This is a genomic window from Amycolatopsis sp. NPDC104863 (assembly GCF_055582965.1).
On sequence record NZ_JBVJOW010000005.1, the window covers coordinates 729326 to 786164 of the forward strand.

The window sequence follows — 56839 nt, forward strand, 5'->3', positions numbered from 1 at the left end:
GCTGGGACTTGCTCGCCGCGGTGACCCCGGAGCCTGTCATGGCGTTGGCCCGGCGGCTGGTCGGGGATGATCGTGCGTTGCGGGAGTTGGATCCGGCGGCTCGTGCGGCTTATGTGGCGCGGGTTTCGGGGCAGGTCAGGGATCGCCGGGTGCCGTGACCGCCGCGTTCAGTCCCACTCCCAGCTCATGCCGTACACCCCCGGCTGGGCGTCCAGCACCGCGACGTGCCCGGTCAGGCTCGGCCCCACCGGCAGCTCCGGCTCGCTCCCGGCCGCGCCGCCGTCCCGCGGCTGGTGGTAGCGGTAGCAGCGGGCCGGCACCGCCGCCGGGTCGAAGCACGCCTGCAGCACCAGCTGCCGGGCCGGGGCGCGGATGCCGAACTGGAGGAAGCTCGTCTCGGGCGGGGCGCCGTCGTAGCCGAACTCGAAGTCGAACACGTACGTCTCGCCCGCGCGCAGCGGGTAGTCGAACCGCAGCTCGAGCGCGACCAGCTCGGACGCCGCGTCCCGGCGCACGCGGCCCGGGCGGCAGCAGCGCGCCGAGCGCAGCACCGGCCGGTGGCCGCCCCCGGACTGGGGGCGGAAGAACGACACCCAGCGGTCGACGCTGTCTTCGCGGCTGGTCACCACCAGCTCCGTGTGCACCGAGCGTTCGGTGCGGTCCGGGCCCAGCACCGCCCGCTGGTGCACCGAAGCCAGTGCGAGCCGGGAGTTGCCGTCGAGGTCGATGCCGTCGCAGGAGGCCAGCTCCGTCGGCTCCGAACCGAGCGCGCTGGCCAGGCCGATCCCGCCGGGCCACCGCGGGGCGGCGCGCACCCGCGGCCGCGCGACGAGCCGGGTCAGCGTCTCGGCGGGCAGGCCCAGGCAGCCTTCCGCGACGCCCACCGCGTGCAGCGAGCGGTGGCCCTCCGGGTGCCGCCGGCCGCGGCGCCAGTAGCTCAGCGTCGCCAGGCTGACCTGGGCGCCGTGGGTGGCCATCCGCCGCTGCAGGGCCTCCAGGCTCAGCCCGCGGTGCCGGATCGCCAGGTCGAAGGCCACCTCGAACGGTCCTTCCCGGACCGCGTCGGCAACCGCGGTGTCATCCTCGGGGAACGCTTCCATCCGCGTAAGCATGAATACCGGACGCAGCCGGCGCAACGAGGCCTGCCACCAAAGTAGGGGGCAGGCCTCGTCGGGGGGATCAGCCGAGCGTGACCGCCGTGTCGTCCACGGCGAACGACGTCTGCAGCGACTGGTCCTCCGTCCCGGCGAACTTCAGCGTGATCGTCTGGCCCGCGTAGGAAGACAGGTCGAGCGTCTTCTGCGCGTACGCCGAGTTCCGGTCGAGGTTCGAGTACGTCGCCAGCGTCGTCGAACCGGCAGACACGACCAGCTTGTCGTAGACGACGTTCTCGGTCTCGGCCGTCCAGACGCGCAGCCAGAACGTCAGGCTCGCCCGGCAGCCGGCGGGGATGGTGACCGCCTGCGAGAGCGTGTCCGTGTGCGCCGAACCCCAGCCGCCGAGCCACGAGTCGTAGCTGCCCGAGCGCGCCGGCGCCTGGGTGCCCCACTGGCCGATCGTCGTGTTCGGGTCGGTCCACGACGCCTTGCCGGACTCGAAGCCCGGGTTCTGGACCAGCTGGCCACTGCACCCGCCCGGGGGAGGCGTGGTGGTCGTGGGCGGGGTGGTCGTCGGCGGAGTCGTGGTGGTCGGCGGCGTGCCGGTGCACGTCGGGTCGCCGGACTGCGCCGGGACGCTCACCGCGTTCCACGCCGCCTTCACGGCGTCGAACTCGGCGCAGCTGTTCGGGTACAGGTTCTTCGCCGCCTGCAGCGTCCAGGTGCGGTAGCGGAGGTAGTTACTGCCGGACGTCTTCAGCTGCACGGCGCCGTGCATGATGTTGATCGCCTTGCGGATGCCGAGGCCGGCGACCGTGCTGTTGTTGCACGTCGAGCTGGTCGGCTGGCCGTTCGTCGGGTTGCTGCCCTCGGCCAGCAGGTAGAACCAGTGGTCGCCGGGCCCGGCCGCCTTGTGCACCTCGGCGTTCGGCGTCGAGCTGGAGTAGCAGCTCGGGTCGCCGACCTTCGACGGGTCGTACATGTAGCGGATCGCGCCGGTGCCGACCAGGTTGACCTCTTCGCCGATCGCGTAGTCCGGCGGGTCGTACTGCGACGGCTCGTTCGCGTAGAACTCCGTCGCGGTGCCGAAGGTGTCGGCGATGAACTCCTGCGTGCCGCCGCCGGAGAAGCCGCCGGAGCCGGAGTAGTCGTCGACGCCGTGGCCCATCTCGTGCCCGAGGATGTCGAGCGAGCCGACCCACTCTCCGCTCGGGTTGTGCCCGAGGTTCACGTAGGCCGGGCGGGAGTTGTAGTAGTACGCGTTCTCGTCGTCGAGGCCGACGCGGATCTTCCACGCGCCGCCGTTGCCGGTGAAGCCGTTGCGGCCCACCCACTCCGAGAGCATCTTCTTCTCGGTCTGCGCGACGAACAGCGCGTCCGCGCAGCCGGTCTCGATGTTCGTGCCGGTGCCGTTGCCCCAGCTGTCGTCCGGTCCGGTGAGGACGGTGTCGCTGCTGTAGTTGCGGCAGTCGAGGTTGGGCGTGTTCGGGTCGGCCATCGAGTACGTGCTGCCGGACTTCGTGGTGTTCAGGGCCAGCGGCGACGGCCCGTTCCACTTGCCGGTCCCGGTGCCCGCGGCGACGTGCTGGACGCTGCGCAGCACGCGCCCGTCCACGGCGTCGACGTAGACGCTCAGGCTGCTCGGCTCCCCGTGTTCGTCGGTGCCTTCGACGTTGCTCTCGTACGCCAGGCGCCCGCTGCCGTCGGCGACCACGACGAGCTTCCCGCCGGGCAGGCTCTTCGGCCCGCGGACCTGCTTGCGCGCCACGGCTTCCGCTTGCGCGGCGGTGAGCTTCGCGCCGCGGACGTCGAGGTCGCCGAGCGGCTGCTGCTGCGCGACGGACGTGGTCTTGACGGCGCCGGTGGCGTCGGTGGCGATGACCAGGTCACCGCCGACCACGGGCAGGCCGTCGTAGGTGCGGTCGTAGACGACGTAGGACAGGCCGGCCGCCGAACGCACGTCGCGCTGGACGAACTTGTCGTGCGCGCCGGCGAACAGGGCGGCGGGCCGGGCGTTGACGAGGCTCGCCGCCGCGCTCGTGGCGTTGGCCTGGGCCTGCGCGGCGGACGGCGGCGGGGTGGGCGTGGGCTGCGCGGGCGCGGCGACGGCGATGCCGACCACGACCATGCCCGCCGCCGTCGCTCCGCCGAGCGCGGCGAACCGTTGGGGCACTCTCATGACGCTCCTTGCGAAAACGCGATGGGGAAGGGAGAACCCGATCGACGCTAAACGCGGCCCAGGAGCGGCAGAAGATTCATCACAGCACCGGAATTTCACGCTCGGCGCTGTGAAAGCGTGAAAGTCAGAGCGTCGCGAACCGCATTCCGGCTTTGGTGAGCCGGTCGATCAGGGCGTCCCCCATCGCCGTCGCCGTGGTCACCTGGCCCGCCGTTTCCGGCAGTTCGTCGGTCGCCAGGCAGAGGGCCGATTCCGCGAGCATCTTCGCCGTTTCGTCGTACCCCGGGTCGCCGCCGGACACCTCCGTCACCACCCGCGAGCCGCCGCCTTCGCCGACGAACCGGACCGAAAACCACGAGCGGGCGCGGCGTTCGGGACTGGGGCCGTTGCCGGGGGCCATCAGCCGGGAGAGCGCCCGCCGGGCCGGCGGGACCTGCGCGGCGGCGAACAGCGCGCCCGCGCCCGCGACCCCGCCCGCCAGCACCGGCAGGTGCTTGACGGCGGCGAAGTGCCGGTAGGTGAAGTCCGGCCCGTACCGCTCGGACGCGGCCGCCGACCGGCGGACGACCTCGGGGTCGATCGTCGGCAGCGGCACCGCCCACCAGCCAGCCTCGGCGACCCGGTGCGGGCGGCCGAGCGGGGCGTGCGCGAACCGGCCGGCGGGGCGCGGCTCGGCCGCCGCGCGCTCGCGGGCCACCCGGGCGCCGGCCGGCAGCCGGGACATGATGGTCAACGCGCTGAGCAGCGTGCCGCCCGAGGGCATCCCGCTCGCGCGCACGTAGCCGTCGACGTGCAGCGGCACGCCTTCGGGCAGCTGCCGCACGGTGAACCAGGCGCCGAGGTCGTGCGGGATCGAGTCGAACCCGCACGCGTGCACCAGCCGCGCCCCGGTTTCGCGGGCGCGGCGGTCGTGCCTCAGGTACATCAGGTCGACGAACTCGGCTTCGCCGGTCAGGTCGACGTAGTCGGTGCCCGCCTCCGCGCAGGCCGCCACCAGCGGCTCGCCCTGGGTGAGGTACGGGCCGACGGTCGTGATCACGACCTTCGCAGCCTCGGCGACGGCGCGCAGCGAGGCGGGTTCACCCGAGTCGGCGACGAGCAGGTCGAGCGCGGCGAACCGGTCGTCGGCCTCGGCGAGCCGCGCGCGGACGGCCTCGAGCTTGCCGAGGTTGCGTCCGGCGAGGGCCCAGCGCAGGTCCGCGGGCGCGTGCCGGGCGAGGTACTCGGCGGTCAGCCCGCCGGTGAACCCGGTGGCGCCGAACAGGACCACGTCGTACGCGCGCATGTCTCCTCCAGGGGCCGGTTTCGGCGGACGCGCTCAGGTTACCCGTGAGTCACTTCCGGTCGCCGGTGTAGACGACCGCCGCGGCCACCGCCGCCACCCCGCTGATCACGTCGGAGATGCGCCGCGGCAGGCCCTCGTGCGTGTCGGCCATCCAGGCCCGGACCTGCGCCCGGCCGAGCTCCGGCTCGCACAGGTCGTCGACACCCGCGGTCCACGCGAGCAGCGCCAGGCACGTCGAATGCGGGTCGGGCCGGTCGACGCCGAACACCGCGGCCCGCGCCTTGTGCCGCGCCGTCGTCGAGACGAGCAGGTCCGCGGGCGGGTAGCGGTGCGTCCGGCGCAGGAACACCCGGTCGGGGGCCCGGCGGACCAGGCCGAGCGCCACCAGGTTGCCGGCGGTGGTCTCCGGCAGTTCCTCCCGCAGGTGCCCGACCCACTCGCGCACGCTGTGCGCCGCCGTTTCCGAAACGATTTCGGAAAACACCCGGTCGAGGGTCGGAATGCCCGGCGGCCGTTCGGCGATCGGGCGGACCTTCCGGTCTTCGACCGTGATCCGCTCGGTGAACAGCAGGTCGCACAACACCGCGCCGGCCAGCCCGATACCCAGCGACGTCCGGCTGAGCACCGGGCGGCCGGTGAACTCGTCGTGCCCGAGGAAGAAGAACGAATCGACCAAGGTGAGCCGGCGCATGACGGAAATGGGCCCCCTGGGCGATCGTGGTGATGGTGTCGAAGATAGCGGTGCGGCATCGGCGGGCTTTCAGTGCCATCACGGTTACCCCCGAACGGACGTACCGTCACCCGGGTGGGACCCCCTACTCTGGGGCGCCGCCAAGATCACGAACGGCACGGGGGAAAGGTCCATGGGTACCCACACGCCGGGGCGCGGCCTCGGCAGCAGGCGGCTCGGCGCCGCCCAGATCGTCTTTTTCGTCGTCGCGGCGGCCGGTCCGCTGTACGCGATCGCCGGCGGCGTCTCGGCGACGTACGCGGTGACGGGCAGCGTCGGCGTCCCGCTGTCGTTCGTCCTGCTGGCCCCGGTGCTCGCGCTGTTCGCCGTCGGGTACGCCGCGATGAGCCGGTACATCACCAACGCCGGCGCGTTCTACCCCTATGTGGCGCACGGGATCGGGCGCTCCGCCGGCACCGCCGTCTCGTACGTCACCGTGCTCGCCTACAGCTCGATCCAGGTCGGCGTCTACGGCCTGTTCGGCCTTTCCGTGTCCACGTGGCTCGACACGGTCTTCGGGCTGAGCGTGCCGTGGTGGCCGGTAGCGCTGCTGATGGTGCTCGTCGTCGGCGCGGGCGGGGTGCTGCGGATCGACCTCAACGCGAAGGTCCTCGGTGTTGCGCTCGGGCTCGAGGTCGCCGTGCTCGTGGTCGTCGACGTCGCGTTGCTCGGCCACCCGGCGGGCGGGTCGGTGTCGCTGGCGCCGCTCTCGCCGTCGAGCCTGTTCACCGCGGGTGTCGGCGCCGTTTTTGCCTTCTCCATCGCGGTTTTCACCGGCTTCGAGGGCGCCGCGACCTACGGCGAGGAGTGCCGCGACCCCCGCCGGACCGTCGGGCGCGCGACGTTCATCGCGATCGGCCTGACCGCGGTGCTGTACATCGCGTCGTCGCTCGCGATGGCCGTCGCGACCGGTCCGGACCACATCGTCGAGCGGGCCGCGGCGGAAGGGCCCGGCCTGCTGTTCGGGCTCGGCGCGCAGCACGTCGGCACGGTGTTCGCCGACGTGGCGTACGTGCTGTTCATGACCAGCCAGTGCGCCGCGCTGCTGAGCTTCCACAACGCCGTCGCGCGGTACTTCTTCGCGCTCGGCCGGGAAGGGCTCCTGCCCGAGGGCTTCAGCCGCACGAGCAAGCGCACCGGCGCGCCGATCGGCGGCTCGCTGGTCCAGACCACGATCGCGCTGGTCGTCGTCTCGGTGTTCGCGCTGGCCGGCCGGGACCCGTTCACCGACCTGTTCACCTGGACCGGTGTCACCGCGTCGACCGGCGTCACGATCATCATGATCGCGGTTTCGCTGTCGGTCATCGGGTTCTTCCGCCGCCACCCCGGGCGCGAGACGTGGTGGCGGCGCGTGGGCGCGCCGGCGCTCGCGGCCGTGACGCTGACCGCGGTCCTGGTGCTGATCATCGTCAACTTCGACGTCCTGCTCGGCCCGGCCGGCGCGATCCCGTGGCTGCGGTGGGGGCTGCCGGGCCTGCTCGTGCTGGCCGGCCTCGCCGGATTCCTGCGGGCCGAGGCGCTGCGCACCCGGCGTCCGGAGGTCTACGCGGGGATCGGCGGCCCGCTGCGGGAGGACGAAGACCTGGTGACGGCGCGGTGACGCGGGTACGGGCCGCCACACCGTCCGAACTGGACACCGTGCTCGGGATCCTGGTCGAGGCGTTCCAGGACGACCCGCTCAGCCGCTGGGTGTTCCCCGGCGACGAGCGCCGCCGCACCGGCGCGCACCCGGCGTTCTTCCGCGAGCTGCTCGGCATCGGGTTCGCGGCGGGCAGCGTCGACGTGACCGACGACCACTCGGCGGCGGTGATCTGGACACCGCGGGCCGGCGAGGACTCCGACGACGGCCCGGTCGCCGGGCTCGAGCCGGCGGAGCTCGAACGGCTGGGCGTGCTCCTCGGCCTGATGGCCGAGCGCGAGCCGCCGGAACCGCACTGGCACGCGCAGTTCATCGGCGTCCGGCCCGCCCGGCAGCGCGAAGGCCTCGGCGCGCGGCTGGTCAGCCACGGCCTCGCCCGGTACGACGCCGACGGGGTGTCCACCTACCTGGAGGCCAGCTCGCCGGACAGCGCGCGACTCTACCGGCGGCTCGGGTTCCGCGACCACGGCCCCGCGTTCACCCCGCCCGGCGGCCCGCCGGTGCAGCCGATGCGGCGTGCCCCGGCCCGAGTCGTTACCGGCGGGTAAAGTCCCGACTCGAACGCGAGGAGGCAGACGTGACCGAACGCTTCGGCAGCTACCAGAACGAGCTCTACCTGCAGGGTCTCGGTGGGGTGCTGCCGCCGTGCTCGACCGACGCGACGAAGCTCGAAGCGTCGGCCCGCGAGGTCATGGCGCCCGGCCCGTTCTCCTACGTCGCCGGCTCGGCCGGCTCCGGCGCGACCGCGCGCGCGAACCGCGAGGCGTTCGACCGCTGGCGCATCGTGCCGCGGATGCTGACCGGCGCCACCGACCGCGACCTCTCCACCACGGTGCTCGGCACCCGCCTGGCCGCCCCGGTGGCCGTCGCGCCCGTCGGCGTCCAGTCGATCGTCCACCCGGACGCGGAGTCGGCGACCGCCCGCGCCGCAGCTTCGGTCGGCGTGCCGTTCACGCTGTCCACGGCGTCGTCGACCGGCATCGAGGACGTCGCCGCGGCCAACGGCGACGGCCCGCGCTGGTTCCAGCTGTACTGGCCCGGCGACCCGGACGTCTGCGCGAGCCTGCTGGCCCGGGCGAAGAAGGCCGGCTTCACGGCGCTGGTCGTCACGCTCGACACGTGGACGCTGGCCTGGCGACCGTCCGATCTGGACCAGTCGTACCTGCCGTTCCTGCAGGGAGAGGGGCTGGCCGTGCCGTTCACCGACCCGGTGTTCCTCTCGCAGCTGGAGAAGACGCCGGAGGAGGACCGCGGCACGGCGATCCTGCGCTGGATCGGGATGATCACCGGCACCGACCGGACGTGGGACCAGCTGCCGTTCCTGCGGGAGCACTGGGACGGCCCGATCGTGCTGAAGGGCATCCAGCACGTCGCCGACGCGCGCCGCGCGGCCGAGGCCGGCATGGACGGGATCGTGGTGTCCAACCACGGCGGCCGCCAGGTCGACGGCGCGGTCGGCGCCCTGGAGATGCTGCCGGGCATCGTCGCGGCGGTCGGCGACCGGCTGGAGGTGCTGTTCGACTCGGGCGTCCGCACGGGAGCGGACGTGCTCAAGGCGGTGGCCCTCGGCGCCCGGGCGGTGCTGGTGGGGCGCCCGTGGGTGTACGGCCTGGCCCACGCGGGCGAAGACGGCGTCCGCCACGTGCTGCGGAGCCTCCTGGCCGACTTCGACCTCACGATGGGGCTGTCCGGTCACCGCACCCTGGCCGACCTGGGCCCGGACTCCCTCCAGCGCACCTGACCCGCCGGGCGGTGGGCCCGGTCACGCGGCGGGGATATTCGGAGGCCCGCGTCGTCACCCACGGCTATCCTTGGTCCAAGTATGTCCACGCCATCCCCCCTCGAAGCGCTGCGTGCGCGCCTGCCCGAGCTGATGCCGCGCGACGAGCAGCGGCTGCGCCGGCGGCTCGACGGCGCCCGCAAGGCGCGCGATCGTGACGCCGCCCTCGCGCAGATCTCCGCCGACGTCGACAAGGCCGAGCTGCGCATCCAGTCGCGCCGCGAAAGCGTGCCCAAGATCGAGTACCCCGAAGAGCTGCCGGTCAGCAAGCTCAAGGACGAGATCGGCGCCGCGATCGCCGCGCACCAGGTCGTGATCGTCGCGGGGGAGACCGGCTCGGGCAAGACCACCCAGCTGCCGAAGATCTGCCTCGAGCTCGGCCGCGGCATCCGCGGCCAGATCGGGCACACGCAGCCGCGGCGCCTCGCCGCCCGCACGGTCGCCGACCGGATCGCGAGCGAGCTGAAGACCGAGCTGGGTGACACCGTCGGCTACAAGGTGCGGTTCACCGACCAGTCCGGGCAGGACACCCTGGTCAAGCTGATGACCGACGGCATCCTGCTGGCCGAGATCCAGACCGACCGCTCGCTGCGCCAGTACGACACGCTGATCATCGACGAGGCCCACGAGCGCAGCCTCAACATCGACTTCATCCTCGGCTACCTCAAGCAGCTGCTGCCGCGGCGTCCCGACCTCAAGGTGATCATCACCTCGGCGACCATCGACCCGGAGCGGTTCTCGAAGCACTTCGACGACGCGCCGATCGTCGAGGTCTCCGGCCGGACCTACCCGGTCGAGACGCGCTACCGGCCGCTCGTCGACCCGGACGACCCCGAAGGGGACGACGAGCGCGACCAGACGCAGGGCATCCTCGAAGCCGTCGAGGAGCTGTGCGCCGAGGGCCCGGGCGACGTCCTGGTGTTCCTCTCCGGCGAACGCGAGATCCGCGACACCGCCGACGTGCTCAACCGCGCGAACCTGCGCAACACCGAGGTCCTCCCGCTCTACGCGCGCCTGTCCGCGGCCGACCAGCACCGGGTGTTCCAGCAGCACACCGGACGCCGGGTGGTGCTCGCGACCAACGTCGCCGAGACGTCGCTGACCGTGCCGGGCATCAAGTACGTCGTCGACCCGGGCACCGCGCGCATCTCGCGCTACAGCCACCGCACCAAGGTGCAGCGGCTGCCGATCGAACCGGTGTCGCAGGCGTCGGCGAACCAGCGCAAGGGCCGCTGCGGCCGGACGTCGGACGGCATCTGCATCCGGCTCTACTCCGAAGAGGACTTCGAGGCGCGGCCGGAGTTCACCGACCCGGAGATCCTGCGGACCAACCTCGCGTCGGTCATCCTGCAGATGACGTCGCTGGGGCTGGGCGACATCGCGGCGTTCCCGTTCGTCGAGCCGCCGGACCGCCGTCAGGTCGCCGACGGGGTCGGGCTGCTGCAGGAGCTGGGCGCGTTCGACAGCGTCAGCTCGTCCGACCGGCGGCTCACCGACACCGGCCGCAAGCTCGCGCAGCTGCCCGTCGACCCGCGGATGGGCCGGATGGTGCTGGAGGCCGCGCGCAACGGGTGTGTCCGCGAGGTGATGATCATCGCCGCGGCACTGTCCATCCAGGACCCGCGCGAACGGCCGGCGGAGAAGCAGCAGGCGGCCGACCAGCAGCACGCGCGCTTCGCCGACCCGACGTCGGACTTCCTGGCCTACCTGAACCTCTGGGAGTACGTCTCGGAGCAGCAGAAGGCGTTGTCCGGCAACCAGTTCCGCCGGATGTGCCGCACCGAGTACCTCAACTACCTGCGGCTGCGCGAGTGGCAGGACATCTTCAGCCAGCTGCGTCAGCTGGCCAAGCCGCTGGGCATCTCGCTGAACACGACCCCGGCCGACCCGCAGCGCGTGCACACGTCGCTGATCGCCGGGCTGCTCTCGCACATCGGGCTCAAGGACCCGGCGAAGGGTGACTACCTGGGCGCGCGCGGCGCCCGGTTCGGCATCTTCCCGGGGTCGGCGCTGTTCAAGAAGCAGCCGCGGTTCGTGATGTCGGCCGAGCTCGTCGAGACGTCACGGCTGTGGGCACGGGTGAACGCCCGGATCGAACCCGAGTGGGTCGAGCCGCTGGCGGGGCACGTCGTCAAGCGGAACTACTCGGAGCCGCACTGGGAACGCAAGCAGGGCGCGGTGATGGCGACGGAGCGGGTGACGCTCTACGGCGTCCCGCTGATCGCCGACCGCCGCGTCAACTACGGGCGGATCGACCCCGAAATGGCGCGCGCGCTGTTCATCCGGCACGCGCTCGTCGAGGGTGACTGGCAGACACGGCACCACTTCTTCGCCGAGAACCGCGCGCTGCTGGAAGAGGTCGAGGACCTCGAGAACCGGGCGCGGCGGCGCGACATCCTCGTCGACGACCAGACGCTGTACGAGTTCTACGACGCCCGCGTGCCGGCGGACGTGGTTTCGGTGCGCCACTTCGACACGTGGTGGAAGAAGACGCGCCACACGGACCCCGACCTGCTGTCGTTCGAGAAGTCCATGCTCATCAACGAGTCCGCGGGCGGCGTCCGCGAGGGGGACTACCCGGACTCGTGGACGCAGGGCACGCAGGTCTTCCCGCTGACCTACCAGTTCGAGCCGGGCGCGGACGCGGACGGCGTCACGGTGCACGTCCCGCTGCCGGTGCTGAACCAGGTCACCGAGGACGGCTTCGACTGGCAGGTGCCGGGGCTGCGCGCCGAGCTGGTCACGCAGCTGATCAAGTCGTTGCCGAAGGCGGTGCGGCGCAACTTCGTCCCGGCGCCCGACACGGCCCGGGACGTCCTTTCGCGAGTGTCCCCTTCGGACGGTCCGCTGCTGGAGGTGCTGGGCCGCGAGCTGCGCGCGTTGCGTGGGGTGACGGTGCCTTACGCGGACTGGGACCTTTCTTCGGTGCCGGAGCACCTGAAGATGACGTTCCGGGTGGTGGACGAGCGCGGCAAGCGCGTGGCCGAGGGCAAGGACGTTGCGGCCTTGCAGCGGCAGCTGGCCCCGAAGGTCCGGGCGACGATTTCGAAGGCGGCCAACACGCTGGAGAAGGCCGGGCTGACCAAGCCGTCGTTCGGCGCGCTGCCCCGGGTGTTCGAGTCGACGCAGCGCGGCCACGACGTCAAGGCGTACCCGGCACTGGTGGACGAAGGCGCGTCGGTGGCGGTGCGGCTGCTGGACACCCCGGCGCAGCAGGAGCACGCGATGTGGGCGGGCACGCGGCGGATGCTGCGGCTCAACCTGAACTCGCCGATGAAGTTCATCACGCGGTCGCTGTCCAACTCGTCGAAGCTGGTCCTGAACAGGAACCCGCACGGCAGCGTGGCGGCGTTGCTCGAGGACTGCGTCGACTGCGCGGTGGACGCGCTGATGACGGCCGGCGGCGGCCCGGTGTTCGACGAGACCGGGTTCAAGGTGCTGCTGGAGAAGGTCCGGGCGGGCCTGCACCCGGAGGTCCTGGCGGTGCTGACGGACGTGGAGAAGATCCTCCGCGCGGCGAACGACGTCGAGGTGGCGTTGCCGTCGACACGCGGGCCGGCGGAGTCCCTGGCGGACATCCGAGCTCAGTTGGCCGGCTTGGTGTATCCGGGCTTCGTGACGGCGACGGGTGCGTCGCGGTTGCGGAACGTGGTGCGGTATCTGCAGGGGATTTCGCGCCGGTTGGAGAAGCTGGTTTCCGAGCCGACCCGCGATCTGCAGCGCACGGCGGACGTCGCGTGGGTGACGGCGGAGTACTCGGACGCGGTGGCTTCGCTGCCGCCGGGGACGTCTTCGCCGGCGTTGCGTGAGGTGCGGTGGATGATCGAGGAGCTGCGGGTTTCGTTCTTCGCGCAGACTTTGGGGACGGCTCGTCCGGTGTCGGTGAAGCGGATCACGAAGGCGATTGACGACGCTTTGGCCTAGAGGAAAACCCGGGCGATTTCCAGCCACTTCGCCGCATCATCGCCCACCGCAGTGAGGCCGGTGTCAGCCAGCGCACGGCGGTGAGTAACCCTCAAACAGAAATCCACCGCACTACCCCGGACCCGTTGCGCAGCATCCTCCGGCCCCCACGCCCAGGACTCACCACCAGGCCCGGTCAGCTCGACGCGGAACGGCTCCCCCGGAAGAGGCAGTTGGGCGGCGTAAAACGACAACGTCCGCCCCTCCACGCCGAGGGATGCCACATCCCGCAGGCGCTCGGACGGCCGGTGCGGGACGCCCAGCGTGTCGAAGATGTCCTGTCCGTGCGCCCACGTCTCCATCAGCCGCAGCGGCACCATCAGCCTCGCCGTTGCCTGGGAACCGAACCAGGGGAACGCCTTCTCCAACGGCACGTCTCGCAGCGCGGCCGCCACCTCCGCCCGGCCGGCCCGCCAGGACTCCAGCAGCGCCGCACGAGGCTGGGCCGCGCCCTCGGCGGCGTCGACGTCCGCGTCCTTCGGGACTTCGTCGAAAGCCTCCGGAGTCCGGAGGGCGATCAGCAGGTTCGCGTCGGCCGCTGCGAGGTGGGCGATCTGGTGGGCGATCGTCCAGCCCGCCGCCGGCGTGGGGCGGGTCCAGTCGGGCTCTGCCGAGACGAGCTTGTCCAGCTCGTCGCCCTCGGCCACCAGGCCGGGCAGCGCCAGGTCACGGTCCACCGCGGAAAGGTCGAGCCCGTAGTCGATCATCTCTGCCGAGAGTACCGAAAAGCGGCTCACTTCGCGTCGGCGTAGGTGTCGACCGGGGCGATGTGCAGCGGAAACCGGACCGGGCACGCCGGGCCGAACAACATTCGCGCCGCCTCCGTCACGCTGTCCACAATGGACTCGGTCACCTCGGTGGCCAGCTCGGCCGGGGTGTGCACGATGACCTCGTCGTGCTGGAAGAACACCAGGTGGGCCGGGGCCGGGAGGCGCTGCCGCAACGTCGCGAGCAGCACCGCCGTCATGTCGGCCGCGCTCGCCTGGACGACGAAGTTGCGCGTGAACCGGCCCCAGCCGCGGGACGCCCGGCGGGCCTTCAGCTCCGCCGCCTCGTCCGAGGCCAGCCCGCCGGTCAGCTCGCGCCACGCCGCCGACGGCGCCGGGGACGTCCGGCCCAGCCGTGACCGGACGCGTTCGCCGCGCTCGCCCGCCTGGGCCGCGTGCTCCACGTACGCGACCGCGTCCGGGAACCGCTGCCGCAGCAGCCCCAGCAACGGCCCCGCCTCGCCGGACGTGCCGCCGTACATCGCCGACAGCATCGCGATCTTGGCCCGCGCCCGGTCGTCGCGGTCGTCGTCCGGGGACAACGGCACCCAGCGGGCGCCGGAGAACAGCGCCTCGCCCAGGCGGGCGTACAGGTCCGTCGCCGCCGCGACGTCGGCGAGGCGCCGGTCGCCCGACAACGCCGTCAGCACCCGGGGCTCCAGCTGCGCCGCGTCGGCGACCACCAGCTTCCAGCCCGGGTCCGCGCGCACGCACGTCCGCAGCACCTTCGGGATCTGCAGCGCCCCGCCGCCCCGGCTCGCCCAGCGCCCGGACACCACCCCGCCGACGACGTAGTGCGGGCGGAACCGGCCGTCGGCGACCCACTCGTCGAGCCACGCCCAGCCGTTCGCCGTGTACAGCCGCGAAAGCTCCTTGTACTCCAGCAACGGCCCGACCGCGGGGTGGTCGACGCCCTTCAGGAAGTACTTCCGCGCCGACGGCACCTCGATCCCGGCGCGCGCCAGCGCCCGCACGACACTCGGCGGCGAGTCCGGGTTGACCGGCCGCCCGCCGAACGCCTCGCTGATCTTCGCCGCCAGCTCCACCAGCGCCTTCGGCCGCTCGCCGGGGCGCACCCGCGGGCCCAGGCGCGACACCAGGAGCTCCTCGTGCAGGTCGGCCCGCCACGGCAGGCCGTCGGCCGACATCTCCACCGCGGCCAGCGCGCTCGCCGACTCCGCGGCCAGCAGCAGCCGCAGCCGCTCCGGGTGCTCGGCCGCGGCGACCCGCCGGTCCTGTTCCGCGAGCACCCGCTGGACCGCCGTGACGACCGTCACGCCCTCGGGCAGCGTCGGAGCCCGCGTGTCGAACAGCGTCGGCTGCGCCAGCTCGACGGCCACCGAGTCGACCGGCGCCTCCTCGCCGTTCGCCCTGGCCCAGGCCGCGAGCAGGCTCCGCGACTCGCTCTCCCGCCCCTCGTACGCCAGCAGCAGCCCCTCCGCCAGCGCGACGTCGTAACAGCGCTGCACCCGCACCCCGGCCGCGACCAGCACCGGGTACAGCAGCTCCGCCGACGGGAACACCCAGCGCGGCCGCAGCGACGCCTCCAGCTCCCGGGCCACCTCGGCGAACCCGGCCTCGTCCAGGCCGTCCACCGTCGAGGACGGCGAGCGCACGGTGAAGCTCCCGTCCTCCTCCCGCCCGGCGATCACCTGCACGAAGACATTGTGCCGACCACCACCGACAGTTTCGGAGCCGTCGCGGCTGGTGCGTTCCCGGCGGGCTTGGTTTACTCTCCAGTAGCCCCCATACCGCCGGTACGCCTGGCCGTCGGCATGGGCTCTCTTCCCGCAGCAACGGAGGTGCCTGGATGAGTCTGGTCGCGCTCGCCACGCAAGTGGCGGACAAGGTGGCCGAGACGGCCCGCAGCGTCGACGTCATGCGCCGTGCCGGCCTCGTTCCCTTCCCCAGACTCGACGAAGGGGTCCGCTCCCTGGTCGCGCTCCGGAAGTTCGGGCCGTTCGCCGGCGCCAACCACATCTCCGCGCGCCGCGACCCGACCGCCGTCGGCATCGTCGACGAGCTCGGCCCGCTCACCTACAAGCAGCTCGACGACCAGTCGAACGCGCTGGCCAGGGCCTGGTCGCAGCGCGGCATCAAGCCCGGCCAGGTCGTCGCCGCGCTCTGCCGCGACCACCGCGGCCTGGTGCTCACGATGGCCGCGTCCGGCAAGCTCGGCGTCCGCCTGCTGCTGATGAACACCGGCTTCGCGAAGCCGCAGCTGGCCGACGTCGCCAAGCGCGAAGGTGTCACCGCGCTGGTATACGACCAGGAGTTCACCGGCCTGCTCGACGCCATCCCGGCGGACGTCGACCGCTACCTCGCCTGGGTCGACGCCGACAGCGACCTGAGCGACCGGGCCGTGCCGGTGCTGTCCGAGATCATCGCCAGCACCGACGACCGGCCGTGGCCCGCGCCGGCCAAACCGGGGGGTTTTGTGCTGCTGACCAGCGGCACCACCGGCACCCCGAAGGGCGCGCCGCGGCCGCACACCTCGGCGCTGGCCTCGGCGCAGTTCCTCGACCGAATCCCGCTGCGTTCCAACGAAGCGACGTACATGGGCGCGCCGCTGTTCCACGGCACCGGGCTGTCGCAGTTCATCCTGTCCTTCGCGCTCGGCTCGAAGGTCGTGATGCGCCGCAAGTTCAGCCCGGAAGAGACGTTGCGCGGGGTCGCCGAGCACCGCTGCACCGCGCTGGTCCTGGTGCCGACGATGCTGCAGCGCATCGTCGATCTCCCGAAGGAGGTCCGCGAGAAGTACGACACGTCGTCGCTGCGGATCATCTTCGTCGCCGGCTCGGCGCTGTCGCCGGACCTCGGCAACCGCGCGAACGAGGCGTTCGGCCCGGTCGTGCACAACCTCTACGGCTCGACCGAGGTCGCCGTGGCCACCGTCGCGACGCCGGCGGACTGGGCGAAGGCGCCGGGCACGGTCGGCCGCGCGCCGGTCGGCTGCAAGGTGGCGCTCTACGACCAGAACGGCGGCCGCGTCACCGAGCCGAACGTGACCGGGCGGGTGTTCGTCGGCAGCGGCCTCAGCTTCGGCGGGTACACCGACGGCCGCCACAAGGAGATCATCGACGGCCTGCTCTCCAGCGGCGACGTCGGCCACTTCGACGAAGACGGCCTGCTGTTCATCGACGGCCGCGACGACGAGATGATCGTCTCCGGCGGCGAGAACGTGTTCCCCATCGAGGTGGAGAACCTGCTGGTCGAGCGCGAGGACGTGCTCGAGGCGGCGGTGGTCGGCATCGACGACCCGGAGTTCGGCCAGCGGCTCAAGGCGTTCGTGGTGCGGGCCGAGGGCTCCGACCTCGACGTCGACACGGTCCGCGAGTACGTCAAGGCGAACCTCGCGCGCTACAAGGTGCCGCGCGACGTCGAGTTCCTGGACGAGCTGCCGCGCAACGCGACCGGGAAGGTGCTGCGCACCAAGCTGTCATGAGCCGCGCTGGACGTTGACGATCCGCCAGCGTCCCTCGCGGCGCTCAGCGACGACAGTGCACGCGGCGCCGTCGCGGCGTCCGGTCGCGACGCCGACCGTCGGGGTCACCTGCAGGCGGCTCCACCGGAACGCGCCCGCCGGGGCGTGGGCCGGCCAGGTGTCCCGGTCGAGCACCACGCCGGCCGGGCCGTCCCCGCGGAAGCCGTCGGCCAGCAGGGACGCCAGCGCGCCGGGGTCACCGCGGGCCTCGGCGTCGCGCCAGCGGGCCAGCAGCTCTTCGAAGGTGTCCACGTTCCGAAGGTCGCAGCCGCGGCTTTCCGGGACATCTGCCACCTGGCCGAGATCCGCTGGCAGACTGGCCGGGCCATGACCGAACCGAACCTCCTCCCCGCCGGCACGGTGACCATCCTGTGCGCCGGCGACGCGCCCCCGCTCGCCTTCTCGACGCCCGAAGAGGCGCTCGCGGCGGTGACCGAGGGGCCGGCCGCCCTGCACACCGGCGAAGCGCTGGTCCGCGAAGACGGCACGCCCACCGGGCCCGCCGTCCGGCGCTGTGAGCTGCTGCGCGAGCTGGCCGACGGCCGGACGCTCGTCTCGGCGCGCGCCGCGGCGGCGTTCGAGGAGGCCGTCACCCTGCACGACCTCGGGGTGCACCGGCTGGCCGACCTCACCGCGCCCGAGCGGATCTTCCAGCTCGGCGGGACACCCACGCCGCTGCGTTCGCTCGACGCCGTGCCGAACAACCTGCCGGTGCAGCTGACCGGGTTCGTCGGGCGCGCGGCCGAGACCGCGGACGTCCGGCGGCGGCTGGCCGGCGGCGGGCTCGTCACGCTGGCCGGTCCGGGCGGCAGCGGCAAGACGCGGCTGGCCGCGCAGGTCGCCGCCGCGGCCGCGTCCCGGTGGCCGGACGGCGTGTGGTGGGTCGAGCTGGACACCGTCACCGGACGGGACGCCGTCGCCGAGCTGGTCGCCGCCACACTCGGGGTGCCGGTGGAGCCGCACGCGGGCGCCGCGCGGTCGGTCGTGACCGAGCTGCGCGACCGGCGGGTGCTGCTCTGCCTCGACAACTGCGAGCAGGCCCTCGACGGCGTCGCGGACGTCGCCGTCGAACTGCTCCGGTCCTGTCCCGAGGTCGCGCTGCTGACGACCAGCCGGGAGCCGCTCGGCGTGCCGGGGGAGACGGTGTGGCGGGTGCCGCCGCTGGCCGTCGAGGAGGCCGTCGCGCTGTTCGTCGAACGCGCGGGCGCGGTGCGTCCCCTGTTCACTTTGGACACTTCGAGCGCGGTCGCCGTCCGGTCGGTCTGCACCCGGCTCGACGGCATCCCGCTGGCCGTCGAGCTCGCCGCCGCGTGGCTGGGAACCCTTACCCCGCACCAGATCGACGCCGGGCTCGGCGACCGGTTCGCCCTGCTCACCCGCGGCCCGCGCGGCGTCCCGGAGCGGCAGCGGACGCTCGAAGCCTCGATCGCGTGGAGCCACGACCAGCTCGATGACGGCGACCGCGCGGTGTTCCGGCGGCTCGCGGTGTTCGCCGGCGGGTTCACCCTGGACGCGGCCGGCGGCCCGGCCGAGCTGCCCGCGCTGGGCCGGCTGGTGGACAAGTCCCTCGTGGTCGCCGAGGACGGGCGGTACCGGCTGCTGGAGACGTTGCGCGAGTACGCGGCGGTCCGCCTCGCCGAGGCGGGCGAGGCCGACGCCGTCCGCGAGCGCCACCTGGACCACTACCTCGCGCTCGCCGAGGCCGCCGAGCCCGATCTGGACCGGGACAAGGACGCCTGGCGGGCCCGGGTGGAACCCGAGCGCGACAACCTGCGCGCGGCCCTGGAATGGGGGCTGACGCGGGAAGATCCCGGCCGCGGCCGCCGGCTCGCCGCCGCCGTCGCGTGGCTGTGGAACCTGCGGGGCCGGGGGCACGAGGGCCTGGCCTACCTGAAGCGCGCGGTGGCGAGGCACCCGGACGAGCGGTCGCCGTTGCAGGCGCGGCTGTTCACCGGGATGGGCCTGGTCGCCGACACCACGGCGCCGTTCGACCTCGAAGCCGCGCGGCAAGGCCTGGAACTCGCCACCGAACTCGGCGAAGCGAGCCTTCGCGCTCGTTGCCTTTCGCTCACCGCGCTCGGTCACCTCTACTCCGACTTCGGCGCCGCTGAGGATCTCGCTGTCGAAGCGGAGAAGGTGGCCGAAGCCGCCGAAGACGGCTTCGCGCGCGACAGTGCGTTGATGCTGCGAGGAATCATCCAGTTCGCGCGCGGCCGTCACGGCGAAGCCGCGCCCCTGCTCGCCGAAGCGGCCGAAGGACTGCTTCGCCGGGGTGACCGCGGGCTCGGCTCGACCGTCCTGAGTGTCCGGTCCGGCATCGCGCTCGCCGCGGCGGACCTGCCGCGGGCACGGGAGCTCGCCGAGGAGGCGGTGGCGGTGGCCGCGCCGCTCGGGGACTTCCACCGCGTCAACACCACGCTGAGCCGGCTCGCGCTGGTGCACTGCTTCGCCGGTGACGACGAGGCCGGATTCCGTGTGATGGAGCCGTTTCTGCGGTTGCTCGAGACTGCCGGTGACGTTTTTGTGCCCGGCATGGCGCAGGTGATGGGGGAGCTGCACTGGCGTCGCGGCGACCACGAGGAGGCCGCGCGCTGGTTCGAGCGCGAAGCCGTGCCGGGGACGTACATGGCGTCGCAGGGACTGGCCGAGCGCGGCGCCTTGCTGCGCGCGCTGGGCCGCACCGAAGAAGCGGCGGAGGTGCTGGCCACCGCCGTCGAGCTGACGCGCCGGTGGTCGCTGCCGTCGTCCCTGGCCGACGCGCTCGACCAGCAGGGGCACCTGGCCGAGCCGGAGCAGGCCGCGGAGCTGCACCACGAGGCGTTGACGCTGCGCCTCGACCACGGCCTCCGGCTGGGTGTCCTGGCGAGTCTGGACGCGCTCACCGTCCTCCTCGCCCGCACCGGACGACCGGGAGACGCCGCCCGAGTGCTCGTGTCGGCGGACCGGGCCCGGGCCGAGCTGGGTTTCCCGCGTCGGGCGGGGGAGCAGGCCGAGCTCACCGGGCTCGGGCTCGCGACGGAAGAGGCGCCGATGAGTCTCGACGACGTCGTCGCGTTCGTGCGCCGGACACGGGGTGCGCGCGGCCGCCCGTCGAGTGGCTGGGGCAGCCTGACGCCGACCGAACTGGAAGTCGTGAAGCTCGCCGCGACGGGCTGCAGCAACCCCGAGATCGCCGGGCGCCTGTTCATGAGCCGCGGCACGGTGAAGACGCACCTCGCGCACGTCTACGCCAAGCTGGGCATCGCGAACCGCACCGAGCTCGCCACGGTCGCCGCACCCCACCTGAGCTGACGGCGGGCGCTCAGTCCCAGTCGATACCGAAGACGCCGGGGCCGAAGTCCAGGGCCACCGCGTGCACGCCGTCCCCGCCGTCGAGCTTCAGCGGGCGGCGGCTGAGGGAGCCGGTCGAGCCGTTGCGGGAGTACTGCCAGCAGCGCTCGGGCGCGGTGCCCGGCGCGAACCGGACCTCCAGCAGGTACTCCCGCACCGGCCGCCGGAACTCGCGGTAGTGCGTGTTGCGGCACTCCGGGTACGGCGGCCCGCTGTTGGTCAGCGTGTACTCGATCAGGTGCGTCTCACCCCGGTCGATCGGCTGGCCGAAGAGCAGTTCGGCGACGATCAGGCCGTGCGCCTCGTCGACCTCCGCGCGCCCGACGCGGCAGTTGCGCACGGCGTGCAGCTCCGGCGGGCCGGCCGCCGGGTCGTCCTGGGTGTAGACGAGCAGCCAGCGGTCCTGACCGTCCGCCGCGGCCTGGAACACCGCCCGCGCGGTGACCGCGCGCTGGCCGCCGTCCGCGGCGATCTCGCACAGGTCGTGCAGCCCGACCAGCTTCAGCGGGTGCTGGTGCTCGAGCGCGTCCGGCGCGCCGACCTTGTCCAGCAGCGGCTGCAGCACCTCACGCGGGAACGCCATCGGCTCGGCCGGGCGCTTCCCGGCGCCGCCGCGCGGCCGCGGCGGCGGCAGCAGCCCGAGCAGGGCGCCGGCGGGGACGTCGAGGATCTCTTCGAGCGTGCGCACCGCCGAGAGCGAGCTCTGCCGCTCCGGCTGCCGCTTGCCGGACTGCCAGTAGCTGAGGGCGGTGACACTGACGACCACCCCGCGGGCCCGCAGCCGCGCCTGGATCCGGTCGAGCGACAGCCCGCTGGTGGCGATGGCCGCGCGCAGCTGGGTGGCGAACGCGGTGCGCCCACCTTCGTGGCCGTCACCGGCCGTGCTGCCCGCCATTGCTGATCCGACCCGCCCCGTGCCGTCCCCCGACGATCCCCGACACGGAGCACGTTAGCAGGATTCACCCGGTCGACCGCGTCCCTCTTCGCCCGGGTTGCCGATGACCGGGGACGCGCGGCCACCCGGCCGAACGGGCTAGTACTGGCAACTGTGAACCATTGCCCCGGCCTGGGCGGACGCGCTTGTATGACCTTGCCTGCGCCGGTGGCACCGCCTCCCCCTCACGGCCCATCCGGGCGCCGGCGAAGAAGCCGTGGACAACGGCTCCGGCTCACCCGGCCGCGTTGTGCGACCGGCCGGGGTGGCCGCGCGATGACCGGTGGCCCGGCGACGCCCCCAGCGCCGGGCCACCGGTCTTATTACTTCCGGGTAGCATCCCGGTCATGACGCTCCGGAAGAACATCCTGATCACGGGCGCGAGCAGCGGTCTTGGCGAGGGCATGGCCCGCCAGTTCGCCGCGAAGGGGCACAACCTCGCGTTGTGCGCGCGGCGCACCGACCGGCTCGAAAAGCTGGCCGCCGAGCTGACCGCGGCGCACCCCGGGATCAAGGTCGTCACGCGCAAGCTCGACGTCACCGACCACGACAGCGTCTTCACCGTTTTCGAGGAGTTCCGGAAAGAGCTGGGGTCCCTCGACCGGGTGATCGTGAACGCCGGGCTCGGCAAGGGCCAGCCGGTCGGGAAGGGCCGCTTCGACGCCAACCGGCAGACCCTCGAGGTCAACTTCGTCGCGGCCGCCGCCCAGATCGAAGCCGCCGCCGGGATCTTCCGCGCGCAGGGCGCCGGGCACCTCGCCGTCGTCTCGTCGTTCAGCGCGATCCGCGGCCTGCCGGGCAACCTCACCGCGTACGCCGCTTCGAAGGCCGGGATCTCGGCGTTCGTCGACGGCACCCGGCTGGAGCTCAAGCGCAAGGGCATCACCGTCACCGACATCCGGCCCGGGTACATCGAGTCGGAGATGAACGACCGGATCGGCCGGAACCCGCTGCTGGCCAAGGCCGAGAGCGGGGCGCGGGCGCTGGTCAAGGCGGTCGAGGCCGAGCGGGCGCGGGCCTACGTCCCGGCGTGGCCGTGGGTGCCGCTGAGCCTCGCCATGCGCGTCGTGCCGGCCTGGATCCTGAGGAAGTTCGCGTGACCACCGTCGAGGTGCGTGAGGAAGACGCCTTCGACGCCGCCGCGGTGCACGAGTGGCTGTCCGCGAAGGTCGAGGGCCTCGGCGCCGAACCGCCGGCCGTCCGGCAGTTCCCCGGCGGCGCGTCGAACCTGACGTACCTGCTGAGCTACCCGGACCGCGAGCTGATCCTGCGCCGCCCGCCGGCCGGGCACAAAGCGGCGTCGGCGCACGACATGCGGCGCGAGTACCGCGTGCAGCACGCCCTCAAGCCGGTGTTCCCGTACGTGCCGCGGATGCTGGCCTTCGGCGACGACCCGGCCGTGCTCGGCGGCGACTTCTACGTCATGGAGAAGCTCGACGGCCTCATCCTGCGCGGCAACCTGCCCGAGGGCATGACACTGACCCCGGAGCAGGCCCGCGAGCTGTCCGGCAAGGTGGTCGACCGGCTCGTCGACCTGCACGCCGTCGACGTCGAACGAGCCGGGTTGAGCGACCTCGGCAAGGGCGCGGGGTACGTCGAGCGGCAGATCCGCGGCTGGTCGGACCGGTACATCGCGGCGCGCACGGACAACGTCGGCGACTTCGCCGAGGTGCGCTCGTGGCTGGCTTCGAACCAGCCCGCCGAGGTGAAGATCTGCCTGATCCACAACGACTACCGGCTCGACAACCTGGTCCTCGACGGCGCGTCGACGTTGAACATCACCGGCGTGCTCGACTGGGAGATGGCCACGCTCGGCGACCCGCTGATGGAGCTGGGCAGCATGCTCGCCTACTGGGTGCAGGCCGGCGACGACGACGTCATGCAGGCCAGCCGCCGCCAGCCGACCCACCTGCCCGGCATCTTCACGCGCGAAGAGTTCGTCGCGCGTTACGCCGAGAAGACCGGGCTCACGATCGGCGACTGGCGGTTCTACGAGGTCTATGGCCTGTTCCGGCTCGCCGCCGTGCTCCAGCAGCTCTACCGGCGCTACGTCGACGGCGCCACCCGCAACCCGGCGTTCAAGGACTTCTGGCAGTTCGTCGGCTACCTCGACTGGCGCTGCCGGGAGATCATCGCGAAGGGGAGTGTGTAGGTGGGCGCGATCTACCTGGTCCGGCACGGCCAGGCGTCGTTCGGCGCAGCCGACTACGACGCGCTGTCGCCGCGGGGCTTCGAGCAGTCCACTGTGGTCGGTGCGGAACTGCTGCGGCGCGGCGTTTCCTTCAGCCAGGTCCGGTCGGGCACGCTGGCCCGGCAACGCGACACCGCGGCGACGGCGCTGAAGGTGCTCGGCCTCGACGCCCCGGTGGTCGAGGACCCGCGCTGGAACGAGTACGACCACGTCGACATCGCGCGGCACCACGCGGGCGGCGCGCCGCAGGAGGATTCCCGGGCTTACCAAGGGGTATTGGACGCGGCGCTGACGGCGTGGACGTCGGCCGGCTCCGGCGGCCCGTGCGCCGAGACGTGGCCGGCGTTCCTCGCGCGCTGCCGGGACGCGCTCTCGGACCTCGTGGCGTCACTGGGCAAGGGGGAGCACGCGGTCGTGTTCACCTCCGGCGGGGTGATTGCCACGCTCTGCGGGCTGCTGCTGGGGACTCCCGAGACGGGGCTGCTCAAGCTCAACCGCGTCACGGTCAACGGCGGCATCACGAAGCTGGTTTCCGGGCGCGGCGGTGTCACACTGCTTTCGTTCAACGAACACCCGCACTTCGAGGCGGCCGCGGCGCGGCTGCTCACCTACCGTTAGGAGCGGTTGATGCGGTTCGGCGAGGTCACGGTCATCCCGGTCAACGGGCACGGCCCGGAGGACGTCGTGGTCGACGGCGAAGGCCGGATCTACACCGGCGTCGACGACGGCCGGATCCTCCGGCTGTCCCCGGACGGCCACCGCATCGACGTCATCGCCGACACCGGCGGCCGCCCGCTCGGGCTGGAGCTGTACGGCGAAGACGAGCTGCTGATCTGCGACGCGCGGGCCGGGCTGCTGGCGGTGCCGCTGTCGGGCGGGAAGCCGTCGGTGCTGGCCACTTCGGCGCTGGGCCTGGACTTCGTGTTCTGCAACAACGCGGCGGTGGCGTCCGACGGAACGGTCTACTTCACGGACTCCTCGCGCCGCTTCGGCATCGACAACTGGCGCGACGACCTGATCGAGCAGACCGCGGGCGGCCGTCTCCTGCGACGGAACCCGGACGGCACGATCGACCTGGTCCTGGACGGCCTCCAGTTCGCGAACGGCGTCGCACTGGCCCCGGACGAGTCGTTCGTGGCGGTGGCGGAGACGGGCGGGTTCAGCGTGTCACGCGTGTGGCTGCGCGGTTCCCGCCAGGGCCAGTCCGACGTGTTCGTGGACGGGCTGTGGGGGTTCCCGGACAACATCGCGACGGGCTCGGACGGCCTGATCTGGGTGACGCAGGCGTCCCCGCGCGTGGCGGCACTGGACGTGGTGCGCCGCCTCCCGGCGTTCCTGAGGGCGGGCGTCCGAGCGCTCCCGACGTCGCTCCAGCCGAGCCCGGGCCGCGAGGTGGGCGTCCTGGGCGTGGCCGCGGACGGGAAGGTGGAGCGGGAGTTCCGCGGGGAGATCCCGGGCTTCCACATGCTCGTCGGGGTGCGGGAGTGGCAGGGGCAGCTGTACTTCGGTTCGCTGGAGGAAGACGCGATCGCGGTGACGGCTCGCTGAGTGTCAGGCTCGGCGGAGGAGCCGCCGGGCCTGGCGGGTGAGCCGTTCCAGCGTTGTCCCGTGCCTCGAGAGCCGCGCGCCCCGCCGGGACCAGGATCGCCCGGCGGCGTCGACGAACTCGAGCGAGCGGACCGCGCAGTCTTCGTGCGTCTCGAACAGCACGATGGTCTCACCGGGCCCGACCGCCGGTTCGCGCCAAGGCTTCTTGGGGCCGCCGTCGGTGTCCGCGCCGAAGGTTTTGGACAGCCGCAGCCGCGCCGGGTCGCGGTACCCGATCGTCGACCGGATCCGCAGGTCGGTGCAGGGGAGGTCACTCGCATTCTTGACGAGGATGCGGTGGGGTTCGCCGTCGGTCCGGGACCGCTGCACCCAGGCGGCCACCTTGTCCGCCTGCTCGCGGACCTTCTCGCGCCGGTCGCGCATGATCACCGTCAGGGTCAGGACGAGCGCGAGCCCGCCGAAGTACGCCGGCACGCTGCCCCAGTCGACCATCGGCTCAGCATAAGCGGATCTAACGGCCGGTCCACCGGGGTTCGCGTCCCGCGGACCAAGCCGCGTAGAACTCCTTGTGGTCCTTCGCCGTCATCAGGAGCGCCTGGGTCATCGCCTCCAGCTCGATCGCGCTGCCCAGGTCCATGTCCAGTTCCCGCGTCAGCAGCACCTTCGTCGTCGCATACGCCAACGCCGGGCCGTCCGCCAACCGCCGGGCCAAGGCCGTGGCGACAGAAAGCAAGTCGGCGTCCGGCACCACCTGCGTCGCCAACCCGATCTCCGATGCCCGCGCAGACGACACCTTGTCACCCAGGATCAGCAGCTCCGTCGCCCGGCCCAAGCCCACCAGCCGCGGCAGCAGATAAGCCGACCCCATGTCGGCCCCCGCCAAGCCCACCTTCGTGAACAGGAACGCGAACTTCGCCGACTCCGCCAGCAGGCGGAAGTCGCTCGCCAGGGCGATCACCGAACCCGCGCCCGCCGCGACGCCGTTGACCGCCGCGATCACCGGCAGCGGGCACTCGCGCAGCGCCTTCACCACCGCGCCCGTCATGCGGGTGAACTCCAGCAGCTGCGCCGTCTCGAACTTCTGGAGCTCGCCGATGATCTCCTCGACGTCGCCGCCGGAGCAGAACCCGCGGCCCTGCCCGGTGATCACCAGCACCCGGACGTCTTCGTGCTGCGGCAGCTCCAGCACCAGGTCCCGCAGATCCGCGTATACCTCGAACGTCAGTGCGTTGAGCTTCGAAGGACGCGTGAACGTCACGGTCGCCACGCCGTCGGAAACGGTGAACTCGAAGTGTTCCCACTCCTTCGTCAGCGGTGCGGTCGCGCGGAACGGGCTCATGACTGGATTCCTCCGCCGTCGAGTACGAGGGTCTGGCCGTTGATCGCGGCGGCCTCGGGGGCCGCCAGGAAGGCGACGGCGAACGCCACCTCCGAAGGTTCCAGCAGCCGGCCGAGCGGGGACGCCGACGCCAGCGCGGCTTCGGCCTCCTCGGAAGCCCGGCCGGTGCGCTCCTGGATGCGTGCCACCGACGTCGCCGTCATGTCGGTGCGCACGAACGCGGGGCAGACCGCGTTCGCCGTGACGCCGGTGCCCGCCAGCTCCGCCGCGACCGCCCGCATCAGCCCGGCCGCCGCGTGCTTCGACGCCGTGTATCCGGCCGTGTAGCGGTAACCGACGTGCGACGCGGTCGAGGCGACCGTGACGATCCGGCCGCGGTCCCGCGAGCGCATCCCCGGCAGCACCGCGCGGGTGCACAGAAAAGCGCCGGTCGCGTTGACCTCGAGCTGCGCGTGCCAGTCGGCGAGCGAAGTCCGGGAAACCGGTGCGCTGGAAGAAATCCCGGCGTTGTTCACCAACACGTCGACCGGTCCGGCCGCCTCGAAATAAGCGTTGACGGCGTCTTCGTCGGTGACGTCGCACTCCGTGCGCCCCGGCGCGAGCACGGTGTCGCCGGCCGCGGAGAACCGCGCCGCGATCGCCGCGCCGATGCCGCGGGTGCCGCCCGTGACGACGACCAGGCGGCTCACGGGCGGGCCGCCAGGGCGCGCCGGTCGAGCTTTCCGTTGGCAGTGCGAGGGAGTTCGGTCACGAAGACCACCTCACGGGGGTACTTGTGCTTGGCCAGGTGGGCTTTCGCGTGGTCCTTGAGCTCGTCCGCCGACACCGCCCCGCCCGGCCGCAGCACGACGTACGCGCGCGGCACGACGAGGCCGCCGGTCTCGTGGCCGACCACCGCGCAGTCCATCACGGCGGCGTGCCCGAGCAGGCAGTCCTCGATCTCGCCGGGCGCGACGAACACACCGCCGACCTTGAGCAGCGCGTCGGCCCGGCCGTGGTGGCGGAAGTAGCCGTCGGTTCGGCTGAACAGGTCACCCGAGGTCAGCGTGTCGCCGTCGAACGTCCGCGCGGACTTCTCGGCGTCGCCGAAGTACTCCAGCGCGATCGTCGGCCCGGTCACGCGCAAGGGCCCGATTTCGCCGTCGGGCAACGGGTTTCCGAGCTCGTCGACGACCTGCGCGGTGTACCCGGGCACCGGCGTGCCGAGCGTGCCGAGCCGCGCGGCGCCCGGCCGGTTCGACAGGTAGATGTGGTAGGCCTCGGACGAGCCGATCCCGTCCACCACCGGCACCCCGAAGGTCGCGTCCCACTTCCGGTGCAGCTCCGGCGGCAGGGCTTCGCCGGCGGACGTCGTCATGCGCAGGCAGCCAAGGTCCTGCGAAGCCGCGGCCGGGTGCGCGACCATCGCGCTCATCATCGTCGGCACGTTGACCAGCACGGTCGGTCGGTGGCGGGCGATCAGCTCGAAGATGAGGTCCGCCGTGCTGCGCTCGGGGAACGCGATCCCGGCCGCGCCAACGCCGAACGGGAACAACGCCACCAGGTCGCGCGCGTAGCCGAAGAACAGCTTGGGCACGGCGAGGACCCGGTCGTCCTCGCGCAGCCCGAGCACCTGGACGGCGTACCGCTCGAAGCTCTCTTTCGCGCTGCGCAAGGGATGCACACACGCCTTGGGCGCGCCGGTGCTGCCGGTGGTGAACTTCCAGATCCCGACGTCGTCGAGGGTCGTCGGCGCGGCTTCCAGGGTGTCGGGCGCGGCGTCGACCAGAGTCCGGAATGGACGCTCGTCCGGCCGCAGCTCGCTCTCCGGAACCCCGGTGACCAGCAGGTTCCGCGCACCCGCGGTCCGCAACGCGGGCAGCGTGACGGCGTCGGCGAGCACGGCGACGGCTTCGGTGTAACCGAGGTAGTACGCGTAGTCCTTGGGCTGCAGGAACGGGTAGACCTCGGCGGTGACCGCGCCGATCTTCTGGGCGCCGTACCAGGCGGCGACGAACTCCTCGCCGTCGCTCAGCGCCAGCAGCACTCGCTGTCCTTTTTGGACACCCGCGTCGCGCAGCACGTGTCCGGCGCGGTTGGCGAGCGCCGCCAGCGACGCGTAGCTGACCGTCCGTGCGCCGACGAACAGCGCGGTCCGGTCACCGCGGCCCTCGGCCACGTGCCGGTCGAGGAAGTGCGTGGCGAGGTTGAACGGCTCACTCACGGGCCAGCTCCCGGATCGCTTCCACCAGCAGGTCGGTCAGGGTCGAGAAGGTCGACACGCCCTCCTCCGCGGTCGCCTCGGCCGGTGCGCCGCAGTAGGCCTCCGTCATGCCCATGGCCAGGAAACCACCGTCTTCGGGCGCGGAAGCCAAGCTGACGGGCACGTGCGGCAACGTCCGCATCAACGGCTGGTCGACGAGCTCGGGCCGGTCGGCCAGCACCAGCGACGTCTCGTACCGCCCGGCGTGGCACTCACCCGACCGGAACTCCTCGGTCAGCCGCTGCGCGTGTTTGCGCCGGACCAGGTCGAGCAGGGCGGCACGCCCGTCGTAAGCGAAGTTCAACGTCTCGACCGCACGCCGGAGGGTGACCAGGTGCGCGGGCTCGAAGTGGTTGTTGACCAGCAGGATCCGGCGCAGGCGCTGGCCGATCAGCGCGGCCCCGATGTCGACGAGCAGCGAGTGCAGCGTCTCCTCGCCGATGTGGACCCCGCCGGCGAACCCCGCGGCGAACCGCGTCACGCCGTAGGGGACCTCGGGCAGGACCAGCACGTGGACGTCGTCGTCGGCGGCCAGCCGCTCGGCCGCGCGCTCGCACATCCCGCGTGAGATCAGCGGGTCGGTGCCCAGCGGCGCGTGCGGGCCGTGCGGCTCGACCGCGCCGAGCGGGAGCAGCAGCACGGGGACGCGTGGGCCGTCCGGGAGGGCCGCGACCTGCCGCGAGCTGAGGTCCGCGAAGTACGTCACGCAAATCAAGCTACACCGCAGCGGCCTGAGGTGTATAGAGTTGTCCCCATGCCCGGAGAAGCGTTCGACGCGAGCCCTCAGGAGCTGGTCCTGACGCTGCTGGGCAGCTACGTGCACCCGCGCGAAACCCGGCGCGTGTGGTCGGGCGGCCTGGTCGCGGTCCTCGCCGAGCTGGGCTTCTCCGACGGCGCGGCGCGGATCGCGCTCACCCGCATGGTGCGCCGCGGCCTGCTGCAGCGCCACCGCGAGGGCCGGACCGTGCACTACTCGCTGACCGGCCGCACCATCGCCCTGCTCGCCGACGGTGACCACCGGATCTTCTCCCTCGGCCGCCGCGAGCGCGCCGCCGAGGAGTGGACCGTGCTCTGGCAGAGCATCCCGGAGAGCCGCCGCCAAGCACGGGAACGCCTGGTCAGGCGGCTGCGGTTCCTCGGGTTCGGGCCGTACCAGGACGGCACCTGGATCGCCCCGCACGACCGCGAGGCCGAGGTCGTCGCCCTGCTCGTCGAGCTGGGGGTCACCGAGCACGCGGCGCTGCTGCTCGGCCGGCCGTCGGCCGCGCTGGACGTCCGGCGCTTCGCCGGCCGGGCCTGGGACCTCGACGAGCTGGCCGCGCGCTACACGGTGTTCGTCGACCAGTTCGGCGGGTACGCGGGGAGGGACATCCCGGACGCCGAAGCCTTCGCCGTCCGGACGCGGCTGGTGCACACCTTCCGCGCGTTCCCGTCCTTCGACCCCGAGCTGCCCGCCGACCTGGTGCCGGCGCCCGAGCACCGGGCGGCCGCGGTCGACCTGTTCCACGATCTGTACACCGCGCTGGCCCCGGCGGCCCAGCGCCACTTCGACGAGGTGACCCAGGGATGACCGACATCAACGCCCAGACCCAGGAAGCATTGAGCTACACCTCGTACCTGGCCCTCGACGAGGTGCTCGAGGCGCAGCGCCCGCGTTCGGACGAGCACGACGAGCTGCTGTTCATCGTGATCCACCAGGTGTACGAGCTGTGGTTCAAGCAGATCCTCCACGAAGCCGCGTTCCTGCAGAAGAACCTCGAGGCGGGCAACACCGCGCACTCGATCCGGATCCTGCGGCGGATCCTGACGATCCTCAAGGTCGCCGTCGCGCAGATCGACGTGCTGGAAACCATGACCCCCAGCCAGTTCACGAGCTTCCGCGCCCGGTTGGACGCTTCGAGCGGCTTCCAGTCGGCCCAGTTCCGCGAGCTGGAAGCGGTGCTCGGACGGCGTGACGAGCGGGTGTTCGCGCACTACCCCGAAGACGGCGAGCAGCGGAAGAGCATCGCCGAAGCGATGGCGCGGCCGTCGTTGTTCGACTCTTTTCTCGCGTACCTCAAGGCTTCTGGCTACCCGGTCGGGTGTGACCGAGACGTCACTCTCCCGGTGGAGCCGTCCCCGGCCCTGCAGGCGATATTGCTGGACGTGTACAGCGACGACGGCGGTCCGTCGGTCGTCGCGGAATGTCTGGTCGATCTCGACGAAGGGATGCAGGAGTGGCGCTACCGGCACGTGAAGATGGTCGAACGCACCATCGGCGACAAGACCGGGACGGGAGGGTCGTCCGGCGCGACTTACCTGCGTACCACCCTTTTCCAGCCGATGTTCCCGGATCTCTGGGCCGTACGGAGCCGACTTTGACCACCTTGGACGATCTGCGGGCCGACGACAACGCGCTCGCCCCGCACTACACCCGGTTCTCCGTCCGGGAGCGCCTGCTGCTGTCCGGGCATTCGCACCAGGCCTGGCCGGACGTCGCCGAAGAAGGGCTCCTGGAGTCCTTCGCCGACGCCGCCCGTGACGTCGACGAGAAGTGGGGCCGCGCCTTCGCGAAGGCCGACGAGCTGCGCGCGGGCTTCCGCCTGCTGCTCGGCGACCCGCACGGCGAGTACGCGCTCGGCGCGAGCACGCACGACCTCGTGCTGCGCTTCCTCTCGGCGATGGAGCTGCCCCGAAGACCGCGTCTCGTCACCACCGACGGCGAGTTCCACACGCTGCGCCGCCAGCTCGCCCGCCTCGAGGAGGAGGGCGTCGAGGTCGTCCGGGTGCCCCTGGACCCGGTGACGACGCTCGCCGAGCGGGTGGCCGGCGAAGTCGACGACAACACCGCGGCGGTGCTCGTCTCGGCCGTGCTGTTCGAGACGTCGCGGCTGGTGCCGGGGCTCGCGCACCTGGCCGACTCGTGCCGCGCCCGGTCGATCGAGCTGGTCGTGGACGCCTACCACGCGCTCGGCGTGGTGCCGTTCGCGTTGCACGACCTCGGGCTCACCAACGCGTGGGTGCTCGGCGGCGGGTACAAGTACCTGCAGCTGGGGGAGGGCAACTGCTTCCTGCGGCTGCCCGCGCACGCCCAGGAGCTGCGGCCGGTGATCACCGGCTGGTACGCCGAGTTCGGCGCGCTCGCCGACGAGCGCCACCCGGGCGCGGTGCCCTACGCGACCGGCGGTGACCGGTTCGCCGGCGCCACCTACGACCCGGCCAGCCACTACCGCGGGGCCCGCGTCCAGCGGTTCTTCGCCGAGCAGGGGCTCACGCCGGAGTTCCTGCGCGAGGTGTCGCAGCACCAGGTGGGCCTGCTCGCGGAGGTGTTCGACAAGCTCGGGCTGCCCGAGGACGTCGTCACGCGGGATCGTGAGACGCCGCTCGCCAAGCTCGGCGGGTTCCTTTCCCTGCGAGCCCCGGACGCGGCGGGCCTGCAGGCGGCGCTGGCCGCCGAGGGCGTCCGCACCGACAGCCGCGGGCACCACCTGCGGTTCGGCCCGGCGCCGTACCTTTCGGACACCCAGCTGGAAACGGCGATGGCGACCCTCGGCTCGGTGGTCCGGGGCTGATCTCCGCGTTACCAGTCCGTATCGCGAGACCTCCCCTGGTCCGCCTCGGGCGAGGGATCTAGGTTGGGTCCCGGATGGGCAATCAGGCGGACGACCTCCGCCCCGCCCGCCGGTCAACCTTGGAGCGCGTCCCGGTCACGAACCGGGCGCGGGAGACGAAGGAGTCACCACCGTGACCGAAGGAGTGTTCGCCCGGAACTCCGGGCACGAACAGGTCGTGTACTGCCACGACGAAGCCAGTGGCCTCAAGGCCATCATCGGCATCTACTCCACGGCGCTCGGACCCGCGCTGGGCGGGACGCGCTTCCACCCCTACGCCACCGAATCCGACGCGCTCGACGACGTGCTCGCGCTGTCCAAGGGCATGGCGTACAAGAACGCGCTGGCCGGGCTCGACCTCGGCGGCGGCAAGGCCGTCATCATCGGCGACCCGAAGACGCTCAAGTCCGAAGCGCTGCTGCGCGCGTACGGGCGCTTCGTGCAGTCCCTGGGCGGCCGCTACATCACGGCGTGCGACGTCGGCACGTACGTGCAGGACATGGACATCGTGGCGCGGGAGTCCCGGTACGTCACCGGCCGCTCGCCCGAGGACGGCGGCGCCGGCGACTCGTCCGTGCTGACCGCGTTCGGCGTCTTCCAGGGCATGCGGGCCTCGGCCGAGCACCTCTGGGGCAGCCCGGACCTGGCCGGCAAGCGGGTCGGCGTGGCCGGCGTCGGCAAGGTCGGGCACATCCTCGTCGGGCACCTCGTGGAGGCCGGCGCGCAGGTGACGATCACCGACGTCTACGCGCCCGCGCTCGCGCGGACCCAGTCGATCTACCCGACCGTGCAGGTCGTGTCCGATGTGGACACCCTGCTGCGCGCGGAGCTGGACGTCTTCGCGCCGTGTGCGCTCGGCGGCGCCCTGAACGACGAGACCGTGCCGGTGCTCGGCGCGAAGATCGTCTGCGGCGCGGCCAACAACCAGCTCGCGCACGCCGGGATCGACAAGCAGCTCGCCGACCGCGGCGTGCTGTACGCGCCGGACTACCTGGTCAACGCGGGCGGCGTGATCCAGGTCGACGACGAGCGCCACGGCTTCAACTTCGAGCGCGCCAAGCGCAAGACCACAGCCATCTTCGACACGACGAAGGCCGTGTTCGAGCTGGCCGTCGCCGACGGCGTGCCCCCGGCGACGGCGGCCGACCGGCTCGCCGAGCGCCGGATGGCGGAGGTCGGGCGGCTGCGGTCCATCATGGCCGGGTGACCCTTTCGGACATCTTCGCGGCGGCGGGCGTGCGGGGCTTCCTGCACGCCCGCCGTCTCGGCTCTGTCGACTGTGTGGGGCTGGACGCCGACGAGCCGGTGGTCTTGGCGTCCGTGGTGAAGGTGCCGCTGGTGTACGAGTTCGCCCGCCAGGTGGCGGCCGGCCTGCTGGATCCCACGGACCGGGTGCGCGCGTCCGCCGCGGACCGCCTGGGCGGCAGCGGCACGTCGGGCTTCGCGGACGACGTCTCGTACAGCCTGCGGGACGCGGCTCTGCTGGCGTTGTCGGTGTCCGACAACACGGCCGCGGACCTGCTGTTCGACCGCGTCGGCGTGGAGAACGTCCGGTCGCTGCTGGCGGAGCTGGGCCTGTCGCGGACGTCGGTCATCGGCGCGCCGCGCGACCTGCTGCGCACGATCATCGAGGACACGTCGGCGGAGGTTCCGTTGCGGGCGCTGGACCCGCTGCGGACTTCGGCGACCACGCCGCGCGAGATGACCGCCCTGCTTGCCGCGATCTGGGCCGACCCGGCGGCGGCCCGGCTCCGCGAGTGGATGACGGCGCAGGTCAGCTGGCACCGCCTGACGGCGGGCTTCCCGCCGGAGGTGACGGTGGCCGCCAAGACGGGCACGATGCCGGGAATCCGCAACGAAATCGGCGTCGCCACCTACCCGGACGGAACCTCCTACGCCATCGCGGTGTTCACGGTCGGCGGCGCGGAGACGCTGCGGCGCCCGGACATCGACCGCGCGATCGGCGACGCGGCCCGCGCGGCGGTCGAGGAACTGCGCTCGTAGGAAGCTGGCCGCCGTGATGCCCCGCCGATCACGTGATGCCTGCGTGGTCACGCGTGATGCCTCGCCGATCACGTGATGCCCTGCCGGTCACGCGTGATGCCCGCCTGATCACGCGTGATGCCCCGCCGATCACGCGCGCGACCCCGGCCTGCTCTCAGCCGCGGTCGTAAAACACGTCCCACGGCCGCGCCCCACTCGGATCCGGCGGCACGATCCGCGACACGCCGTCGTCGCGCAGGACCTCCGCCGCGATCTCCGCCAGCGCCGCCGCCTGCGGGTGCGGGCTCGACGACGGCCACGCGAATGCCGTCCTCGCGGGCAGCCGGTCCTCGAGCGGCCGCCACACCACGCGCGGCTCCTTGCGGGCCCTCGGCTCGAACGCGACGCCGTGCCCGGCGAGAACCAGGCCGAGCGCGAACTCCGGGTTGCGCGCGTGCCGGATCGTGGCCGGGCGGAAGCCGTGGTCCCAGCACGTGCGCAGCAGCGCGTCATAGCTCCCGGGCGCCGCCGCGCGCGGTGCGTGCACCAGGCCTTCGCCCGCGAGGTCGGCCAGGGCCAGCGACGCGCGGCGCGCCAGCGGCGAGTCGCGGGGGAGGACCACGCCCAGCGGCGTGTCGATCGCGGGCCCGAGGTCGAGCCCGACGACGTCGACCGGCAGCTGCAGCAGCCCCGCGTCCAGCTCGCGGCCGGCCAGCAGCCGGGTCTGCTCGGCCGTCGTCAGCTCCTGGAGGTCGAGGCGGACGGCGGGATGGCGCTCGGCGAACGCCGTGAGGATCGCGGCGAGCACCCGCCCGGGCAGCTCCGGCGGCACGCCCGCGCGCAGGGCGTCCAGCTCGCCGCGGTCGGCCTTCGCGACCAGCGCCGTCATGCGGTCCCAGCGGGAGAGCAGGTCGCGCGCTTCCGTGCGGAGCACTTCGCCGGCTTCGGTGAGCGTGACGCGGCGGCCGCGGTCGAACAGCTTCGCGCCCAGCTCGGCTTCGAGCCGCTTCACGCGCTGGCTCAACGGCGGCTGCGCGATGCCGAGCCGGTCGGCCGCGTGGCCGAAGTGCAGTTCTTCGGCGACAACGAGGAAGTACCGCAGCGAACGGAGGTGGTCCACGCTGCGACGATACCTGTCCGCATATCGACATGCCGCCGTGCCGATCTTGGACAGCGCGGCGCGGTTCGTGGTCGGCTGCCCGGCATGGACACAGGATTCAGCAGGCGAGGGCTGTTCGGCGCGGGCGCGGTGGCGGCGACGGTCCTCGCGGGGGTGACGCCGGCCGCCGCGAGCCCCCGCGCGTCGCGGATGACCGTGCGGTGGTGGGGAAACAACGGCTGGGAGGTCCGCGTCCCGAGCGCGGACGGAACCGGGACGAAGACCATCCTGATCGACCCGTGGCTGACGCGCTTCAAGACCGGGACGTACACACCGGCGGGCGCGGACCCGAAAACCCCGCTGTCGGTGAACAAGACGCTCATCGACGGCTACCTCGACCGCGGCGAGCTGCGCGCGGACCACATCCTGGTGACCCACGGCCACTACGACCACCTCACCGACGTCCCCTACCTGGCCAAACGCACCGGCGCGACGGTCATCGGCACCGAGACCCATTTGAGTCTCATGGCGGCCCTGGGCGCCCCCGAGGACCAGCTGGCGATCGCGAGCGGCGGTGAGGACCTGACGTTCGACGGCTACTCGATCCGGATCCTGAGGTCCCTGCACTCGGCGACGGGCGAGCGCGCGCGGGTGCCGTTCCCGGGCTCGCGGCCGCTGTCGCGCCGCGACCGGCCGAAGGTGATCGAGGACCTGGTGGAGGGCGGCACGCTGGCGTACGCGGTCACCGGCGGCGGCGCCACGCTGCTGGACTTCGGCGGCTCGAACTACGTCGAGTCCGAGCTGGCGGGCCTGCGCCCGGACGTCGTGTGCGTGCCGGCGGGCGGCGCGAAGGTGACGCAGTACGTGCCGCGGCTGCTGCGCACGCTGGGCAACCCGAGGTACGTGGCCGCGACCCACTGGGACGACTTCGACCTGCCGCTCGGCCAGGCGAAGGACCCGAACGGCGGCCTGGAGGTGCTGCGCAAGGCGGTCGCGGCGGCGAGCCCGGCCAGTCAGTTCGTGGTCCTGGACCACCTGGGCTCGTTCACCCCCTGAACGCGGTGAAGGCCCCCACCGCGCGCGGTGGGGGCCTTCACGAGCTCGGCCGGGGCTCAGCCGCTCTTGCGGCGGAACGTCCGCTTGTTGGCCGCCGGGCCGTGGGCGTGCTGGTTCTTGCCGCCGGCGTTCTCGTGGGACGCGCCCGAGCGGGCGTGCGCCTGCTTGCGCTCCAGCGCCTCCCGGAACTTGCGCTTGACGTCGTCCTCCTCCTCGCCGCCGGGCGAGGGATTCGGTTCACTCATGTTTACCTCCGGGACTGACGACGTGTGACCGCTCCAGCCTGGCAGTGGCCCGGCCGCTTGGCGAGTCGATTACGTCACCGCTTCGGTGTGGGCACTCCGCCGAACTGCACCGACTTGCGCGTCAGCGGACGGCCGCAGTGGTCGCACAGCAGGATCGGCCGCAGCCGGTTGCCGCACTCGACGTGGTTCAGCGTGATGTCCGGCTCCTGGCCGGTCACCTCGAACCCGCGCGACCACTCCGCGATGAACGCCAGCGCCGGGAAGAACGCCAGCCCCTTCGCCGTCATCCGGTAGTCGCGGGCGTCGGTGCGGGTCTTCGCCGTGCCGGTGCGCAGCACGCCGACCTCGACGAGCTTGCTCAGCCGCGCCGACAGCACGCTCGGCCCGATCCCCAGCTCGCGCTCGAACTCCGAGAAGTGGTGGCAGCCGAGCAGCGCGGACACCAAAAGCCCGGTCGACCACCGGTCGCCGAGCAGCTCCATCGTGTCGGGGAAGAACATCATCGGGTCGCCGGCCAGCGACTCGGCGTCCTTGCGGCGGAAGCGCTTGGACGCCGTCGCGGCGGCGACGCCCGTGCTGTCGAGCCGGGTGGCCCGCACGTCACGGGCGTCGACCCGGCGGCCGCAGGCGCCGCAACCGAGGGGCGCTGATGTAGCCAGCTCGCAGTCGAGGTGGATGAGCGTCGGCAGCACCTCACGGCGGCCTTCGACCCACTCGCGTTCCCAGGCCCAGATCGAGATCAGCAGCGGCCACAGCTCCAGGCCGCGCTCGGTGAGCCGGTACTCGTGCCGCGTGCGCCGCGCGTCGCGGTACGGCACGCGCGTGAGCATGCCCGCTTCCACCATGTCCCGCAGCCGCCCGGACAACGCCGTCGGCGAGATGCCCAGCCGCAGCCGCAGCTCCTCGTACCGCCGGAAGCGCAGGAAGAGGCTCTGCAGGATGAGCAGCGTCCACTGGTCACCGACCAGTTCGAGTGCTCTCCGGAGCGGATCCCCCGCGGGCCGGATGCGTTGTGCCGTCGCCTCGGTCACCGTCATTTCCCCCTGTCCAAGAACGGCCTCAGCGTACACCTGACTACAGCAAAAGAAGCCTATTGACACCTGACTACACAAATCATAGTCTCATCCCCATCAGCCAGCGCGGTGAGCCCGAGATCCAGGGAGAAGCCCGATGACCAGCACCTCCGAACAGCCGCTGATGGTGGCCCGGACGGCGGACACCGGCGAGGCGAACCCCTACCTGCTCGGCGTGTACGCCCCGGTCGACACCGAGATCGACGCCGAAGACCTGCAGGTCATCGGCGAAATCCCGAAGGACCTCAACGGCGTCTACCTGCGCAACGGCCCCAACCCGCGGTTCGCCCCGGAAGGCCGCTACCACTGGTTCGACGGCGACGGCATGATCCACGCCGTCCACCTGGAGAACGGCAAGGCGCGCTACCGCAACCGCTGGGTCCGCACGAAGGCCTTCGAGGCCGAGTCCGAAGCCGGCAAGGGCCTCTGGACCGGCGTCATGGAGAACCCGAAGGGCAACCCCTTCGGCAACCACCACGGCCTGGGCCTCAAGGACAACGCCAACACCGACGTCGTCTTCCACCGCGGCCGGATCCTCGCGACCTGGTACCTGTGCGGCTCGCCGTACGGCATCGACCCGCTCTCGCTCGAGACGCTCGGCGCCGAAGACTTCCTCGGCACGCTGGTCGGCGACATGATGGCCCACCCCAAGGTGGACGAGGCCACCGGCGAGCTGTTCTGGTTCGACTACGGCCCGCGCCCGCCGTACCTGCGCTACGGCGTCATCAGCGCGGACGGCCAGGTCGTCACCACCACCGAGATCGAGCTGCCCGGCCCGCGCCTGCCGCACGACATGGCCATCACCGAGCACTACGCGGTGCTGATGGACCTGCCGCTGGTCCAGGACCTGGAAGCGGCGAAGCTCGGCCGGCACAAGCTGCACTTCGACCGCTCGATGCCGAGCCGGTTCGGGGTTCTGCCACGCTACGGGAACGGTAGCCAGATCCGCTGGTTCGAAGCGAGCCCGTGCTACATCTACCACGTCGTCAACGCCTGGGAAGAGGGCGAAGAGGTCGTCCTCGACGTCTGCCGCGTGCGCAAGCCCGCCCCGCGGGCCGACGCGCACACGCCGCTCGCGAAGATGCTCTCCTACCTGCGCCTCGACGCCCAGCTGCACCGCTACCGCTTCAACCTGCGGACCGGCGTGTGCCGTGAGGCCCCGCTCGACGACGACAACACCGAGTTCCCGACCGTCGACTCCCGTGGGGTCGGCGCCCGGAACCGGTACTCCTACGCGGTGCACATCTCGCCCGAGTCGACGCTGAAGTTCGACGGGCTCGTGCGCTACGACAATCTTGCCGGCTCCAAGACCGAATACCGGTTCGGTCCCGGCCGGTGGGGCAGTGAGGCCCCGTTCGCACCCCGCGACGGAGCAGCCGCCGATTCGGCGGACGGTTATCTGGTGACGTTCGTGCAGGACGAGCGTGAGGGACGCTCGGAACTGGACATCTTCGACGCCGCCGATCTCGCTGCCGGACCCGTGGCCAGGGTCCTGTTGCCCCAGCGTGTCCCGCTCGGTTTTCACGCGACCTGGGTCCGGGCGGACCAGCTGGAAAACCTCCGTTCATGAGATGCCATCGAGAGGGTCGCGCCCGGGACTTCCGGACGCGGGGATGGTGGAGTGCGGAGACGATCGACCGGCTCGTGAAGGAGCGGGTCAGTGCCGACCCGGAGGGTCTCGCGCTGGTCGATCCACCGAACACCACCGCACTGGTCGGACGCGACCCGGTGCGGTGGACCTGGAACCGGCTCGACGAACGTGTCGACGTCCTGGCCGCGTTCCTGCTCGCCAGAGGGGTGCGAGCAGGTGACGTCGTGGCCGTGCAGCTGCCGAACTGCTCGGCCCTGGTCCAGGCGTTCCTCGCGATCGTGCGGATCGGCGCGGTTGTCACCCCGTTCCCGGTGTCCTACCGGGAGCACGAGATGGGCCCGATGTGCCGGCGCACCGGGGCTGTCGGGGTGGTCACCGCATCCAGATACGGCGAGCACCCGCTCGCCGGGGCGGCCCTTGGGCTAATCGGCGCTACGGCGCCGTCGGTCCGGTTCGTCGTCGCCCGGGGGGACGACGAACCGGCCGGCGCCCTGGCCTGGCCCGAAGACCCACTGTCCGAAGCGGACCAATCCACTTTGGACTCCTACCTGTCCACACTCGACACCGACGTCGACGACTGCGTGACGATCTGCTGGACGTCCGGCACCGAAGCCGAACCGAAGGCCGTCCCGCGCTGCCACGGCGACTGGCTCGCGACGGCGGGCGGCTGCGTCCAGGCCGCGGGGATCACCCGCGACGACGTCCTGCTCTCGCCGTTCCCCATGACGAACATGGCCGGCATCGGCGGGATGTTCCTGCCGTGGCTGCTCACCGGCGCGGTGTTCGTCCCGCACCACCCGTTCGACCTGCCGGTGTTCCTCGGCCAGCTCGCGGCCGAGCGCGTGACGTACACCCTCGCGCCGCCCGCGTTGCTGACCATGTTGCTGCACAACGAGAAGATCCTGTCCGGAGTGGACATCACGAGCGTCCGGAAGATCGGGTCCGGCTCGGCGCCGCTCTCGCCGTGGCTCGTGCGCACCTGGGCCGAGCGCCACGGGATCGACATCATCAACTTCTTCGGCTCCAACGAAGGCACCGCGCTGCTGTCCGGTCCCGTCGACATCCCGGACCCGGACCAGCGCGCGAGCTACTTCCCGAACTACGCCTCCGGCGTCACCTGGTCGACGCCCGTCGCCGGCTGGACGTCGGTGCGGCTACACGACCCGGTCACCGGCGAGCACGTGACCGAACCCGGGCGCCCCGGCGAGCTGCACATCGCCGGGCCGACGGTGTTCGCCGGGTACCTCACGAAAATCGGCGAACCGCTGGACACCACGGCGTTCGACGAAGACGGGCACTTCCGCACCGGCGACGTCTTCGAGATCGCCGGCGACCGCGGCGAGTTCCTGAAGTACGTCGACCGCGCCAAGGACCTGGTCATCCGCGGCGGGATGAACATCTCGCCCGCCGAGGTCGAGGGCCTGCTGGCCGGGCACCCGGACGTCGCCGACGTCGGGGTGGTCGGGGTGCCCGACGACGTCATGGGCGAGCGGGTGTGCGCGGTGGTCGTGCCCGGCGACCGCAAGCCGTCGCTGGAGGACCTGGTCGAGTACCTGCGGGAGAAGAAAGTCGCCGCGTTCAAGCTCCCGGAACGGCTCGAGTACGCGGACGCCTTGCCTCGCAACCCCGTCGGGAAGATCCTGAAGCGGCAGCTGCGGGAAAGTCTGGAGTGAAACGATGACGGTGTTCGTGCTGGGCGGGGCGCAGACCGACTTCGCGCGCAACTACACGAAGGAAGGCAGCGGGATCCTCGAGCTGTTCGCCGAGGTGGTCCCGGCCGCCCTCGCGGACGCGGGTGTGACCGCCGCGGACGTCGAGGTCGCGCACGTCGGCAACCTCGCGGCCGAGCTGTTCACCGGCCAGGCCCAGCTGGGCGGCCTGCTCGTCGCCGCCGTCCCGGAGCTGGACGGCGTGCCCAGCACCCGGCACGAGGCCGCGTGCGCGTCCGGCAGCACCGCGGTCCTGGCCGCCTGCGCCGACCTGGAGTCCGGGCGTTACGACCTGGCGCTCGTCGTCGGGGTCGAGCTGATGCGCAACGTCGACGGCCAGCGGGCCGCCGAGCACCTCGGGTCGGCCGCCTGGGCCGGGCACGAGGCCGTCGGCGCGAAGTTCCCGTGGCCCGCGCTCTTCGCCGACGTCGCCGATGCCTACGACGAGCGGTACGGGCTCGACCCCGAGCCCCTCGGGCAGTTCGCGTCGCACGCTTTCGACCGTGCGGCAAGGAATCCGCTCGCCCAGGCCCGGGACTGGCGGTTCCCGGAAGGCGCGTTCGGGCCCGACGACGAGCTGAACCCGGTCATCGAAGGGCGCCTGCGCAAGCAGGACTGCGGCCGGATCACCGACGGCGCCGCGGCGGTCCTGCTGGCCTCGCCGCGGTTCGCCGAACGCCTCGGCGGCGGCTTCCCGCGCATCGCGGGCTTCGGGCACCGCACCTCGCACCTCGGCCTGGCCGAGAAGATCGCGTCCGGCGGCGAGTACCTGTTCCCGCACCTGCGCGGCGCGGTCGTCGACGCCTACGAGCGCGCGGGCGTGGCCGGGCCGGACGCGCTCGACGTCGTCGAGCTGCACGACTGCTTCACGATCACCGGGCTGGTCGCGCTGGAGCACCTCGGCGCCGCGCCGCCCGGCGACGGCGGCAAGTTCATCACCGACGGCGGCCTCGACACCGCCGGGATCAACCCGGGCGGCGGCCTGATCGGGCTCGGCCACCCGGTCGGCGCGACCGGTGTCCGCATGCTGCACGACGTCGCGCGGCAGGTGACGGGGAAAGCGGGCGAGACCCAGGTCGAGGGTGCGCGGACGGCGTTGACGCTGAACGTCGGCGGCTCGTTCACCACGGTCGTCACGCTGGTGGTCACCGCATGAGGCTTTCGGTGTCGCTGGGGCTCTGGCAGGACCGCCCGCCGGAGGAGGCCCTGGAAACCGCGCGTGCCGCCGAGGCCGCCGGGTACGAGGAGCTGTGGATCGGCGAGATGGCGACGTGGGACGCGTTCGCGCTGGGGACCGCGATCGGCGCGGCGACTTCGTCGCTCTCGCTGACCTTCGGGCCGCTCGCGGTGACCGTCCGGGACCCGGCGACGATCGCGATGGGCGTCGCGTCGGTCGCGGCGCTGACCGGCCGGACGACCGGCGTCGCGCTCGGCACGTCCAGCGACGTCGTGGTGCGGAGCTGGCACGGCCGGTCCCGTTCGCGGGCCGCGACCGCGCTGGAGGAGTCGGCGATCGCCGTGCGGCAGCTGGTCTCCGGCGAGAAGTCCACTGTGGACGGATCGGTGGTCGGGTCGCGGGGGTACCGGTTGCGGCTGGCCGCGCCGAAGTCGCCGCTGACGATCGCGGCGTTCGGCCCGCGCGCCCTCGACGTCGCCGCGCGGCACGCCGACCGCATGGTGGTGAACCTGGTCAGCCCGGCCGCGGCCGGCGAGCTGGTGCGCGGTCTCCGGGAGGCGGCCGCGCGGGCGGGCACCACACCGCCGCCGGTGGCCGCGTGGGTCGTCGGCGCGGTGGACCCGGGCCCGGCCGAGCTCGACCAGCTGCGTCGCGGTGTTGTCGGCTACCTCGCGGCGCCCGGCTACGGCGAGATGTTCCGCGCGGCGGGGTTCGGCGACCTGGTCGACTTCGCGCGCACGTGGCCGCACCCGCGTGAGCTGCTGGCGGCCGTCCCGGAGGCGGCGATTGCCACCGTGGGCCTGCTGGGCTCGCCCGCGGAGATCGCCGCGAAGGCGCGGGAGTACGCGGAAGCGGGGATCGACGAGCTGGCGATCGTGCCCGCCACCAGCGACAACGACCCCGGCGGGAAGAAAACTCTCGCCGCGTGTCGATCCGCCGTCGGCCCGTTCGACGCGTAGGCATGACTGAGCCGACAAAAACCAAGAACCTCGACCAGAACGGGAACGCGGCGCTGCCGTGGAGCCGGGCGCGCGACCTCCTCGCGACCCAGACCCCCAAGGAGGACCTGACGTTCTTCGTCGGGACCGTCCGCCCCGACGGCCGGCCGCACGCCGCCGGCGTCGGCGCGATCTGGGTCGACGACACCCTCTACTTCGTGAGCGGGGCCGGCACGCGCCGGGCCCGCAACCTCGCGGCGAACCCGGCGTGCAGCGTCTCGGTGCGCCTGAACGGCCTCGACCTCACCATGGAAGGCGAGGCCGAGCACGTCACCGATCCCGTCACCCTCGAGCGGGTGGCGGCCGTCTACCGCGACGGCGGCTGGCCCGCGACGGTCGAAAACGGCGGCTACAACGCGTCGTTCATGGCGCCGAGCGCCGGACCCGCGCCGTGGCTGCTGTACCGGCTCGTGCTCACCCGGGCGATCGGGGTCGCCTCCGCCGAGCCGCACGGCGCGAGCCGCTGGGACTTCAGCCGCTGACCGCCCCGGCCACCAGCGCGCCGATGGCCCGCATGCCGTCGGCGTTCGGGTGCAACGGCGCCGCGACCGACGTCGGGATCACGCTCTCGAACCACTTGACGCCCGGCCGTTTGCAGACGTCGTGCCCGATCGACGCCGTCCGGACGTCGACGTAGTGCGCGTTGTGCGCGGCGGCCTGCCGGGCGAGTGCGGCGTTGGTCTTGTCGATGCTGCCCTGGATGTAGTTGGCGTCGCGCGGGGTCAGCGGCGCGACCGGCCAGCACCCGTTGCGCGGCAGGTAGGTGCCGTACCCGGCGACGAAGACCGCGGCGTTCGGCGCGTGCGCGTGGATCGCGTCCAGCAGCGCGCCCCACGTCGGTTCGAACGCGGCGATCTTCTCGGCCAGCTGGTCGTGCCCGCCGGCGGTGTAGCGGTCGACGCAGTCGGGGGTGATGCCGGGGAGCAGGGTGATGCAGCTGGTCGCGGCGCCGACCAGGCCGACGTCGTTGCCGCCGATGGTGACCGTGACGGTCTTCGTGCTCGCGCCGAGCGCGTCCAGCTGCGGCGGGACCGCGCCGGTCTCCGTCGACTGCGGCGCGTACATGTCCGCGGTCGTCGCGCCCGAGCACGTGACGTCCTTGAGCGGCAGGCCGAGCCTCTTCGCCGCGACGTGCGGGTAGTTCACGAGCGAGCGGAGGCAGCCCGGGGCCGAGAGGTCCGGGGGCAGGATCAGCGGACCGGCGGCGGCCGAGTCCCCGAGTGCCACGTACTCCCCGGCGGTGCTCGCCGCCGCCGTGCCTGCCGTCGTGACCAGTGCCGCGACCAGGATCGTGATGAACGCCGTTGTCCTCACTCGCACGCCGTCCTCCTTGACGTTGTGCTTACGGTTGGTTTCCGTGACACCATCGGCACCCAGCGTGCCCGGATTGACTGGGAGTCCGGGCAGAGAACGGGGGGATCGGTTGTGACGGAGCACAAGCCCGGCGGCGACCTCACCCTCGGCGGGCAGCGCGTGCACGAGCGGCTCACCCGGGAGGAGCCCGAGCTGATCGCCCGCGTGCTGGCGCGCATCCAGGGTGAGGTCGCGGACTACCGGCGGATGCCGGTCGAGGAGCTCGCGGGCGACATCGCGCGCATCACGCAACAGGCCGTGCGCGCGTTCGCCCGGAGCCTGCGCGAAGACCGTGAGCTCAACAGCGCCGAGCTGCAGCAGATCGGCGCGTCCGCGGTGCGCCGGGCCGAGGAGGGCTTTCCGCTGGAGGCGGTGCTGACCGCGTACCACCTCGGCGCGCGGGAGATCTTCACCGTCGGCTCGGCGGACGCGGGCAGCGCGGACGTCGCCGACCTCCTGGACGTCGCGGACCGCGTGCTCGCGTTTGTCGGCACGGTCGCCGGCGCCGTCACCCGGGGGTATCTGGAGGAGCTGCGCACCAAGGTGGGGCAGGAGCACACCGCGCGGCGCACGCTGCTGTCGGTGCTCGTCGACGGCGGTCAGGTCGACGTCGTCGCGCGCAGTGCCGGGATCACGCTGCCGGCGCGGTACCTCGTGCTGAGCGTCGAGCTCGGGCCGCACGCCGACGAGGCGTCACCGGGGGTGGACGCGGAGATCGCGGTCCGTCGCAAACTCCGCCGGTTTCTGGCCGCGTTCGAGCAAGCGTGCGGTGACGGCGTTCTCGCGTCGCTGGACGGCCCGGGCGGGCTGGTCCTGCTGCCGCTCGGCGGCCGGCTGTCGTCGCTGCCGGAGTGGCGGGCGCTGCTGGCCGCGGCGGGCCGCGCGGCGGACGTGGACGTGCTGGCCGCGGCGGAAACCGCGGAGCCGTCCGACGTCCGTGAAGTGACTGCCCGGACGGCCGAGGTGCTGGAGGTGCTGCGCTGGTCCGGCCGCCCGCCGGGGCTCTACCGCCTCGACGACGTCCTGCTCGAGTACCAGCTGACCCGCCCGGGCGCGGCCCGCGACCGGCTGGCCGCGGTGCTGGAGCCGCTGGACGCGCACCCCGAGCTCGTCGAGACGCTCGCGGCGTACCTCGAGCTGGACACGAACCGCCGCCGCACGGCGACGAAGCTGCACGTCCACCCCAACACGGTCGACTACCGCCTCCGCCGCGTCCGCGACCTCACCGGCATCGACCCCCTCCACCCGGCGGGCCTCCCGCGCATCATCGCGGCCCTCGCGGCCCGCCGAGCCTCGGCGCCCCGCGGCACCTGACGTGTCGACCCTCCAATCACGCGTGTCGACCTCCTGATCACGCGAGTTCCGCCTTCAATCACGCGAGTTCCGGCCCCGATCACGCGGGTTCCGGCCCCGATCACGCGAGTCCGGTGTACCGGAACGGCGAACTCGCGTGTCTGGAGGGTCGACTCGTGTGTCTGGAAGGTCGACTCGCGTGATTGGAGGGTCGACACGGCGGTCAGGTCGCCGTGCCGACCGGGGTGCGCGACGGGACTTCCGCCGGAAGCCGAGGTGCGGGCACCCGCACCGCAACCGGAGCCCGGGTGACCACCGCCGCGACCAGACCCACCGCGAAAGCCGCGCCGAACACGAGAGCCGCGACGCCGGAAGCCGCGGAAAACGTCAGCTCGCCGGCGCGGCCCAGGACAAAACCGTCGTGCAGCGCCCAAGCCACCACCGCGACCCCGGCCGCGGCGAAGGCCGACGTCCGGAACGCCGCCGCCAGCACGACCACGCCCAGCGTGACCAGCGAGTACCACGGAGCCGGCCCGGCCAGGGCCGCCAGGATCACCGCCACCACCGCCGCGACGCAGCCGATCGGGAACCCGAAACCACCACTCATGCGTCCAGGAGAGCCCGGCCGGCATCCCAAAACATGACCCAGGACACATTCCCTACACCCGGACCCCGGATCTTGACGCGCTATTGACCCGCCACGCGCCCGATCGCGTCGGCGATCCGCGGCCAGACCGCGCGCGGCAGGTTGTGGCCCATGCCCGGCACCACGACCAGCTCCGCGCCCGGGACCGCCGCCGCCGTCGCGTTGCCGCCGCTGACGTTGATCAGCGGGTCGGCGTCGCCGTGCACGACCATCACCGGCAGCCGCACGTCACGCAGCCGGGACGTGCGGTCGCCCGACGCCATCACCGCCGCCGCGTGGCGCAGCGTGCCGACCGGGTGGCGGGCGCGGTCGAAGTGCAGGGTCGCCTTGGCCAGCAGGAACGCCTCGTCGTCCGGGTAACCGGGGGAGCCGAGGCTCCGGTAACCCTCGACGCTGTCGGCGAGCGCCTGCTCGCGGGTCGTCGCGGGCGGGCGTGTCAGCACGGCCAGCGCCCACGGCTCGGCCTGCCCGACCGACGGGTCGCCGGTGGTCGACATGATCGAGGTGACCGAAAGCAGCCGGTCCGGGTGCTCGATGGCCAGCTGCTGGACGATCATCCCGCCCATCGACGCGCCGACGACGTGCGCGCGGCCGATGCCGAGCGCGTCGAACAGCCCGATCGCGTCGCGGGCCATGTCCGACAGCGTGTACGGCGTCGTCGTCAGGTCGCCGGCCGCCAACGCGGCCAGATCCGGCGCCGGGAGGTCGTCGAGCCACGTCGAGAGCCCGACGTCCCGGTTGTCGTAGCGCACCACGAAGAACCCGCGGGCGGCGAGCAGCTCGCAGAAACCGTCCTCCCAGGTGATCATCTGGGCGCCCAGGCCCATCACCAGGACCAGCGGCGGCCGGTCCGGATCGCCGAACGTGTCGTACTCGAGCTCGAGACCGTTGGCCTGTGCGCGTGCCATGCCCCGATCTTGCCGTACCCGTGCGGAGCTGGCACCGGAACGGCCCGTGCGGTTACCGTTACCCCCCATGCCGACCTCATCCTCGGGCACCGGACAGCGCCCCCGGTCACGGGCCGCCGCGGGTCTGCCGGCGCTCACGGCCGACCGGATCGTCAGCGCGGCGACGACCCTCACCGGCGAACGCGGCCTCGACAACTGGACGCTGCGGGAGCTCGCCCGCTCGGTCGAGGCCTATCCGGCGGTGATCTACCACCACGTCGGTGACCGGGACGCGGTGGTGAACGCCGTGGTCGACCGGGTGGTCGGCCTGCTGGAGCTGCCCGGCGGCGAGCTGCCGTGGCAGGAGTGGTTCACCGAGCTGCTGGCCAGCCTGCGCGCGGTCCTGCGCGCCTACCCGGGCTGCGCGAGACGCCTCGCGTTGTTCGGCCCGTCCGTCGAGGCGGCGACGCGCAGCATCGACGCCGGTGTCGGGGTGCTGTTGAAGGCCGGCTTCGGCCGCGAGAGCCCGATGGCCTACAACCTGCTGCTGATGACGGCGTGCCAGTTCGTCGCGATGGAGGACGACCGCGACGGCGCGCTCGCGCTGCGGATCGACAACACCGAGGCGTACGCGGCGTACCGCCAGCGGGACGACCTGCCGGGGATGGCCGAGCTGGGCTCGGCGATGCACGACCTGATGGGCGATCCCGACCTCGCCGCGGGCTATTACGCGCAGCTCTACGACTACGCCGTCCGGCGGTGTCTCGACGGGCTCGCCTGCCGGCTGGACAAACTACACGAATCGGACGGCGAGGGGTTGACAGCGACTTGACAGTGCTCCGGCGTACCGTGAGCGTGCGTCGGTGGTTCGTCCATCGACCCGGAGCCCCTGGCGCCCTCCTCCCCCTCGTGGCGCCGGGGGCTTCGGTCTTTCAGGCCTCGGTGCGCGGCGGCTCCTGCTGAATCGCCGGGAAGATCTCGCCGACCAGCGTCACCAGCGACTTGGACAGCAGCAGGTGCACCTGCTCGCGGGTCAGCGACCCGCGCACGAGCCACTCCCGGCCCGCCGACTTCACCATCCCACCGAACGCGCGCACGAGCGCGTTCAGCTCGGGCCCGTGCTCGCTCTCCCGGGACAGCCCGACGGCTTCGAGCACGCGGTCGGCGGACTCCCGGTCGGCCTCCTCGAGGATCCGCTCCACCTCGAGGTCGCGGCCGATGCCCTCGGGCGCGATCGCGGCCAGCCACATCCGCTCCTGGCTGGTGACCATGTCGAGGAACCATTCGATGGCGACGTCGGCCCGCAGTTCCAGCGGCCCGTCCGGCAGGATTTCGACGGCCAGCCGCGGCACGGTCAGCGCGCGCCGGATGATTTCCAGGTACAGCTCGCGTTTGGTGCCGAAGTAGTGGTTGATCAGCCCGCGCGCGACACCGGCCGCGGCCGCGATGTCCGAAGTGGACACTTCGGAGTAGGGCCGGTCACCGAACAGCCGCGCCGCGCAAGCGTAGATCTGTTCCCTCCGCTCGTCCGGTTCCAGTCTTCGCCATCTCGGCGCCGGCTCGGTGTTCATCCTCCCATCGTCGCATGAGCCGTTGCGCCGGGCAGGGCAGCGCGCACGATGCCGGTGGTGCGGGAGGCCGCGTACCACGATCGGGGCACGGTCAGTCCGGCAGCGTGATCGGCGCGATGTCGGCGAACCCGTCGCCCGGGCCCGGGTTCGCGCCGTGCGTTTCGCCGCCGAAGTGGTGCAGCACGCCCCACACCGCGTTCAGCGCCGTCTGGACCGCGCCTTCGGCCCAGCCCGCCGTCCACGAGATGTCGTCACCCGCCAGGAACAGTCCCCGGTAGCGGGACGGCAGCGAATCCTGCATGAAGTGCGTGAAGAGCCGGTGCTGGTAGCGGTAGTGCCCGGGCAGGTTCGCCTTGAACGCGCCCATGAAGTGCGGTTCCGCCTCCCATGACACGGTCACCGGGTCACCGGTGATGTGCCGCCGCACGTCGACGCCGGGGTAGATCTCGCGCAGCGACTGCAGCATCACCTCGACCCGCTCGCCCACGGTGAGCGGCAGCCACTTCAGCGAGTCGTCGGCCCAGGTGTAGGACAGGCAGATCACCGCGGGCCGGTCCGGGTCGTCGCCGAGCAGGTACGTGCCGCGCGGCATCCGGTCGGTGAGCGTCATGCTCATCGTGTCGCGGCCGGTCGTCGGGTCGGGGTCGAGCCAGAACGGCCGGTCGACCGGCACGAACACCTTCGACGACTCCATGTAGTGCGTGCGCTCGATCGCGGTCCAGTGGTCGATCGGGAAGAGCGCTTCGTCGCATTCGATCTTGGACAGCAGCATCCAGCTCTGCGCGGTGAACACGGCGGCCGGGAACGTCCGGATGTGCCCGTCGGTGCCGGTCACCGTGATGTTGTCCGGCGCGGTCCGGTGCAGCCGCGCGACACCGGGGTGGGGCCGCCCGCCGTGCAGCGTGCTCAGGCTCGTGCCGGCCGGCCAGAAAGCGATTTCGGCCGGTGTGTGCTCCCAAAGCCGTTGCGGCAGCTGCTGGCTCCCGCCGACGATGCTGCGGTGCTCGTCGTCGGCGCCGGTGTAGACCACACGCAGGATTTCCAGGATGGAGTTGGGGAAGTCGGTGTCCCAGCCGCCGGTGCCGAAGCCGACCTGGCCGAAGATCTCGCGGTGGCGGAAGGAGGCGAACGCGGGGGAGGCGCACAGGAAGCCGTAGAACGTCTGGTCGTCCAGCCGCGGGACGAGCTCGTTCCACAGCCGCTTGATCGTCTTGGCGTCCCGGTCGCGGATCGCGGTCTGCATCTCGGCGAACGACGCGTGCTCGGCCAGCGTCCGGTCCCAGGCCGCGGCGACGTCGCGGAAGACCTCCGGCAGCTCGGCCGGTGTGCGCGCGTAATGGCTCTGTCCCTTGAGGTCGACGACCGTGCTCGGCGTCTCCGGCGCCAGCGGGTTCGGGAACGGCCTGGTCTCCAGCCCGACCTTGTCGATGTAGTGGTAGAGCGCGGTCGACGCGGGCGGGAAGCGCATCGCGCCCATCTCGGCCACGACGTCGTCCGGGCAGCCGGGGAAGTGCACACTGCGCAGCCGGCCGCCGATCTCGGCGATTTCGTAGACCACCGGCCGCAGGCCGAGCTTCATCAGCTCGTACGCAGTGACGATGCCGGAGAGGCCACCGCCGATCACGGCGACCTCGGTGCCGTGCCGGCCGGCGGGCAGCGCGCCCAGCCCGGCCGGGTGCGCGAGGTAGTCGTCGTAGGCGAACGGGAAGTCGGGGCCGAACATCGTGATCGGGCGGCCCGCCGGTTCGTCGTGGTGGATCGCGGTGGGCAGGGCGGAGGTCATGCGGTGGTTCCCCGGTACAGGTCGGGCCGTCGGTCGGCCAGGTGGGTGTTTTCCGCTCGTGACGCGAGCAGCGCGGCACGGTCGACGTCGGCGGTGAGCACTTCGGGCCCGGCGCCGGCGCGCGCCAGCACTTCGCCGGTCGGCGCGACGACGCAGGAGCGTCCGCAGTACGTCAGCTCCTGCTCGGTGTCACAGCGGTTCGCGTAGGCGACGAACAGCTGGCTTTCGTAGGCCCGCGCGGGCACCAGCGTGTCGGCGACGAGGTGGTACGGGCTCATCAGCGCGGTCGGCACGACGAGCAGTTCGGTTCCGGCGAGCGCGTGCGCGCGGACCAGCTCCGGGAACTCGACGTCGTAGCAGATCAGCAGCCCGACCCGGACGCCGCCGAGGTCGGCCTGCACCACGGCTTCGGCGCCGGGGGTGAACCACGCCTTGTCGAGGTCGCCGAACAGGTGCGTCTTGCGGTAGTTGGCGAGCCGCCGCCCGGTGTTGCCGACGAGCTGGACGCTGTTGTAGACGTCGCCGCCGTCTAGTTCGGGGTAGCCGTAGACCAGCGCGGTGCCGGTTTCCTTGGCCAGGCTGGACATTCGCGCCGCGGTGGGGCCGTCGGCGGGCTCGGCGAGCTCACGCGTGCGCGCGCCGATGTGGTAGCCGGTGGTGATCATCTCGGCGGCGACGACGAGGTCGGCGCCCGACGCGGCGGCGGCGCGGGGGAGGTCCGTGACCGGTCCCTGGTGGATCGCGACCTTCATGCCAGCCTCGACCTCCGGATGCCGTACCCGAAGTAGATCACCAGGCCGAGCGCCATCCAGCCGCCGAAGACGACCCACGTGGCGCCGTCGAGGCTGAGCATCATGTAGCCGCAGCACAGCACGCCCAGGATCGGCGTGACCGGTGAGAACGGTACGCGGAACGAGCGCGGCCGGTCGGGCTGGCGGCGGCGCAGCAGCAGGACGGCGACGTTGACCAGGCCGAACGCGAAGAGCGTCCCGATGCTGGTGGCGTCGGCCAGCTTCCCGAGCGGGATGAACGCGGCGAGGGCGGCGACGAAGCCGGACACCACCAGGGTGTTGACCCGCGGGGAGCCGGTCTTCTCGTCCACTTTGGACAGGACGCCCGGGACCAGGCCGTCGCGGGACATCGCGAACAGGATGCGCGTCTGTCCGTAGAGGACGGTCAGCACGACGCTGGAGATGGCCACGATCGCGCCGACGGCGAGCAGCCCGGCCCAGAACGGGTTGTCCGAAACGACCCCGAGCACGTGCGAGAGCGCGGCCTCCTGGCCGTCGAACTGCTGCCACGGCAGCGCGCCGACGGCGGCGACGGCGACCAGGCAGTACAGCACCGTGACGATGCCGAGGGAGAGCAGGATCGCCCGCGGCAGGTCGCGCTGCGGGTTCTTCGCCTCCTCGCCGGCGGTCGACGCGGCGTCGAACCCGATGTAGGAGAAGAACAGCTTGGCGCCGCCGGCGCTCAGCCCGGCCAGCCCCAGCGGCAGGAACGGCGTGAAGTTCTTCGCCTTGACCGCGGTGAAGGCGATCGCGCAGAACAGCACCAGCGTGCCGATCTTGACCACGACCATGATCGTGTTGGCCCGCGCGCTTTCCTTCGCGCCGGACAGCAGCAGGAGCATCGCGAGCAGCACGACGAGGATCGCGGGCACGTTGACGACCCCGCCGGAGCCGGGCGGCTGGCTGAGCGCGTCCGGGATGGCGAAGCCGAAGGCCAGCCGCAGCAGCTCGTTGAGGTACTGCCCCCAGCCGACGGCCACCGACGCCACCGAGACGCCGTATTCGAGCACCAGGCACCAGCCGCAGACCCAGGCGACCAGCTCGCCGAGGGTGGCGTACGCGTAGGAGTACGACGAACCGGACAGCGGGATCATCCCGGCGAGCTCGGCGTAGGAGAGTGCCGAGAACAACGCGGTGACGCCGGCGAGCACGAACGAGAGCACCACGGCCGGCCCCGCCACCGGGACGGCCTCGCCGAGCACGACGAAGATGCCGCTTCCGAGCGTCGCGCCAATGCTGAGCGTGGTGAGCTGCCCGAGGCCGAGCGACCGCTTCAACGTGCCATGATCACCTTCGGCGACGAGGTCGGCGACCGGTTTCCGCCGCACCGTCGCGGCTCGCAGAGTCATGCCGACGACCGTATCTGCCGCCGTGGCTGCGGATAACAGGGGAACATTGCGCAAAAAGATGAATCACAGGTGATTCATTGCACAACACGAGCGAATCGTGGCGAATCGTTCCGCTCGGTCCGGCGTGCTCAACCAGGCATCACACGTGCTCAACCAGGCATCACGCGTGAGTGGAGGGGCATCACACGTGACTGGGCAGGCATCACCGTGATGCCCGCCGGATCACGCGTGATGCCCGGCTGGACACGCGTGATGCCCCTCGGATCGCGGGTGATGCCCCGCTGGTCACGGGTCGGGGGGTGGGTCGGCGGTGGGGAGGAGGAGGGTGAACGTCGGCGGGTGGGGGCGGCTCAGGCGGAGCCGGCCGCCTTCGGCCTCGGCCAGGCTGCGGGCCAGCCGAAGGCCGATGCCGTGCCCGGTCGCCGCGGCCGCGAACGGGTCGGTTTCGCCCAGGTCGGGACCTTCGTCAGCGACGTCGATGGCCAGCGCGTCGCCGACGTCGCGGGCCACCACCGTGACCGTGCCGCGCCCGTGCGTCGCCGCGTTGTCCAGCAGGACCCCGAGCACCTGGCGGACCGCCGCGGCCGCCACCCGGGCCGGCGGCGGGTCGTCGCGGGTGATCCGCAGTGCGCGTCCGTGCGGCTCCAGCAGCGCCTCGCCGGCCTGCCGGATCTCCTCCAGGAGCGCGTCGAGGTTGAGCTCGGCCCGCGGCGCCCGGCGCTCCCGGCCGAGGGCCAGGAGGTCCTCGATGGTGCGTTCCAGCCGGTCGGCGGACGCGATCCCGGCGCGGATCGCCGCGTGCGGGTCGGCGCCCGGCGTCTGCAACGCCGCTTCGAGCTGCAGGCGCAGCCCGGTCAGCGGCGTCCGCAGCTGGTGGGACGCCTCCGCGGAGAACGCGCGTTCCCGCTCCAGGGTCTCGCCGATCCGGGCCGCGGTGGCGGCCAGCGCCTCGCCGACCCGGTCGATCTCGGCGATCCCGGCCCGCGGGCCGCGCGCGGTGAAGTCGCCGTCGCCGAGCTGCTCGGCCGCGCAGACGAGCTCGTCCAGCGGCCGGACCAGCCGCGTGGTCAGCCGCCGGGCCATCAGCAGGCTCGCCCCGACCGCCGCGACGGCCAGCCCGGCCATGCCGAGCCAGGTCAGCCCGATCCGCAGCGTCAGGTCGGACATCGGCAGCGCGGCCCGGACCACCCCGGTGGTGCGGGCCCCGCTGAGCACCGGGACGGCCAGCACCAGCTCGTCGTCCTCACGGCCGGTGACGACGTCCGTCGCGGCGCTCGCCGCCTGCCGCTCGAGCGCGCCGGCGACGGCGGGTCCGTGCCCGGCGAGCAGCCGGCCGTCCGGGGAGTAGATCCCGACGTCACCCTCGGCCTCGTCGTCGGGCGGGGGCGCCTGCGGCGGCAGCCCGGCGTTCAGGTCGTGGGACACGGCCAGCGCGGCGGCGTCGGCGGCCCGCTCCAGGTCGGACATCGTGTCGTCGCGGTAGTACCTCATCACCGCGAAGCCCAGCGGCAGCGCGAACAGCACGGTGGCGACCAGGGCGGCGAGCACCGTCAGCGAGATGATCCGGCGGCGCACGCCTACCCCTCGGCGAGGGTCCGGGCCGGGTCCTCCAGCCGGTAGCCGTGCCCGCGCAGGGTGGCGATCCGCGGCACCTCGGTCTCCGACCCGGCCGCCGACGCGAGCTTCCGGCGGACCGCGGCGATGTGCACGTCGAGCGTCTTCGTCGAGCCGTACCAGTGCGCGTCCCAGACCTCGGCCATCAGGGTCTCGCGGCTGACCGCGACCCCGGGCTGCTCGGCCAGCCGGGCCAGCAGGTCGAACTCCTTGGCGCGCAGCACGACTTCGTGTCCGCCCAGGGTGGCGCGGCGGCCGGCGATGTCGACGGTCAGCTCCCCGATGGTCACCGGCGGCCGCGCGCCGGCCGGCGCGCCGCGGCGGAGGTGCGCCCGCACCCGGGCCAGCAGCTCGCCCAGGCGGATCGGCTTGGTGAGGTAGTCGTCGGCCCCGGCGTCGAGGCCGACGACGACGTCCATCTCCTCCTGCCGCGCGGTGAGGATGACCAGGACGGTGGCGGGCAGCGCGGCCCGCAGCCGGCGGCAGACGTCGACGCCGTCCAGGTCGGGCAGGCCGAGGTCGAGCAGCACGAGGTCGAACTCGCCGGCTTCCGCGGCCTGCAGGGCGGTGCGCCCGTCACGTCGCCAGCACACCTGGTGACCGTGCAGCCGCAGGGTCGATTCGAGCACGCTGCCGATCGCCGCGTCGTCTTCCACCACCAGCAGGTTCGGCATGCGGGGAGCGTAACCAACGTTCCGCCCGGCGGTCGGGTGGCAAAAGCCATAACGCCGCTCAGGCCACGTGCCGCTCGAACGCCGCGACGGTTTCGGCGAGCACCTCCGCCCCCGGGCGGGCCCACAGGCCCGCGTTGAACACCTCGACCTCGATCGGCCCGGTGTACCCCGCGGCTTCGACGTGTTCACGCAGGTGGCGGTGGTCGATCGGGCCGTCGCCGGGCAGCGCGCGGCCGAGCAGCGGGTCGGGCAGCGGCACGAGCACGTCGCACACGTGGAAGCCGGCGATCCGGCCGGCCGCGGCGGCGATCGACGTCTCGATCCGCGGGTCCCACCAGACGTGGAACTCGTCGACGATCACGCCGACCTGCTCGGCGGGGTGCTCGGCGGCGATCGCCAGCGCCTGTTCCACAGTGGACAGCACCGACCGGTCCGCGCACTGCATCGGGTGCAGCGGCTCCAGGCCCAGCCGCACCCCGCGCTCACCGGCGTACGGTGCGAGCTCACCCACGGCGTCCGCGACCCGCTGCCGGGACGCCGCCAGGTCGCCGCCCGCGATCCCGCCGACGACCAGCACGAGGACGCCGGCGCCGAGCGCGGCGGCTTCGTCGATCGCCTCCCGGGTCTGCGCCACACCGTCCACAGGGGACCCTTCCGGCGTCACGCCGGTGAAGAACCCACCGCGGCACAACGACGAAACCCGCACCCCGTGCTCGTTCAGCAGCCGCGCGGCTTCGTCGACACCGGTTTCGGCGACCTTGTCCCGCCACAGCCCGATCCAGCCGACGCCGGCGGCCGCGCACCCGGCCACCGCTTCGGGCAGCGACCAGGCCTTGGTGGTGATCTGGTTGAGGCTGAACCGCGGGTCCATCAGCCGACCCCCGCCGCCTGCAGCAGCGGCCGCATCCGCGCCTCGGCCCGCTCGGCGTCGGCGAGCACCCCGGCCTCGTCGGCCAGCCGCAGCAGCGTCGCGAGGTGGGTGATCGTGCGCGCGGACTCGCTCCCGGCGAGCATTCGGAAGTGCTCTTGATGACCGTTCAAGTAGGCGAGGAAGACGACGCCGGTCTTGTAGTGCCGGGTCGGCGCGCGGAAGATCTCGCGCGCCAGCGCGACGGTCGGGTCGAGCAGGGCGTGGAACCCGGCCCGGTCGCCGTCGTCCAGCCGGCGCAGCCCCGCCGCGGCGACCGGCGCGATCGGGTCGAAGACGCCGAGCAGGGCCTCGCTGTGCCCCCGCTCGTCACCCGCGATGAGCTCCGGGTAGTGGAAGTCGTCCCCGGTGTAACACGCGACGCCGTCCGGCAGCGCCCGCCGGAACGCCGTCTCGACGTCGGCGTCGAGCACCGAAACCTTCACCCCGGCCACCGTGGCGGCGTGCTCGGCGCACAGCGCGGCCAGCTCGCGGGCCGCGGCGCGGACGTCGCCGTGGCCCCAGTAACCGGCCAGCGCGGGGTCGAACTGCTCGCCCAGCCAGTGCAGCAGGACCGGGCCGCCCGCCTCGGACAGCAGTTTCCCGTAGGCCGCGTGGTAGTCCTCGGGGCCCGCGGCGGCCGCGGCCAACGCCCGGCTGGCCATCACGACGGGGACCGCGCCCGCGCCGCCGACCAGGTCGAGCTGCTCGCGCCAGGCGTCCACAATGGACGCGAGGCCGGCCGGCCCGGCCGGCAGCTGGTCGGTGCCGACCCCGGCGCACCACCGGCGGCCGGCGGCGGCCGCGCCGGTGCGGGTGACCAGCTCCCGGGTCGTGGCCCAGTCGAGGCCCATTCCGCGTTGCGCGGTGTCCATCGCCTCCGCGACACCGAGCCCGCACGCCCAGAGGTGCTCGCGGAAGGCCAGCGTCGTGTCCCAGTCC

At 72.4% G+C, this 56839-nt stretch carries 50 protein-coding genes (1 of these 50 only partly in view); 23 read left to right on the forward strand and 27 right to left on the reverse strand.

Annotation, left to right across the window (positions count from 1 at the left end):
• Positions 1-167: 167 nt before the first annotated feature.
• The 4 genes from ACZ63J_RS30280 to ACZ63J_RS30295 all read right to left on the reverse strand — a co-directional run bounded on the left by ACZ63J_RS30280 (position 168) and on the right by ACZ63J_RS30295 (position 5252).
• Positions 168-1100: a hypothetical protein gene (locus tag ACZ63J_RS30280; RefSeq protein ID WP_465401234.1), complete on the reverse strand. Its 933-nt coding sequence runs from the start codon at positions 1098-1100 to the stop codon at positions 168-170.
• A 79-nt stretch (positions 1101-1179) separates the two neighbouring features.
• Entirely contained in the window at positions 1180-3276 is a 2097-nt protein-coding gene (locus ACZ63J_RS30285) for a M4 family metallopeptidase (protein WP_465401235.1), read from the reverse strand.
• Between the two features lie 124 nt (positions 3277-3400).
• Positions 3401-4561 (reverse strand): saccharopine dehydrogenase family protein, encoded by a 1161-nt coding sequence (locus tag ACZ63J_RS30290; RefSeq protein ID WP_465401236.1) that lies wholly within the window; start codon positions 4559-4561, stop codon positions 3401-3403.
• 49 nt (positions 4562-4610) lie between these two features.
• Positions 4611-5252, reverse strand: a complete 642-nt coding sequence (locus ACZ63J_RS30295) for a GOLPH3/VPS74 family protein (protein WP_465401237.1) — start codon at positions 5250-5252, stop codon at positions 4611-4613.
• A gap of 172 nt (positions 5253-5424) precedes the next feature.
• Here ACZ63J_RS30295 and ACZ63J_RS30300 point away from each other — a divergent pair, with 172 nt between their 5' ends.
• The 4 genes from ACZ63J_RS30300 to hrpA all read left to right on the forward strand — a co-directional run bounded on the left by ACZ63J_RS30300 (position 5425) and on the right by hrpA (position 12634).
• Positions 5425-6891 (forward strand): APC family permease, encoded by a 1467-nt coding sequence (locus ACZ63J_RS30300; RefSeq protein WP_465401238.1) that lies wholly within the window; start codon positions 5425-5427, stop codon positions 6889-6891.
• Positions 6888-7478, forward strand: coding sequence for a GNAT family N-acetyltransferase (locus ACZ63J_RS30305; RefSeq protein WP_465401239.1), 591 nt, complete (start codon positions 6888-6890; stop codon positions 7476-7478). The genes ACZ63J_RS30300 and ACZ63J_RS30305 overlap by 4 nt, the downstream gene beginning before the upstream one ends.
• A 29-nt stretch (positions 7479-7507) precedes the next feature.
• Positions 7508-8671, forward strand: coding sequence for a lactate 2-monooxygenase (locus ACZ63J_RS30310; RefSeq protein ID WP_465401240.1), 1164 nt, complete (start codon positions 7508-7510; stop codon positions 8669-8671).
• An 81-nt stretch (positions 8672-8752) separates the two neighbouring features.
• Positions 8753-12634, forward strand: coding sequence for an ATP-dependent RNA helicase HrpA (gene hrpA / locus ACZ63J_RS30315; protein WP_465401241.1), 3882 nt, complete (start codon positions 8753-8755; stop codon positions 12632-12634).
• Here the strand turns inward: hrpA and ACZ63J_RS30320 are convergent.
• Entirely contained in the window at positions 12631-13380 is a 750-nt protein-coding gene (locus tag ACZ63J_RS30320) for a maleylpyruvate isomerase family mycothiol-dependent enzyme (protein WP_465401242.1), read from the reverse strand. The two genes, hrpA and ACZ63J_RS30320, sit on opposite strands and share 4 nt — an antisense overlap.
• 26 nt (positions 13381-13406) lie before the next feature.
• Positions 13407-15098 carry a bifunctional 3'-5' exonuclease/DNA polymerase gene (locus ACZ63J_RS30325; RefSeq protein ID WP_465401243.1) on the reverse strand — a complete coding sequence of 564 codons (1692 nt, stop codon included), beginning with the start codon at positions 15096-15098 and terminating at the stop codon, positions 13407-13409.
• Positions 15099-15250: 152 nt separating this feature from the next.
• On the opposite strand from ACZ63J_RS30325, the gene ACZ63J_RS30330 reads away from it, so the two are divergent.
• The gene (locus tag ACZ63J_RS30330; protein WP_465401244.1) at positions 15251-16885 is read left to right on the forward strand and encodes an acyl-CoA synthetase; all 1635 of its coding nucleotides are present in this window, start codon (positions 15251-15253) and stop codon (positions 16883-16885) included.
• Here ACZ63J_RS30330 and ACZ63J_RS30335 read toward each other — a convergent pair.
• Positions 16880-17176 (reverse strand): nuclear transport factor 2 family protein, encoded by a 297-nt coding sequence (locus ACZ63J_RS30335; protein WP_465340736.1) that lies wholly within the window; start codon positions 17174-17176, stop codon positions 16880-16882. The two genes, ACZ63J_RS30330 and ACZ63J_RS30335, sit on opposite strands and share 6 nt — an antisense overlap.
• A gap of 75 nt (positions 17177-17251) precedes the next feature.
• Between ACZ63J_RS30335 and ACZ63J_RS30340 the strand changes: the two genes are divergently transcribed.
• Positions 17252-20215 carry a helix-turn-helix transcriptional regulator gene (locus ACZ63J_RS30340; protein ID WP_465401245.1) on the forward strand — a complete coding sequence of 988 codons (2964 nt, stop codon included), beginning with the start codon at positions 17252-17254 and terminating at the stop codon, positions 20213-20215.
• A gap of 10 nt (positions 20216-20225) precedes the next feature.
• On the opposite strand, the gene ACZ63J_RS30345 is transcribed toward ACZ63J_RS30340, so the two are convergent.
• Positions 20226-21149 (reverse strand): hypothetical protein, encoded by a 924-nt coding sequence (locus ACZ63J_RS30345; protein WP_465401246.1) that lies wholly within the window; start codon positions 21147-21149, stop codon positions 20226-20228.
• 386 nt (positions 21150-21535) lie between these two features.
• Between ACZ63J_RS30345 and ACZ63J_RS30350 the strand changes: the two genes are divergently transcribed.
• From ACZ63J_RS30350 to ACZ63J_RS30365, 4 genes are read left to right on the forward strand one after another with little or no spacing between them, the layout of a single operon-like run.
• Positions 21536-22288, forward strand: a complete 753-nt coding sequence (locus ACZ63J_RS30350) for an SDR family oxidoreductase (RefSeq protein WP_465401247.1) — start codon at positions 21536-21538, stop codon at positions 22286-22288.
• Entirely contained in the window at positions 22285-23340 is a 1056-nt protein-coding gene (locus tag ACZ63J_RS30355) for a phosphotransferase family protein (RefSeq protein WP_465401248.1), read from the forward strand. The genes ACZ63J_RS30350 and ACZ63J_RS30355 overlap by 4 nt, the downstream gene beginning before the upstream one ends.
• The gene (locus tag ACZ63J_RS30360; protein ID WP_465401249.1) at positions 23341-23997 is read left to right on the forward strand and encodes a histidine phosphatase family protein; all 657 of its coding nucleotides are present in this window, start codon (positions 23341-23343) and stop codon (positions 23995-23997) included.
• Positions 23998-24006: 9 nt separating this feature from the next.
• Positions 24007-24927, forward strand: a complete 921-nt coding sequence (locus ACZ63J_RS30365) for an SMP-30/gluconolactonase/LRE family protein (protein WP_465401250.1) — start codon at positions 24007-24009, stop codon at positions 24925-24927.
• 3 nt (positions 24928-24930) lie between these two features.
• Here ACZ63J_RS30365 and ACZ63J_RS30370 read toward each other — a convergent pair whose 3' ends face one another.
• From ACZ63J_RS30370 to ACZ63J_RS30390, 5 genes are read right to left on the reverse strand one after another with little or no spacing between them, the layout of a single operon-like run.
• Positions 24931-25419, reverse strand: coding sequence for a hypothetical protein (locus ACZ63J_RS30370; RefSeq protein ID WP_465401251.1), 489 nt, complete (start codon positions 25417-25419; stop codon positions 24931-24933).
• Between the two features lie 19 nt (positions 25420-25438).
• Positions 25439-26266 (reverse strand): enoyl-CoA hydratase family protein, encoded by an 828-nt coding sequence (locus ACZ63J_RS30375; RefSeq protein ID WP_465401252.1) that lies wholly within the window; start codon positions 26264-26266, stop codon positions 25439-25441.
• Complete coding sequence (locus tag ACZ63J_RS30380; RefSeq protein ID WP_465401253.1) at positions 26263-26955, reverse strand: SDR family NAD(P)-dependent oxidoreductase; 693 nt, start codon at positions 26953-26955, stop codon at positions 26263-26265. The genes ACZ63J_RS30375 and ACZ63J_RS30380 overlap by 4 nt, the downstream gene beginning before the upstream one ends.
• Positions 26952-28469, reverse strand: coding sequence for a benzoate-CoA ligase family protein (locus ACZ63J_RS30385; RefSeq protein WP_465401254.1), 1518 nt, complete (start codon positions 28467-28469; stop codon positions 26952-26954). The genes ACZ63J_RS30380 and ACZ63J_RS30385 overlap by 4 nt, the downstream gene beginning before the upstream one ends.
• Positions 28462-29214: a creatininase family protein gene (locus ACZ63J_RS30390; protein ID WP_465340728.1), complete on the reverse strand. Its 753-nt coding sequence runs from the start codon at positions 29212-29214 to the stop codon at positions 28462-28464. Before ACZ63J_RS30390 ends, ACZ63J_RS30385 begins: the two co-directional genes overlap by 8 nt.
• A 48-nt stretch (positions 29215-29262) precedes the next feature.
• Between ACZ63J_RS30390 and ACZ63J_RS30395 the strand changes: the two genes are divergently transcribed.
• From ACZ63J_RS30395 to ACZ63J_RS30415, 5 genes are all read left to right on the forward strand, one after another.
• Positions 29263-30078: a PaaX family transcriptional regulator gene (locus ACZ63J_RS30395; RefSeq protein WP_465304060.1), complete on the forward strand. Its 816-nt coding sequence runs from the start codon at positions 29263-29265 to the stop codon at positions 30076-30078.
• On the forward strand, positions 30075-30869 hold the full coding sequence (locus ACZ63J_RS30400) for a tryptophan 2,3-dioxygenase (protein WP_465340726.1): 795 nt from the start codon (positions 30075-30077) through the stop codon (positions 30867-30869). The genes ACZ63J_RS30395 and ACZ63J_RS30400 overlap by 4 nt, the downstream gene beginning before the upstream one ends.
• Positions 30866-32059, forward strand: a complete 1194-nt coding sequence (locus tag ACZ63J_RS30405; RefSeq protein ID WP_465401255.1) for a kynureninase — start codon at positions 30866-30868, stop codon at positions 32057-32059. Before ACZ63J_RS30400 ends, ACZ63J_RS30405 begins: the two co-directional genes overlap by 4 nt.
• Before the next feature lie 172 nt (positions 32060-32231).
• The gene (locus tag ACZ63J_RS30410; RefSeq protein ID WP_465340724.1) at positions 32232-33305 is read left to right on the forward strand and encodes a Glu/Leu/Phe/Val dehydrogenase dimerization domain-containing protein; all 1074 of its coding nucleotides are present in this window, start codon (positions 32232-32234) and stop codon (positions 33303-33305) included.
• The gene (locus ACZ63J_RS30415; RefSeq protein WP_465401256.1) at positions 33302-34102 is read left to right on the forward strand and encodes a serine hydrolase; all 801 of its coding nucleotides are present in this window, start codon (positions 33302-33304) and stop codon (positions 34100-34102) included. The genes ACZ63J_RS30410 and ACZ63J_RS30415 overlap by 4 nt, the downstream gene beginning before the upstream one ends.
• A 154-nt stretch (positions 34103-34256) precedes the next feature.
• Here ACZ63J_RS30415 and ACZ63J_RS30420 read toward each other — a convergent pair whose 3' ends face one another.
• On the reverse strand, positions 34257-35201 hold the full coding sequence (locus tag ACZ63J_RS30420) for a LysR substrate-binding domain-containing protein (protein ID WP_465401257.1): 945 nt from the start codon (positions 35199-35201) through the stop codon (positions 34257-34259).
• Positions 35202-35285: 84 nt separating this feature from the next.
• On the opposite strand from ACZ63J_RS30420, the gene ACZ63J_RS30425 reads away from it, so the two are divergent.
• Entirely contained in the window at positions 35286-36236 is a 951-nt protein-coding gene (locus ACZ63J_RS30425; protein WP_465401258.1) for an MBL fold metallo-hydrolase, read from the forward strand.
• Positions 36237-36292: 56 nt separating this feature from the next.
• Here the strand turns inward: ACZ63J_RS30425 and ACZ63J_RS30430 are convergent, their stop codons facing one another.
• Complete coding sequence (locus ACZ63J_RS30430) at positions 36293-36481, reverse strand: DUF5302 domain-containing protein (RefSeq protein ID WP_465340720.1); 189 nt, start codon at positions 36479-36481, stop codon at positions 36293-36295.
• A gap of 74 nt (positions 36482-36555) precedes the next feature.
• Positions 36556-37512, reverse strand: a complete 957-nt coding sequence (locus tag ACZ63J_RS30435) for a winged helix-turn-helix transcriptional regulator (RefSeq protein WP_465401306.1) — start codon at positions 37510-37512, stop codon at positions 36556-36558.
• 139 nt (positions 37513-37651) lie between these two features.
• Here ACZ63J_RS30435 and ACZ63J_RS30440 point away from each other — a divergent pair, with 139 nt between their 5' ends.
• The 5 genes from ACZ63J_RS30440 to ACZ63J_RS30460 all read left to right on the forward strand — a co-directional run bounded on the left by ACZ63J_RS30440 (position 37652) and on the right by ACZ63J_RS30460 (position 43511).
• Positions 37652-39124 (forward strand): carotenoid oxygenase family protein, encoded by a 1473-nt coding sequence (locus ACZ63J_RS30440; RefSeq protein ID WP_465401259.1) that lies wholly within the window; start codon positions 37652-37654, stop codon positions 39122-39124.
• Between the two features lie 74 nt (positions 39125-39198).
• Positions 39199-40818, forward strand: a complete 1620-nt coding sequence (locus tag ACZ63J_RS30445) for a class I adenylate-forming enzyme family protein (RefSeq protein ID WP_465401260.1) — start codon at positions 39199-39201, stop codon at positions 40816-40818.
• A gap of 4 nt (positions 40819-40822) precedes the next feature.
• Positions 40823-42010 (forward strand): acetyl-CoA acetyltransferase, encoded by a 1188-nt coding sequence (locus ACZ63J_RS30450; RefSeq protein WP_465401261.1) that lies wholly within the window; start codon positions 40823-40825, stop codon positions 42008-42010.
• The gene (locus tag ACZ63J_RS30455) at positions 42007-42990 is read left to right on the forward strand and encodes an LLM class F420-dependent oxidoreductase (RefSeq protein WP_465401262.1); all 984 of its coding nucleotides are present in this window, start codon (positions 42007-42009) and stop codon (positions 42988-42990) included. Before ACZ63J_RS30450 ends, ACZ63J_RS30455 begins: the two co-directional genes overlap by 4 nt.
• Before the next feature lie 2 nt (positions 42991-42992).
• Positions 42993-43511, forward strand: coding sequence for a pyridoxamine 5'-phosphate oxidase family protein (locus ACZ63J_RS30460; RefSeq protein ID WP_465304087.1), 519 nt, complete (start codon positions 42993-42995; stop codon positions 43509-43511).
• Here the strand turns inward: ACZ63J_RS30460 and ACZ63J_RS30465 are convergent.
• A complete protein-coding gene (locus ACZ63J_RS30465; protein ID WP_465401307.1) occupies positions 43501-44343 on the reverse strand; it encodes an SGNH/GDSL hydrolase family protein in 843 nt (280 codons plus the stop codon). The genes ACZ63J_RS30460 and ACZ63J_RS30465 overlap by 11 nt on opposite strands.
• Before the next feature lie 111 nt (positions 44344-44454).
• Between ACZ63J_RS30465 and ACZ63J_RS30470 the strand changes: the two genes are divergently transcribed.
• Positions 44455-45696, forward strand: coding sequence for a PucR family transcriptional regulator (locus ACZ63J_RS30470; protein WP_465340714.1), 1242 nt, complete (start codon positions 44455-44457; stop codon positions 45694-45696).
• Between the two features lie 202 nt (positions 45697-45898).
• Here the strand turns inward: ACZ63J_RS30470 and ACZ63J_RS30475 are convergent, their stop codons facing one another.
• A complete protein-coding gene (locus ACZ63J_RS30475; protein WP_465439687.1) occupies positions 45899-46282 on the reverse strand; it encodes a hypothetical protein in 384 nt (127 codons plus the stop codon).
• A gap of 80 nt (positions 46283-46362) precedes the next feature.
• Positions 46363-47229, reverse strand: a complete 867-nt coding sequence (locus ACZ63J_RS30480; RefSeq protein WP_465439688.1) for an alpha/beta fold hydrolase — start codon at positions 47227-47229, stop codon at positions 46363-46365.
• 67 nt (positions 47230-47296) lie between these two features.
• On the opposite strand from ACZ63J_RS30480, the gene ACZ63J_RS30485 reads away from it, so the two are divergent.
• Positions 47297-48040, forward strand: a complete 744-nt coding sequence (locus tag ACZ63J_RS30485; protein WP_465439690.1) for a TetR/AcrR family transcriptional regulator — start codon at positions 47297-47299, stop codon at positions 48038-48040.
• Positions 48041-48140: 100 nt separating this feature from the next.
• Here ACZ63J_RS30485 and ACZ63J_RS30490 read toward each other — a convergent pair whose 3' ends face one another.
• From ACZ63J_RS30490 to ACZ63J_RS30525, 8 genes are all read right to left on the reverse strand, one after another.
• Positions 48141-48779, reverse strand: a complete 639-nt coding sequence (locus ACZ63J_RS30490; protein ID WP_465439692.1) for a TetR/AcrR family transcriptional regulator — start codon at positions 48777-48779, stop codon at positions 48141-48143.
• Positions 48780-48870: 91 nt separating this feature from the next.
• Positions 48871-50562 (reverse strand): flavin monoamine oxidase family protein, encoded by a 1692-nt coding sequence (locus ACZ63J_RS30495; RefSeq protein WP_465439694.1) that lies wholly within the window; start codon positions 50560-50562, stop codon positions 48871-48873.
• The gene (locus tag ACZ63J_RS30500; protein WP_465439696.1) at positions 50559-51314 is read right to left on the reverse strand and encodes a carbon-nitrogen hydrolase family protein; all 756 of its coding nucleotides are present in this window, start codon (positions 51312-51314) and stop codon (positions 50559-50561) included. The genes ACZ63J_RS30495 and ACZ63J_RS30500 overlap by 4 nt, the downstream gene beginning before the upstream one ends.
• Positions 51311-52702: an amino acid permease gene (locus ACZ63J_RS30505; protein WP_465340707.1), complete on the reverse strand. Its 1392-nt coding sequence runs from the start codon at positions 52700-52702 to the stop codon at positions 51311-51313. The genes ACZ63J_RS30500 and ACZ63J_RS30505 overlap by 4 nt, the downstream gene beginning before the upstream one ends.
• Positions 52703-52987: 285 nt before the next feature.
• Complete coding sequence (locus ACZ63J_RS30510) at positions 52988-54277, reverse strand: sensor histidine kinase (RefSeq protein ID WP_465401268.1); 1290 nt, start codon at positions 54275-54277, stop codon at positions 52988-52990.
• A 2-nt stretch (positions 54278-54279) separates the two neighbouring features.
• Entirely contained in the window at positions 54280-54990 is a 711-nt protein-coding gene (locus ACZ63J_RS30515) for a response regulator transcription factor (RefSeq protein ID WP_465401269.1), read from the reverse strand.
• Between the two features lie 58 nt (positions 54991-55048).
• Positions 55049-55861: a sugar phosphate isomerase/epimerase family protein gene (locus tag ACZ63J_RS30520; protein WP_465401270.1), complete on the reverse strand. Its 813-nt coding sequence runs from the start codon at positions 55859-55861 to the stop codon at positions 55049-55051.
• Positions 55861-56839, reverse strand: partial view of a DUF993 family protein gene (locus tag ACZ63J_RS30525; RefSeq protein ID WP_465401271.1) — the 3' portion only. Its footprint extends 155 nt past the window's final position; 979 of the gene's 1134 nt are visible here — the last part of the coding sequence; its start codon lies beyond the right edge, outside the window; the stop codon is at positions 55861-55863. The genes ACZ63J_RS30520 and ACZ63J_RS30525 overlap by 1 nt, the downstream gene beginning before the upstream one ends.

Excerpts from the sequence above, each read along its gene's own strand:
- hrpA (WP_465401241.1), top strand. The coding sequence starts at position 8,753 with ATGTCCACGCCATCCCCCCTCGAAGCGCTGCGTGCGCGCCTGCCCGAG.
- ACZ63J_RS30285 (WP_465401235.1), bottom strand. The coding sequence starts at position 3,276 with ATGAGAGTGCCCCAACGGTTCGCCGCGCTCGGCGGAGCGACGGCGGCG.
- ACZ63J_RS30350 (WP_465401247.1), top strand. The coding sequence starts at position 21,536 with ATGACGCTCCGGAAGAACATCCTGATCACGGGCGCGAGCAGCGGTCTT.
- ACZ63J_RS30365 (WP_465401250.1), top strand. The coding sequence starts at position 24,007 with ATGCGGTTCGGCGAGGTCACGGTCATCCCGGTCAACGGGCACGGCCCG.
- ACZ63J_RS30330 (WP_465401244.1), top strand. The coding sequence starts at position 15,251 with ATGAGTCTGGTCGCGCTCGCCACGCAAGTGGCGGACAAGGTGGCCGAG.
- ACZ63J_RS30480 (WP_465439688.1), bottom strand. The coding sequence starts at position 47,229 with ATGGCACGCGCACAGGCCAACGGTCTCGAGCTCGAGTACGACACGTTC.
- ACZ63J_RS30345 (WP_465401246.1), bottom strand. The coding sequence starts at position 21,149 with ATGGCGGGCAGCACGGCCGGTGACGGCCACGAAGGTGGGCGCACCGCG.
- ACZ63J_RS30280 (WP_465401234.1), bottom strand. The coding sequence starts at position 1,100 with ATGGAAGCGTTCCCCGAGGATGACACCGCGGTTGCCGACGCGGTCCGG.
- ACZ63J_RS30320 (WP_465401242.1), bottom strand. The coding sequence starts at position 13,380 with ATGATCGACTACGGGCTCGACCTTTCCGCGGTGGACCGTGACCTGGCG.
- ACZ63J_RS30370 (WP_465401251.1), bottom strand. The coding sequence starts at position 25,419 with ATGGTCGACTGGGGCAGCGTGCCGGCGTACTTCGGCGGGCTCGCGCTC.
- ACZ63J_RS30455 (WP_465401262.1), top strand. The coding sequence starts at position 42,007 with ATGAGGCTTTCGGTGTCGCTGGGGCTCTGGCAGGACCGCCCGCCGGAG.
- ACZ63J_RS30340 (WP_465401245.1), top strand. The coding sequence starts at position 17,252 with ATGACCGAACCGAACCTCCTCCCCGCCGGCACGGTGACCATCCTGTGC.
- ACZ63J_RS30450 (WP_465401261.1), top strand. The coding sequence starts at position 40,823 with ATGACGGTGTTCGTGCTGGGCGGGGCGCAGACCGACTTCGCGCGCAAC.
- ACZ63J_RS30440 (WP_465401259.1), top strand. The coding sequence starts at position 37,652 with ATGACCAGCACCTCCGAACAGCCGCTGATGGTGGCCCGGACGGCGGAC.
- ACZ63J_RS30400 (WP_465340726.1), top strand. The coding sequence starts at position 30,075 with ATGACCGACATCAACGCCCAGACCCAGGAAGCATTGAGCTACACCTCG.
- ACZ63J_RS30460 (WP_465304087.1), top strand. The coding sequence starts at position 42,993 with ATGACTGAGCCGACAAAAACCAAGAACCTCGACCAGAACGGGAACGCG.
- ACZ63J_RS30490 (WP_465439692.1), bottom strand. The coding sequence starts at position 48,779 with ATGAACACCGAGCCGGCGCCGAGATGGCGAAGACTGGAACCGGACGAG.
- ACZ63J_RS30425 (WP_465401258.1), top strand. The coding sequence starts at position 35,286 with ATGGACACAGGATTCAGCAGGCGAGGGCTGTTCGGCGCGGGCGCGGTG.
- ACZ63J_RS30495 (WP_465439694.1), bottom strand. The coding sequence starts at position 50,562 with ATGACCTCCGCCCTGCCCACCGCGATCCACCACGACGAACCGGCGGGC.
- ACZ63J_RS30485 (WP_465439690.1), top strand. The coding sequence starts at position 47,297 with ATGCCGACCTCATCCTCGGGCACCGGACAGCGCCCCCGGTCACGGGCC.
- ACZ63J_RS30375 (WP_465401252.1), bottom strand. The coding sequence starts at position 26,266 with ATGAGCCCGTTCCGCGCGACCGCACCGCTGACGAAGGAGTGGGAACAC.
- ACZ63J_RS30475 (WP_465439687.1), bottom strand. The coding sequence starts at position 46,282 with ATGAGTGGTGGTTTCGGGTTCCCGATCGGCTGCGTCGCGGCGGTGGTG.
- ACZ63J_RS30430 (WP_465340720.1), bottom strand. The coding sequence starts at position 36,481 with ATGAGTGAACCGAATCCCTCGCCCGGCGGCGAGGAGGAGGACGACGTC.
- ACZ63J_RS30295 (WP_465401237.1), bottom strand. The coding sequence starts at position 5,252 with ATGCGCCGGCTCACCTTGGTCGATTCGTTCTTCTTCCTCGGGCACGAC.
- ACZ63J_RS30515 (WP_465401269.1), bottom strand. The coding sequence starts at position 54,990 with ATGCCGAACCTGCTGGTGGTGGAAGACGACGCGGCGATCGGCAGCGTG.
- ACZ63J_RS30505 (WP_465340707.1), bottom strand. The coding sequence starts at position 52,702 with ATGACTCTGCGAGCCGCGACGGTGCGGCGGAAACCGGTCGCCGACCTC.
- ACZ63J_RS30500 (WP_465439696.1), bottom strand. The coding sequence starts at position 51,314 with ATGAAGGTCGCGATCCACCAGGGACCGGTCACGGACCTCCCCCGCGCC.
- ACZ63J_RS30300 (WP_465401238.1), top strand. The coding sequence starts at position 5,425 with ATGGGTACCCACACGCCGGGGCGCGGCCTCGGCAGCAGGCGGCTCGGC.
- ACZ63J_RS30290 (WP_465401236.1), bottom strand. The coding sequence starts at position 4,561 with ATGCGCGCGTACGACGTGGTCCTGTTCGGCGCCACCGGGTTCACCGGC.
- ACZ63J_RS30520 (WP_465401270.1), bottom strand. The coding sequence starts at position 55,861 with ATGGACCCGCGGTTCAGCCTCAACCAGATCACCACCAAGGCCTGGTCG.
- ACZ63J_RS30395 (WP_465304060.1), top strand. The coding sequence starts at position 29,263 with ATGCCCGGAGAAGCGTTCGACGCGAGCCCTCAGGAGCTGGTCCTGACG.